This is a genomic window from Achromobacter sp. 1012554356 (genome assembly GCF_059760815.1).
This window is the reverse complement of sequence record NZ_JCBANC010000036.1, coordinates 1-57,671: the sequence shown is the minus strand read 5'-3', so window position 1 is coordinate 57,671 and position 57,671 is coordinate 1. Positions and strand designations below refer to the sequence as shown.

Genomic DNA, 57,671 nt, shown 5'->3' with positions numbered 1-57,671 from the left:
GTCATTTCGCGCCGTTATCCGCGGGCGGAGAATGCCGTCATGACCCTCTATCCCGCGCTGCTCATCCTGCACCTGCTTGCGGCCTTCCTGTTTGTCGGCACGGTGACGTTCGAGGTGCTGTTCCTTGAACCGGTGCACCGGCGCCTGCCGGCCGACGTGCGCAAGGCGCTGGGCAGCCAGCTCGGGCCGCGCGTGCGTTCGGTGGTGCCGTGGTCGGTGGTGGTGCTGTATCTGGCGGGGTTGGGACTGGCCTGGCAGCACCGCGGCGCGCTGTCCGCGCCGCTGGCCTCATCGTTCGGCCTGCTGCTTTCCATCAAGATCGCGCTGGCGGTCAGCGTGCTGGTTCATGTGGCAACCGCGCTGGTGATGGCCCGCCGACGCAAGCTCACCGGCGCGCTGCAAGGCCGGCTGCACCTGAGCGTGTTCTGCCACATGCTCGCCATCGTGGTGCTGGCCAAGGCGATGTTCTACATCACCTGGTGATCGGGCCCAAGGGCGCTAACCGCGCTGATCGCGCTAACGCCCCCCTCGCTTACTTGCGTTTGCCCGATGCGTCCTGCTCCACCACCATGTCCAGCACGTAAACCTTGGACGGCGCATCGGCGGGCGGGTTCTTCCAGTCGTAGCGCTTGACCCGCAGCACGGTGCGCACGCCGTCCTGGTGCTCAAACCCCTCGATCGACTGGTACAACGGTTGCCACTTGTCCGGCGCCGGCAACGCGATGCCGGCGTCGTTGAACTTGCGTTCACGCACCATCAGGCACTGGTAATGCGGAATCATCGGATGGCTGCATTCGGCGCGCTTGGCCGCCACTTCCAGGAACATGATCTGGCCCGCGCTGCCGTACAGCGTTTCCGGCGTGGGTTCGCCCACGAACTTCAGCACGCTGCCGTCCTGCGTCGTGAGGTCCAGCGCCGGCTCGGCCTTGTCGCCCGACAGCGTCACGCGCAGATCGCCCTTCAGACGCTGGCCGATCTCGGCATCGAGCTGCATCAGGCTTTGTTCGCATGCCTTCATGGTCGACGCGAGGTTCGCGATGGTCAGCACGCCGTTCTTGTACGTGTATCCGCCAAACTGCGCATTGCAGCCTCCGCGGATGTTCACGCCGTCGTCCTTGAAGGTAAGCCGCACCTGATGCTCGACGCCCTTTTGCAGCGCGGCGATGGACTTGCCCGCGGCATCGGTGGCGGCGGTCAGGCGCCAGTGGTAGGCGCTCAGGCTGGCCTGAGTGGAGGCGGATGTAGTGGCGGACGTGGTGGCGGAATCAGGCATGGCGGACGATCCTTCGCGGGGAGAGGTCGTGGGCGCGCAGGCAGACAGCAGCGCCGCACAAACGGATGCAAGAAGGATGGTTTTTTTCATGATTGGTTCCTGTCAGCCGCGTGGCCCTGATGAAAAGCGGGATTCTACGTCCGTGGCGTGGACGGAATTCCCGCTGCGCGGAGCAGTCCGTTTCCAAATCTTGCGGTCGATCAGCTCCCGGGAGGCCCGATTGAAACGTCCGCGCGCCGCGTGCTGCACACGGGAAATGTCCGTCCTGCGGGCGCGGCCAAGCCCTCGCGGCCGGCGCGCGCGCAATTACAGTCTGACACCTTCCTCGTCTGACACCTGCGCGGCAGCGCCCGCCAGCAAGCGCTACTTTTCCTCGGGATACACCGGGCTCGCCAGGCAAGCCTGCGCCCATTCGTAGTCGTCGGTGTCGAAGATGTCGCCGTCGATCTTCGGCAGCGGCGTGTCGGCATAACTGAAATCAGGCTTTGCCGGGGATCGGTTCCAAAGGGTCTTGCCATTGCCGTCGTCGCACGCCTCATCGGCGCTGCTGAACGAGCACGACGCGATGACCTTGGGCTTGCCATTCACCACGTTGGCCACGTAGCGCTTCGTGTAGACGCCGCCGGAAGCCCAGTACTCGTCGATCGAGCAGACGCGGTCATTGTGCTGGTAATGGCGGGTCGCAAAGCAGGAGTAGTTGTTGTAGTCGGGCGGCAGCACGTCGCACGAGGACGCGAAACCGGCAAACGGACCGCCCGTGAACTGCGCCCGGAACTTGCGCTGTTCCAGCGCCCGCGCGATCAGGACCGGGGTGTCAGATCCCTTGGCCTTTTCCTTGAACTCGGCGCTGCGCGCAAGCATCAGGCTGCGCGCGGCCTGTGCGGGGGTTTTGCCGTCGGGCAGGAGGTCGGGCGACTCGATCAATCTTTCCAGTGCGTTGTCGCGCGCCGCCAGCCAACGCTTCTGGCCGTCGACCAGCATGGTGCGTATCTCGGCATCGGGCGCGGCTTTCAATAGCGCGCTGTAGCTGCGATTCAATTCCGCATCGGCGGACACCGCGCCGCGATCGGCGCAGATCAGCTTCTCGACGCCGGTGGAGGCCTTCTTGCAATCAATGGCCAACGCGGGCGCGGACAATGCGAACAAGCCAGCCAGGGACAACAACCGTAGTGCGGGAATTCCAGGTTTCATCGGATTCTTCTCGGGTTCGATGGCGGTTGGACAGCCCGCAATTCTGGCATGAAACCGCCCCCGCGCCGAAAACGGCAAGCCGCCGATCGCCCTTCCCGTTCGCGATCGGCGGCGTCGTCAACGCGCGCTACAGCGCCGACGCCATCGCCAGCCGTTCCGCGTAATGCGGTATCGACAGACGCTCGACGACGGCCTGCTGTTGCGCGCCGAACACGTCGCGCTCATCCGGCGAAGCCGAAATGTTCGGGCGGTCGATGGTCAGCTTGATGGCGTTGCAGCTATCCACAAAGAACGTGCCGACCACGCGCTCGGGCGCCACGCCCAGCACCCGAGCCACGTTGGCCGGGCAGAACACGTTCGAGCGCAATGCGGCCTCGTAATCGGCGGCCGAGTTGAACACTATGTCGAACGTCAGCCGGTTGATGCCCGCGTCCTTGCTGCGGACCACCACGGCCATGTCGAGCAGCGGCTGTTCGCGCTGGGGCGTGCCTTCGGGCGGCGCATCGGCGATCAGGGACAGCGTGCGATCGTCCAGGTTGCCCGTGTATTCCGTGATGCCGATGTCGTAATACCGCGGCCGGCCGGATCCGCTTTCCGTCCACGTTGCGCCGTTGGCGCGGAAGTACGTGATCGGGAACATGCGGTTCTTGATGATGTCCTCGTTCAGCAGCAGGTGGTACAGCGTCCATTCGTAGGCATCGCCGGCATCCATGTCCAGCCGCGAGCCGTCGCGCGCGGCGGCCAGCGAAAGCAGACGTTGCAGTTCCGCGTGATGGCGATCGGCAAGCACGCGAGGATCCCGGTCGACGGTGCGCACCAGCGCGACCGGATGGCTCGCGTCTGCCTCATGGATTTTCCACGTTGCGGCGCGCAGCGCGTCCGGAAATTCCGCCTGGACCAGCGTGATGACCGCGTCCTTGATCATCGGGTAATTGGCCTGAAATACCGGATCGCGCGTGCCGCTGGGAACCACTGCGCCGTACTGCCCGTCCTCGCGCCGGAAGCTCACCAGATTGGGCGACAGCGGATAGGCGATGTTGCCGGCCGTGGCCTTGCGGCCCGCGTAACCATAGTGGATCAGATAGTGGGTCAGCAGGCTGGCCAGCGTTTCGGCGGCCTGCGGCGTCGCCGCGCACGTTTCGACGATCAGGCCCAGCTCCTTTTCGCCCTCGCGCAGCGGTACGGCCTGGACGCCATTGCGGCCATAGACCAGCACGTCGCCAGGCACACGCGGCAGGTCCGCGGGATCCAGGTGAACCAGCGACACCTTGCGCTTGCCCAGCCGCCGCGCGCCCTCCAGCTTGATGCTCCACGGCCATGGCTTGCCGGCATGCACGAACTGGCTGTTGCGGATGCCGGCGGTGCGGGCGTCGCGCGCGAAGAATTCCGTGTGTTCCATCGCCAGGATGCCTTCGGGATAGAACTGCAGTTGCGGATGGCTTTCCTCGTAGAGCGAGTGCGCCGCAATCGAATACGGCGTGCAGCGCCGTCCCGAGTCCGGCGCCACGAAAAGCGCCGTGCCGTCGTCGTAGATTTCGGCGACCAGGCAATCGGACGGCGAGCCCGGATCGCAGGCCAGCGCGCCGCATTCCAGCACGTGGCCAACGTGGTACGCCAGACCCGGGTCGATGCCGCGGCGGATCATGTCGGACGCGAACAGCGCGATGTCGCACGCGCGGCCGGCCAGCACATACTTCGCGCCGCTTTCCAGCGCGGTGATGAGAGGATGCACGCCCATCTGACCCACGATGGTGCTCTCTTCGAGCGCCGCTGCATCCAGCTCCGGCCCGGCGCCCGTGGGCCGAAGCGCGCCCGCGCGGAATTCGCGGATCACGCTGGCCGGGTCCAGCTCGGACCGGATGACCGCCACGGTTCGGTCCGTCACCCCCAGCTCGTCAAACACTTCCTTGGCGACGTCGATCATCCAGTCCAGGTTGCGGTTGCCGCCCGCCATGCCGCAGCTTCCCAGGATGACCGGACCCTCGATGCGTTCGCCCGCCTCGACCATGTGGCGAAAGTCCGCCTTCACGGCCTCGCGTTCGAAGTACTCGGTTCCCGTGCCCAGGTAATAGGGGCCGGCGTCCATCGATCCCGCATCCGAGATCACGGCGTCGATCCGCCCTTCCAGCGCCTTTTGCAGCGATTCACGGGGAAATCCATATCCCAGCGCGCCGCACGCGGACACCACGCGATAAACCAGCTTTGCCATCATCACTCTCCAGTTCTGCAGGTCGCAGACATTGCGGTTGCTGCATGGGAGTGAAGATTGCGCCTGCCGGCGAAACAGAAAAAATACTATGTTGATATGCGGGTATCGGCCGCGGATATGGCCTTTTGGCGGCCCGTCAGGAAGGCAGAGGCTCCGCGCCTGCCAGACCTTTTTCCTGCACGTGCTGCATCACGAACTCGCTGAGCAGCGTGCGCACCGCTTCGGCGGGCGGCGCCAGCGGCACGTCATTGGACGCAATGACCGCCGCCGTCAGATAAACCGGCGGTTCGATCAGCACGGCGGACACCATCGCGTTGCCCGGCTGGCCCGAGAAGTCGCCCAGCGGCAGGATGGTGTGGCCGATGCCCGCCTGCACCGCCGACAGCATGCCGGAAAAAACCTCGGTTTCCGCCACCACCTGCGGCGTGATGCCGGCCTCGGAAAACAGCCGGTCCAGCAGATTGCGCGTCATGTTGGGATGCGCGGGCAGGATGAGCGGCATGTCGGCCAGTTGCTCGAAGCGCATGGCGGACGGCCGGCGCCCGGGCTTGCGCGGGCTGATCACGAAAAGCCGTTGCCGGAACAGCGCTTGACGCGCAAAACCCGTGGTCGGTTCGTCCTCGAACACCAGCGCCAGATCCAGCGAACTGTCACGGATGCGGACGCCCAGCTGACCGCTGGCATCGCTGCTGAAGCGCAGGCTGATCTTGGGCAGCGCCGTGCGGCATTTTTCCATCAGTTCGCCGGCCAGAAACGACGCCAGCGTGGACGACATGCCGATGCGCACCACGCCCTGGATGTCGCCGCTGAGCGAGCGCACGATCTGCGGGATGCGCTCCATGCGGCTCAGGATGGAAGCGGCTTCCGTGTAGAGCGCGGCGCCCGCGGCCGTGGGACGCGCGCCCCGCGCGCTGCGATGCAACAGCGTTACGCCCAACTCTTCTTCCAGTGCCGCGATCTGCTGGCTAAGCGCGGGCTGCGCCACCGGGATGAGCGCCGCTGCGCGGGAAAAACTGCCCGCCTCAACGATCTTCACGAAGTACCGGAGATGGCGCAGCTGCACGGAAACGCTCCGGTCAGAATGTCACGGTGACCGATGGCGCGCTGCGCTGGGCTTCGCCATGGAACACGGCTTCGATGTTGTTGCCGTCCGGATCCAGCACGAAGGCGCCGTAGTAGCCGGGGTGATATTCGCGAAATCCCGGCGCGCCGTTGTCCTTGCCGCCGTGGGCCAGCGCCGCCTTGTAAAACGCGTCGACCATCGCCTGATCGCGCGCCTGAAACGCAAGATGGTGGCGTCCCGTCAACTGGCCCAGCGCGGCCTGGCTGTCGGCCGATGAGACGAAGAGCTCGTCCGCCCAGAAATAATCGTCGGCCGTGCCGCCCATTGGCACCTCGAGCGCATCGAACACCGCCTGGTAGAAACGCTGGCTGGCCGGCAGGTCGCGCACAACAAGCTGAATGTGATCGATCAGGCGGCCGCGATGGATCTCGTTGGTCTGCATGACGACTCCTTCCTGGTGGGGTATCGGTCGACTATAGCGCCATCCGGTGCGGCCGATATGGGGGCTCGATCAAATGACAAGGCCCGCATTGCCCTGCCGGGCAATGCGGGCCTGAAGACCGCGGTCATGTGGGGCGTGCGCGGCACCCCCCCGGGCTCGATCAGCCAAACACGCGGAAGCGCTCGGCGTCGTCCATGAAAGCCTTGTCGCCGAAACCGGCTTCGTTCGAGCCAAACGGCATCTGCGCGCGCAGCTTCCAGTAGGCGGGAACGTTCCATTCGCGCGCGACGGCGGCGTCGATCAGCGGGTTGTAGTGCTGCAGGCTGGCGCCGACGCCGGCGTTGGCCAGCGCGGTCCACACGGACAACTGGGCCATGCCGCCCGATTGCTCCGACCAGACCGGGAAGTTGTCGGCGTACAGCGCAAACTTTTCCTGCAGGCCGCGCACCACGTCCTGGTCTTCGAAGAACAGGATCGTGCCCACGCCGGCGGCAAAGCTCTTAAGCTTGGCTTCGGTCTTGTCGAAACCTTCGGCGGGCGCAACCTTGCGCACTTCTTCCGTGGCCAGGTTCCAGAGCTTGTCGCTTTCGGCGCCAAACAGAATCACGGCGCGCGAGCTTTGCGAGTTGAAGGAGGACGGGCTGTGCTTGATCGCGTCCTGGATCAGCGTGGTCAGTTCTTCCTTGGAGGCCGACAGGTTGCGGCCCAGCGAATACTGCGTGCGGCGCTGCTTGAGCGCTTCGAGATATGCGTTGCTCATTATTTGACCTTTCGACCAGTAGATAGAGATGACGATGGAAGGCATTCTACCGGCTCGACCATGACGCGAATACCCGTTCAAACGCACTTTGGCTGGAACATACTGTTCCACAGGTGATGCCAAAGGGGCCGAAACGTGCGATCTGCGCGAGCAATCGGCCGCCTTCGGGTGGCCGCCTCCCGACGGCCCGCCTTTAGTCGTTTGGTCTCGTCAGAGGTCCATGTCCAGGACGCGAGTCACCGTATTGCAGGAAGCGCACTGGCCCGCCACGATCAGGTTGCTGAAGAAGTTCTGTACCGTGTCCGGGTCTTCGTCCCAGAGCTCGTCCGTGCCGTCGTAGTCGAACTGCGCGAAGACGCTGAACCGCGTGCCCTGGCAGGCGGGGCATGCAAAGGCCTGGGCCGCTCCCTCGCCGCGGATCTTGGCCGAGCAATCCAGCTCGCCGTGGTAGCCGTGGATGTCGCTGTCGAACACCACGACGCCATCCGGCGCGCCGTCCCATTTGACCGCCAGCGGAGAGACGAACTCGTAGTCCTGGACGTGTTCGTTGTAATCGCGCAGGTCAAACCCGAAGATCTCCCCCGTCTGCGCCCCGTCCGCGCCCAGCAGGCGGAACGCGACAGCGACCTCGCCCCGATCCTCCACGAGCAGCGGCACGGGCGCGGTGCGCACGCCGTCCAGGCAACGGGGCGGATGGGAAAGGACGTGATCGTATGTGGGATCGGATGTGGGATCGGACATGCAGCGGGTCTCCTGTGAAGCACGAAGATTGAAGAACCCGTGACTATAGACAATTGCCGATCCCCTCGATCCGTCAGTCGGCGCGGAACCCCGTCGCCTTCACCACGTCGGCCCAGCGCTTCGATTCCGCCGTCAGCAAGGCCTGCAGCGCCTGCCGGTCCGAGCCCACCACGACGAATCCCGCTTCGCCCAGCGTCTTCACGGCGGCCGGCTGGCGCAGCGCGGCGGCGCTGTCGGCCTGCAAGCGGGTCAGCACGGCGTCCGGCGTGCCGGCCGGCGCGAACAGCGCGAACCACGCGCCGAAGTTCACCGCCGGCAGGCCGCCCTCCGCGAAGGTCGGCACGTCAGCCAAAGCGGGCGAGCGCTTCGCGCCGGTGGTGGCCAGCGCGCGCAGCTTGCCGCCCTGCACCTGAGGTGCGGCCAGCGCCGTCGTCACGAAGGCCGCCTGCACGCCCCCGGACACCAATCCCGACACGGCATCGCCCGTCGACCGGTAATGGATCGCTTCGATCTTCAAGCCCGCCTCGCGCGCAAAAAGCTCCGCGCCGAAATGGCCCGGCGTGCCCGCGCCGAAGGTGGCAAAGTTCACGCGGTCCGGCGCCTTTTTCGCGGCATCGACGAAGGCCGCCAGGTCCTTGTAGGGCGAGCTGGCCGGCACCACCAGCACGAAGTCGGCACGCACCACCTCGGAAATCGGCGCGAAATCGCGGGGCGGATCGTAGTTCAGGTTGCGGTAGGTGGCGGGCGAAATGCTGATGGAGCCGACTTCGCCCAGCAGCAGTGTCTGGCCGTCGGCCGGACTGCGCGCGACCGTCTGCGCGGCAATCTGTCCGCCCGCGCCGACCTTGTTTTCCACCACCACGCTTTCGCCCAGCAGCGGTCCAAGGTGCTGGGACAGTGTGCGGGCGACGATGTCCGGCCCCGTGCCGGGCGGAAAACCCACGTTCAGGCGCACCGGCCCATTGGGAAACTGCGCGGCTGCCGCAAGCGGCAGGCACAGCATCAAACCGCCCAGCAGGCGGCGCAACATCGTTTGCATGGTTGTCTCCTGGTTTTTTTAATGCCGCGGCGGCTGCCGCGGGTTCAGCAAATGCGATAGAAGCGCAGTTCGACGCGGTCGGGATAGCGCGCACCGGTGCCGATGAACAGGCTTTCGTTCATCCAGCCGAGCGCGGGCGACGACGTCTCAAAGCGGGGATAGCTGCGAAAGTAGATGCGCGCCGGATCGACGGCTTCGCCGCGCGCCAGCCGCGCGATGTCCTCGGCACTGCCCGTGCGGATGCCGGTGTTCTCGACATACACGCGCTCGCCCGCGGGCGTCTCGATCACGTAGCGCGCGTGAATGTCCGTGAACGTGGCCGAGCGGATGATCTGGAAGTCCGCGCCACCGGGCAGCACTTTGCCGGACAGGCGCGGGCCTTCGACCGTGCCGCCGGTGATCGGGATCACGCGGCGCCGGCCCTGCGGCGTATCGCCCACTTCCTGCGGCGCGCCCACGTCGACCACGACGGTGGTCACGTGTTCCAGCCTGGGCGCTTTGGGTTCATTGATGGCATCGGGATCGCTCATGGTTTTTCTCCGCGGGCAAGGCGCAGCGCGGCGGGGTCAAAGCCCGCCAACTGCTTGTAGCGCAGCGACACCGCCGCCAGTTCTTCGCCCGATATCACGTCATTGATGTCCGCGAAGCCTTGCGGCGCTCGTTCTTCGGCCATCTGCATCACCTGCTCGGGGCCGTTCAAACGGTTGCGCAGCACGATGCCGGCGGTGCGCGGCAGGCGTTCGGCCTCGTACTCCAGAAGCGCGATCTCTGCCGAGCGCGCCTTGCCACGCTCGGCCTGATCCAGCCAGTCAGCCAGGCAGCGTGCGTCCAGGATTGCCTGGGCGGATCCGTTGGAGCCGATGGGATACATCGGATGTGCCGCATCGCCCAAGAGCGTGATGCGGCCGCGCGTCCAGCGCGGCAACGGGTCGCGGTCCACCAGCGGAAATTCGTAGATCGCCTCGGCGCCGTCGATGATGGCAGGGATGTCGATCCAGTCCCAGCGCCAATCGGCAAAGCGGTCTGCGAAGACGGACTTGTCGACCTTGCGGTTCCAGTCGGTGGCGGGCAGTTCCGCGCCGGGGATCGACAGCTCGGCGATCCAGTTGATGAGCGAGCGGCCTTGTTTGCGCAGCGGTTCGGAGATCGGGTAGCAGACGAATTTCTGGTCCTGGTGCCCCGCCATGAACATGCTGCGCCCGTCCAGATACGGCGGCGCCTCGGTCACGGCGCGCCACAGCATGCGCCCGGAAAACCGCGGATCGTCCCCCACCGGATGCAGTTGACGGCGCAGCGCCGAGTGGATGCCGTCGGCGCCCACCAGGATGTCGCCGTGCACGGTCTGCAGCACGTTGTCCGCGCGGCGGCGGAACTGCGCGTGCACGCCCCCCGCATCCTGGCTGGCCGATTCCAGCACCATGCCCGGCACGATGGCATCCGGCCCGAGCCGGTCGCGCACGGCCTGCGCCAGCAGCATCTGGAATTCGCCGCGATGCACGGAAAACTGCGGCAGCGGATAACCGGCCTGCAGGCCGCGCGGCTCGCGCCAGATCGGCTGGCCAAGCTTGTTGTAATAGTGAAGCTGCGAGGTCTCGATGGCGCGTTCGGCCAGCTCGGGCATGAGTCCCAGCTGTTCGATCTCGCTGACCGCGTGGGGCAGCAGATTGATGCCGACGCCCAAGGGCCGCAATTCCTGCGCGCTTTCATAGATGCGGCAGCCGATGCCGCGCCGATGCAGCATCAGCGCAAGGGTCAGCCCGCCGATACCGGCGCCGGCAATGACGATTTGCATGTCTACTCCTGGTCTTATTTGTTATGCAACATAACAAAATCGCCGTGCATTTCGCACGAGGGATTTCCCGCAATCCGGTGGCGCGGCGGCGACGCCTGCATTAGTGTTGAGGCCCGTACGCGATCCGCCCCCAATGTCCAGAGCCTCCGCCCCACACCCTCGCCGCCCTGCTGCCCGCGGCGAACACTTCGATCCGCATGTGCCCGGCATACAGTACGGCGCCCTGGACGACCTGGTCGGCTACGCCATCCGCCGCGCGCAGATACTGATCTACGAGGACTTCCTGGCCGCGCTGGCGCCGTGGGACATCACGCCGCAGCGCTACTCGGCGCTGACGCTGATCGCCGCGAACGAAAACCTCAAGCTCACCGACCTGGCCCGCATCCTGGGCATCGCGCGTTCGGGCGCGGTGCAGATCGTCAACCAGCTGCAGGAACTGGGCTACGTGGAACGCCAGGAGGCCGAACGCGACCGGCGCGCCTACGCGTTGGCCATGACGCCGGCCGGCCATGACGCACTGGCCGCCATCACCGAGGCCGTGCAAGCGCACGACGCGCGCATCAGCGGAAAACTAGGCGCGGCGGATCGGCGCAAGCTGATCGGGTTGCTGGGCAAGCTGGGCTAACGCGCCCCCGATATCGCGCCTTTGCCCCCAATCCGGGCATTCCCCTATTACCTCGGCGCCGTCAAAAAACTATCGTATTCGAGAATTATCAAATAAGAGAATTCTCGCTTCCGACAAAATGACTGCTGAAACCCTATACGACTTTGCCGTGGTCGGCGCCGGGATCGCCGGCGCCTCCGTGGCCTACCGCCTGAGCGCCTCGGCGTCCGTGGCAGTGCTGGAGCGCGAATCCCAACCCGGTTATCACTCCACCGGCCGCTCCGCGGCCATGTTCATGGAGACCTACGGCACCTCGCAGATCAAGGCGCTCACGCGCGCCAGCCGCGCGTTCTACGAACATCCGCCGGAAGGCTTCTGCGAGCATCCGCTGCTCAGTCCTCGCGGCGTGCTGTACATCGCAACGCCAGATCAGAAGGACCTGCTGCAGGATGCGTTCGAAGATTTTCACCATCAGTCGCCCAACGTCACCCTGATCGACGCCGCGCAAGCGGTGGCCCGCGTGTCCTGCCTGCGCGAAGACCAGCTCTGCGGCGCTATCGAAGAGCCCGATGCGCGCGACATCGACGTGCATGCCCTGCACCAGGGCTTTCTGCGCGGCATGAGCCGCCAGGGCGCCGTGCTGCACAACAACGCCGAACTGGTCCGCGCCGTGCACGAGAACGATGTCTGGACGCTGAGCCTGGCCGATGGCCGCCAAATTCGGGCGCGCGCAGTCGTCAACGCCGCGGGCGCATGGGCCGACCACATGGCTGCCCTATGCGGGGCGGCTCCCGTCGGCCTGCAACCCTGCCGCCGCACTGCCTTCACCTTCAGCGGTCCGGACGACGTGGATTTCTCGCACTGGCCCGCCGTGGTCGGCGTGGACGAAAGCTATTACTTCAAGCCGGACGCCGGACAGCTTCTGGGCTCGCCCGCGAATGCCGACCCGGTCGACGCGCACGATGTCGTGCCCGAAGAGCTGGATGTGGCCACCGGCATCTACCGCATCGAAACCGCCACGACGCTGACCATTCGGCGTCCGAAGCACACCTGGGCCGGCCTGCGCTCGTTCGTGCGCGACGGCGATTTCGTCGTGGGCTGGGACGCGGCCACGCCCGCCTTCTTCTGGCTGGCTGCGCAAGGCGGCTATGGCATCCAGACCGCGGCGGCCACGTCCGAGCTGGCGGCCGCGCTGCTGACGCGCCAGCCCCTTCCCGATCACCTGCACGCGCACGGCGTCAATGCCGACGCCGTGCGGCCCGAGCGCCTGCGCTAATCCGGCTTTCGACAACCGAGACCCCGATCACCGAGACCCCGACATGACCGCCATCACCCGTTACCCCAGCCCCCTGCCCATGCCCTTTTCGCGCGCCACCCAGGCGGGCGGCTTCCTGTTCCTGTCCGGCCAGATCCCGTTGGACGCCGACGGCCAGGTCGTGCGCGGCGACATCACCGCACAGACCCACGCCGCCATCGAGCGCATCAAGGAAACGCTGGCAATGGCCGGCGCCAGCCTCAAGGACGTGGTACGCGTGACCGTGTGGCTGACCGATCTGGCGCTGTTCGCGCAATTCAACGAGGCCTACCGCAGCCATTTCCCGTCCGATTTCCCCTCGCGCTCCACCGTCGAGGCCAAGCTGGCCTTGGACGTGGACGTCGAGATCGAAGTGCAGGCATGGCTGGGCGACGCCCAGGCCAAAGGCCCCGCGGCCGCCTGACGCCGTATTGGTTCGATTGCATGACACCGCCAGGCCCACGCCTGGCGGGGCGACACCCCCAAGCGCGCGCCCCGATGCCCGCGCCCTCAAGCCCCCACTTTTGCGCGGAGCGTCATTCATGAAAATCTTTTCCGGGTCCCTGGCGACCGAAACGAACACCTTTTCCCCCATCCCGACCGGCCTGGCCTCCTACCGGGCGCGCGGCTACTACCCCGCCGGCCAGCATCCGGACCGCATGCAGATGTTCTCGGGCCCGCTGTGGGCCGCGCGCCAGCGCGCCGCGGGCAAGGACTGGACGCTTATCGAGGGCCTGACGGCGGGCGCAACGCCGGCCGGCGTCACCACCCGCCACGCCTACGAGACGCTGCGCGATGAGCTGCTGGACGATCTGCGCCGCGCGGGCAAGGTCGATATCGCGCTCTTCGGCCTGCATGGCGCCATGGTCGCCGACGGCTACGACGACTGTGAAGGCGACCTGCTGCGCCGTGCGCGGGAGATCGTCGGCCCCGGCACCGTGATCGGCGCCGAGCTCGACCCGCACTGCCACCTGACCGATGCGATGGTGGAGAGCGCCGACTTCCTGGTCTGTTTCAAGGAATACCCCCACACCGACATCCTGGAACGCGCGTTCGACCTGGTCGACCTGTGCGTGGCGCGCGCCGAAGGCCGCATCAACCCCACGCGCGCGATCTACGACTGCGAGATGATTTCCATCATGCACACCAGCCGCGAGCCGATGCGCAGCTTCGTGGACCGCCTGCTCGCGATGGAGGGCAAGGAAGGCGTGCTATCCGTGTCCATCGCGCACGGCTTTCCGTGGGGCGACACGCCGGACATGGGATCGAAGGTGCTGGTCTATACCGACGGCGACGCCACGCAGGCCGAGGCGCTGGCGCGCACGCTGGGCGAAGAGATCATCGGTTTCCGCGACCAGCTTGCGCCGCCCTACCCCGGCGCGGACGAAGCGCTGGATGAGGCGCTGGCGCACAAGGAGTTTCCGGTGGTGCTGGCCGACTCGGCCGACAACGCCGGTGGCGGCGCGCCCAGCGATGCCACCTTCATCCTGGAACGCGTGCTGGCGCGCGGCATCACCGACGTCGCCACCGGCCCGTTCTGGGATCCGGTTGCGGTGCAGCTGTGCTTCGAGGCGGGCGAAGGCGCGCAGATCAAGCTGCGCGTCGGCGGCAAGGTGGCGCCGGTGTCGGGCCAGCCGCTGGACCTGGACTGCGAGATCCTGGCGCTCAAGCGCGACGCCGTCATGACCGGCTTGGCCGGCACGCCCGCGCTGCTGGGCGACGTTGCCGTCGTGCGCACCGGCGGCGTGACCCTCGTGATGACCACCTCTCGCACCCAGGCGATGGGCACCGACCTTTTCACGCAGTTCGGCGTGGACCTGGCCGCGATGAAGCTCATCATCGTGAAGTCGTCGCAGCACTTCTACGCCTCGTACTCGAAGGTGGGCCGCCACGTCATCTACGTCGAGACGCCGGGCGCCATCACGAATGACCTCAACACGCTGCCATTCTTCAAGCGCAAGCTGCCGAAATGGCCGTTCAAGGCCTGAGGCCGGGGCCCATGACCAACCACCATTGCTGCCCATGACCGGCAGACCAGAACCAACAAGGGGAAATCCATGATCAGACGTTTCAGCCTGCTGGGAGCCGCGGCGCTCCTGGCCATGAGCGCCGCGACCGGCGCGCTCGCCCAGACCAAGACGCTGCGGCTGGTGCCGCACGCGGACCTGAAGACGCTGGACCCGCTCTTCAACACCGCCTACATCACGCGCAACCACGGTTACATGGTGTTCGACACCCTGTTCGCCCAGGACAGCAAGGGCCAGGTCAAACCGCAGATGGTGGACACCTGGACCAAGTCCGAAGACGGCAAGACCTGGACCTTCACGCTGCGTCCCGGCCTGAAATTCAACGACGGCACGCCGGTGACGGCCGAGGACTGCATTGCGTCGATCCAGCGCTGGGCAAAGAAGGACACGCTCGGCCAGGCCATGATGGCGGCCGGCGCGGAATTCGCCGCCACCAACGAGAACACGTTCACGCTGACGCTGAAGGAGCCCTTCGGCCTGGTGCTGGATGCGCTGTCCAAGCCCTCGGGCATGCCGCCCTTCATCATGCCCAAGCGGCTGGCCGCCACCGATCCGAACACCCAGGTCACCGAAATGGTCGGCTCGGGCCCGTTCCTCTTCAAGCGCGATGAATGGGTGCCCGGCAACAAGGTCGTCTACGTGAAGAACCCGGCCTACGTGCCGCGATCCGAAGCGCCGGACGGCCTGGCGGGCGGCAAGAACGTCAAGGTGGACCGCGTGGAGTGGGTCTACATCCCGGATGGCAACACCTCGACGGCCGCGCTGATGAACGGCGAGGTCGACATGATCGAACAGGTCACGCCCGACTTCCTGCCGGTGCTGGAAACCAACCCGGACATCACGCTGAGCACGTCGGTCGCTTCGCAAGGCATGGTGATTCTGAATTCGCTGCATCCGCCGTTCAACAACCCGCTTGCGCGTCAGGCCGTGTACTACCTGGTCAGCCAGAAGGAAATGCTGACCGCGATGGGCTACCCGGACAAGTACCGCGTGGACTACTGCGCCACCATGTACATCTGCGGCTCGCCCCTGGCGACCGACGCGGGCGCCGCGCCCTACGCCAAGACCGATCCCGCGCGCGCCAAGCAACTGCTGCAAGAGGCCGGCTACAAGGGCGAGAAGGTGGTGCTGCTGTACCCCACTGATCACCTGAGCGCCCCCGCGGTCATGGTGCTGGCGCAGAACCTGAAGAAGGCTGGCGTGAACGTGGATCTGCAGTCGATGGACTGGGCCTCTCTGGCCGGCCGCCGCCTGAAGAAGGATCCGCCCGCCCAGGGCGGCTGGAACATCTTCCTGACCTGGGGCGGCTACTTCGACGCCAGCACGCCGGTGACCAACCCCTGGCTGTCCGCCGCCTGCGGCAACAGCCTGCCGGGCTGGCCGTGCGACAAGGAACTGGACACCCTGCGCACCAGCTGGATCCGCGAGACGGACGCCGCCAAGCGCAAGGACCTCGCCGCGCAGATCCAGGCGCGCGCCTACCAGACGGTGCCGTACGTGATGTGGGGCGAGTTCAAGCCTGTCTTCGCGGTGCGCGGCTTGAAGCAGACCGGTCTGATCGAGTCCGGCATTCCGGTGATGTGGAACATCGAGAAACCGTAAGGCAGACGCCGGGCGCCGCACGCGCCCGGCCGCAAGCCGGGGGGAATCCAGCGTGAAATTCATCCTGCGCCGCATCGCGGCCGTCATACCCGTCATGGCCGTCGTGGCCGTCGTGGTCTTCCTGCTGATACACCTATCGCCGGGCGATCCCGCGGCAGTGATCGCGGGCGACAACGCCACCGCCGACGACGTCGAAAAAATCCGACAGAACCTGGGACTCGACAAGCCGCTCCTGCAGCAGTTCGTCATCTGGATCAGCCATATTGCCGTGGGCGACCTGGGCACCTCGATGTCCACGCAGATGCCCGTGTCTCAGCTCATCGCGCAGCGCATGGGCCCGACGATCTCGATCGCGCTCTTCACGATGCTGTTTGCCGTGCTGGCGGCGATTCCGCTGGGCGTGCTGGCCGCCTGGAACGCCGGCAAGTGGCTGGACAGGCTGGTGATGGTGGGCGCGGTCTGTGCGTTCTCGGTCCCCGTGTTCCTGATCGGCTACAGCCTCGTGTACGGCTTTTCCATCAAGCTCGGCTGGCTGCCGGTGCAGGGTTACAAGCCGCTGGCCGATGGCCTCGTGCCTTACTTGCGCCACCTCGTGCTGCCCTGTCTGTCGCTGGGCCTGGTCTACATGGCGCTGCTCACCCGCATGACGCGCGCCACCATGCTGGAAGCCCTGTCCGAAGACTACATCCGCACCGCGCGCGCCAAGGGCCTGTCGTCCGGACCCGTCGTCTGGCATGCGCTGAAGAACGCCGCCAATCCGATCATCACCACGATCGGCGTGGGCGTGGCGCTCCTGATCGGCGGCGTCGTCGTGACCGAGACCGTGTTCGCGATCCCCGGCCTGGGCCGCCTGACCATCGACGCCGTGCTGCGCCACGACTATCCGGTCATTCAGGGCGTGCTGCTGGTGGCCTCGGGCATCTACGTGCTGATCAACCTGCTGGTCGACCTGAGCTACCGGCTCTTCGATCCCCGCATCCGCTACTGAGAAGAGGCAACGCATGAACACGACCACCCTGCCGCTTCCCGCCGCGCGCCCACGCCTGCGGCGCGCCTTCCGATCCGTGCGCCGCCACCCCATGCTGTATGCGGGCGGCGCGATCCTGCTGGCGCTGGCCGCCATCGCGCTGGCCGCGCCGTGGCTGGCCACGGTCGACCCGCAGGAGATCAATCCGATGGCGCGCATGAAGCCGCCGTCGGCGGAGCATCTGTTCGGCACAGACGCGCTGGGCCGCGACGTCTATTCGCGCACCGTCTGGGGCGCGCGCATTTCCCTCCTGGTCGGCATCGTGGTGGCGGTCGTCTCCACGGTTGCCGGCGTGGTGCTGGGCATGATGGCCGGTTACTTCCGCCGCATCGACGCCCTCATCATGCGCATCATGGACGGCCTGATGGCCATCCCCGGCGTGCTGCTGGCCATTGCGCTGATGGCTACGCTGAAGGGCGGCCTGGGCACCGTCATCATCGCCATCGTCGTACCCGAAGTGCCGCGCGTCGTGCGCCTGGTGCGGGCGCTGGTGCTGACCATCCGCGAACAGCCGTACATCGAGGCCGCCGTGTCGGTCGGCACGCGTGTGCCGTCGATCCTGATGCGCCACATCCTGCCCAACCTCTTCGCGCCGCTGATGGTGCAGGCCACGTTCATTGCGGCCTCGGCCATCCTGACCGAAGCGGTGCTCAGCTTCCTGGGCGTGGGCATCCCGCCGCACATTCCGAGCTGGGGCAACATCATGGCCGAAGGCCGCAACTTCGTGGCCGTGGCGTTCCACATCATCCTGTATCCGGGCATCTTCCTGGGCGTGGCCGTCCTGGCCGTCAACCTGGTCGGCGACGGGCTGCGCGACATGCTCGATCCCCGCCTGGCCAAGAAGCTGTAGGAGCGCACATGCAAACCCAACCCGTCCTGCGCGTGCAAGACCTCACCACCTGTTTTGACGGCGACGACACCACCGTGCTGGCCGTCGACAAGCTCTCGTTCGACCTCCTGCCCGGCGAAACGCTGGGCCTGGTCGGCGAATCGGGCTGCGGCAAGAGCGTCACCTCTTTGTCCATCATGCGGCTGCTGCGCGCCCCGGGGCGCGTCGCGGGCGGCAGCATCGAATTCGACGGCCGTGACCTGCTGGCGCTGCCCGAGAAATCGATGCGCGCCATCCGCGGCAACCAGATTTCGATGATCTTCCAGGAGCCCATGACGTCGCTGAACCCCGTCATCTCGGTGGGCAAGCAGATCAGCGAATCGCTCATGCTGCACCAGGGCCTGTCGCGCCGCGAGGCGCTGGTGCAGGCCGAGGCGCTGCTGGACCTGGTGCAGATTTCTGATCCGGCGCGCCGCGTGCGCGAGTATCCCTACCAGCTCTCGGGCGGCATGCGCCAGCGCGCCATGATCGCCATGGCGCTGGCCTGTCAGCCCAAGGTGCTGATCGCCGACGAGCCCACCACGGCGCTCGACGTCACCATCCAGGCGCAGATCCTGCACCTTCTGCGCGACATCCAGGCGCGGCTTGGCACGGCCATCGTGCTGATCACGCACGACCTGGGCGTGGTCGCGCAGATGTGCCAGCGCGTGATCGTCATGTATGCCGGCCGCAAGGTCGAGGAAGGCAGCGTGGACGACGTGCTGGACCGTCCGCAGCATCCGTACACGCAGGCGCTGATCCGTTCGCTGCCCGACTTCGTCGACGGCCAGGACCACACAGCCCGGCTGGCCGAGCTGCCCGGCATCGTGCCCGTCAGGACGCCCGCGTCGCGCGGCTGCGCCTTTGCGGCGCGCTGCCCGCAGGCCCTGCAGCGCTGCACCGAGGAAGCGCCGTCCGCCACCGACATCGGCGCCCGCCACCGCGTCTGGTGCTGGGCGCGCCAGGACGCCCCCGCGCCCGCCGCCCTGACCGCGTGAGACCTGCCATGAACCTGCACGACATTCCGCTCACGTCTTCCGCGCCCGCGGCCACCGCCGCCGTGCCCATGCTGGAAGTCATCGGCCTGAAGAAACACTTTCCCGTGGACAGCGGGCGCGGCGCCAAGGTGCTGCGCGCGGTCGACGGCATCTCGCTGTCGGTGCCGCGCGGCCAGACCCTCAGCCTGGTCGGCGAATCCGGCTGCGGCAAATCCACCACCGGCAAGTGCCTGATCCGCCTGACCGATCCCACTGAAGGCCGCATCCTGCTGGAAGGCGAGGACCTCGCCAAGATGAACAGCAGCCAGTTGCGCGCCATGCGCCGCCGCATGCAGTTCATCTTCCAGGACCCGTTTTCGTCGATGAACCCGCGCATGCGTGTGCGCGACATCATCGGCGAGCCGCTGCGCAACTTCGGCCATGGCCGCGAGGCCATCCGCGAACGCGTGGCGCAACTGCTGGCCCGCGTCAGCCTGCGGCCCGACGCCGCCGACAAGTATCCGCACGAATTTTCGGGCGGCCAGCGCCAGCGCATCGTGATTGCGCGCGCCCTGGCGCTGGATCCGGGCCTCATCGTCTGCGATGAACCTGTGTCGGCGCTGGACGTGTCGGTGCAGGCGCAGGTCATCAACCTGCTGATGGACCTGCAGCGTGATCTAGGGCTGACCTATGTGTTCATCTCGCACGACCTGAGCGTCGTGCGCCACATCAGCCACCGCGTGGCCGTGATGTACCTGGGCAAGATCGTCGAGATCGGCACCCGGGATGCCATCTTCGACCGCCCAGCCCACCCTTACACCCGCGCGCTGCTTGCCGCCGTGCCGTCCGCCCGTCAGGGAGAACGCAATCCCGTCGAGGTCCTGAAGGGCGAAATTCCCAGCCCGCTGTCGCCCCCGTCCGGATGCGCGTTCCGCACGCGCTGCCCCATGGCACAGCCACGCTGCGCCGAAGAAACGCCCCAGCCCCGCCAGATCGCCACCGAACAGCAGGTCGCCTGCCACTTTGCCTGATCCCCGCATTGCCTGATTCCATCTAGCCGGAGAACTGCATGTCCCAGCCCGACACCACCCCGTTCGACTACATCCTCGCCGGCGGCACCGTCATCGACGGCACCAACGCCCCCGGGCAGCGCGCCGACGTGGGCGTGCGCGGCGACCGCATCGCCGCCGTGGGCGACCTGTCCGGCAGCGCCGCGCAACGCCGCATCGACGTGACGGGCAAAGTGGTGGCGCCCGGCTTCATCGACTCGCACACGCACGACGACAACTACCTGCTCAAGCGCCGCGACATGACGCCCAAGATCTCGCAGGGCGTCACCACTGTCGTCACGGGAAACTGCGGCATCAGCCTGGCGCCGCTGGCCCACGCCCACGCCAGCCCGCCCGCGCCGCTGGACCTGCTGGATGAAGGCGGCTCGTACCGCTTCGAACGATTCTCCGATTACCTGGACGCCCTGCGCGCCACGCCCGCCGCCGTCAACGCCGCCTGCATGGTCGGCCACTCCACGCTGCGCGCCGCCGTCATGTCCGACCTGCAGCGCGCCGCCACGGCGGGCGAAGTGCAGGCCATGCAGACGCTGGCCGACGATGCGCTGGCCAGCGGCGCCATCGGCATCTCCACCGGCACGTTCTACCCGCCGGCAGCCCAGGCCACCACCGAGGAAATCATCGAGGTCTGCCGCCCGCTCAACACGCACGGCGGCATCTACGCCACCCACATGCGCGACGAGGGCGAACACATCGTGGCGGCACTGGAAGAGACCTTCCGCATTGGCCGCGAACTGGACGTGCCGGTCGTGATCTCGCATCACAAGGTCATGGGCCAGCCCAACTTCGGCCGCTCCGCCGAGACCCTGCCGCTGATCGAGGCCGCGATGGCCAAGCAGGACGTCTCGCTGGACGCCTACCCCTACGTGGCCGGCTCCACCATGCTCAAGCAGGACCGCGTGCTGCTGGCCGGCCGAACCATCATCACCTGGTGCAAGCCCTTTCCCGAACTCAGCGGCCGCGACCTGGACGAGGTGGCCGCCGAACGCGGCAAGTCCAAATTCGACGTGGTGCCCGAGCTGCAACCGGCAGGCGCCATCTACTTCATGATGGACGAGCCCGACGTGCAGCGCATCCTGAAGTTCGGCCCCACCATGATCGGCTCGGACGGCCTGCCCCACGACGAGCGCCCGCACCCCCGCCTGTGGGGCACCTTCCCGCGCGTGCTGGGCCATTATTCGCGAGACCTGGGCCTCTTCCCGCTGGAGACCGCCGTGTGGAAGATGACCGGCCTGACCGCCGCCAAGTTCGGCCTGGCCGAGCGCGGGCAGGTGCAGCCCGGTTACTTCGCCGACCTCGTGGTCTTCGACCCGGCTACAGTGGCCGACGCCGCCACCTTCGAACGCCCCACCGAACGCGCGGCGGGCATCCACTCGGTCTACGTCAACGGCGCGCCCGTCTGGCAAGACCAGGCCTTCACCGGCCAGCACGCTGGCCGCGTGCTCGCGCGGAGCGCCGCATGAGCGCTCGCAAACTTCATCTGGCCGTCGCGCAGCTCGGTCCCGTCCAGCGCAGCGACACCCGGGTTCAGGTCGTGCGCCGGCTCATCGACCTGCTGGAAGACGCCCACAGCCGCGGCGCGGCCTGGGTGACGTTCCCGGAACTGGCGCTGACCACGTTCTTTCCGCGCTGGTCGATCGACGATCCCGCCGAGGTGCAGGCGTTTTTTGAAACCGAGATGCCGGGGCCATTGACCCGCCCGCTGTTCGACGCGGCGCGCGACAAGGGCATCGGCTTCTACCTCGGCTACGCCGAGCTGGCGGACGGCGTGCAATACAACACCAGCATCCTCGTCGGGCGCGACGGGCAGATCGTGGGCAAGTACCGCAAGATCCACATCCCCGGCGACGCGCAAGCCGTCGACGGCGCGCCCCTGCAGCACCTGGAAAAAAAGTACTTCGCCGTCGGCGACCTGGGATTTCCGGTATGGCAGACCCCGGACGCCGCCATCGGCATGTGCATCTGCAACGACCGGCGCTGGCCCGAAACGTTTCGCGTCATGGGCCTGCAGGGCGTGGAGGTCATCATGGCGGGCTACAACACCCCGTCCGGCTACGTGCAATGGAACGAGCCGATCCACCTGCGCATGCACCACCACCTGCTGTCGCTGCAGGCCGGCGCGTACCAGAACGCCTGCTGGGTGGCCGCCGCGGCCAAAGCCGGCGTCGAGGAAGGCAACCCCATGATCGGCGGATCCTGCATCGTCGCGCCCACCGGAGAAATCATGGTGCGCACCTTTTCCGAGGACGACGAGGTCATCAATTTCGTCTGCGACCTGTCGGTGTCGGATCACTACCGCGCCAACATCTTCAACTTCGCCGCCCACCGCCGGCCCGAGCACTACCGGATGATCGTCGAACGCACCGGCGCCCAGCCCCCCGCCTGACCCGGCCAACCCCTTACAATCCGGCTACACGCGGCGGGGCTTGCGGGCCCTGCCCCAGCCCTCAACCCTATAAGCCAGACCGCTACATGGCCCCAACCGGCAACACATCCCCGCCCGAAATCGTGGGCAAGGAAGAAATGGGCGCCCGCCTGCGCGCCGAGCGCAAGGCCAGGAAGATGACCTTGCAGGCGCTGTCCAAGGCCAGCGGCATCGCGGTATCGACGCTATCGAAGGCCGAACTCGGCCAGATCGCCCTCAGCTACGAAAAATTCGCCGCGCTGGCCCGCGCGCTCGACATCGACATGACGCGCATGTTCATGCTGCGCGACGCCGCCCAGGCCGCGGTCGCCCCCACCTTCGTCAAGAACCGGCTCAGCGATGCCCGCGACTACATCACCGAGAACTATCACTATCGCCTGCTGATGGGCGAATACCCCGGCAAGAAGATGCTGCCGATGGTCGCCATGATCGATTCGCGCAAGGTCGTGGAGTTTGAGGACTACATCCGCCACCCCGGGCAGGAATTCGTCGTGGTTTTGTCGGGAAAAGTGCGAATCCAGTTCGAAAACGGCGACAGCGTCGTGCTGAACCGGCTGGAATCGGCGTACTTCGACAGCAGCATCGGCCACGTGTATCTGTCGCTGAGCAGAAAGCCGGCAGAAGTGCTGGCGGTGTGCAGCGACATGGAGGACGTGCCGGATCGCTTGAAGGGCGCATGATGGCGCGCAGCCGCGCGCCATCTCACTTCGGCGGGGAGGCGCCCTGGGACGTCGTGCCGGAGTCCGCAGCAGGCGCGAGCATCTTGCTTGCTTCGCGTGACAGGTCTACGTACTTTTCGCCTGGCCTCATCGGGACCCAGGTGTAGCGGGCCACACGCGGCTGGTCGGCCAGACACGCGTATACCGACTTATTTCCGCTCAAGTCCACGATGGTGATCCGCAGCCGAGGCTTTTCCTGGACCAGCTGTGCGGCAACCGCGCAAATATCCTGGCCGCACTCGTCCGGCCCACCCAGGAACATGAACACCAGGGCATCGCGCTTGACGCCATCCACGGAAGCTGCCGCGGTTCTCAACCCTTCGGCCAACGCCGCCTTGCCCGCGCCTTGCGTGGACTTTACCGCCTCCAGCAGCTTTGCTCGATTCTCCGCTTGAAAAACGCCCTGGCGCAGGGGGGTTCCGCACTGCAATGCAGGAAACGTCACCAGTTGCGTGTTCGTCACGGCGGGCAGACGGTCGACGATCCGCCGCATCTGATCACGACCGATGACAAGCCGGGCAGTGCCGGTAGTCTTCGAAGGCGAGGCCTGCATGCGCGACGCCGTTTCCAGCACAAGCACCAGCTCCGCGGGCCATTCAGGATCGGGAACGGGTTCCTCTTCCGGTGGGGGCTTCGGTGCAGGCACAGCGGCGGCGACCGGAGCTGGCGCCTGCCCCATCCGCCACCAAGCGGCAGCCAGGAGCATCGCAAGGACGAGCAGCGCCCCCGCCGCCAACCACCGCCAGGGCGCGACGGACTTGACCGGCGGCTCGGCGGCAGCGGGTGGCGCGGGTGGCGCTTCATGCAAACGCATCAGCAACCGCCCGTCCACGCTATACAGCTTGTCCGGATCCGGAGGGGTCCGCAGCGCCTCGATCCGCAACGCCTGGTCCGCCATCCCACGCGCACGCATGGCCTCTGCCAGGCCACCCAGGGTGGCGACATGCGCATCGTAGGCGCGAAGCAGCGCCTGCTGGGCGTCAGCAGACAGCGCGGCATACTGCGTGACCGCCCCCTGCTGAGAGGTCCACCACTCGAGGACGCCGTCCGCGCCAAGCCGGGGCATGGCATAGGCCGCCGCCACGCCCGGCGCGAAATGCTTGCGGATCAGCTCGATCGGCTCGCCGTAGGTGCCGGCCAGCGACGCCTCCGACATATTCCCTCGCGGGTCCCGCAAGAAGCGTTGCATGGCGTAGTCTCGAAGGTTGCGCTTACGGTGGTTGTCAGGGAACGAGGTCCAGGCTCTTTTGCAGCCTGAGCACTTCGGCCTGCTTGGCCTTGATCTGCGCTTCCAGGGCGGCATCCGAAACATTGACGTTGATGGGCGTCTTCAGTGCACGTTCCGACTGCGCCAGCTGCCGCTTGAGCTCCTCGCTGTCTTTCGACTTTGCCCTTGCCTGGTCAAGCAGCTTCTTGACCGATGCAGACAGCGCATTACGCGCCTTGGTCTTTTCGGCCAATGACTTTCCGATTGACGCCCGTTGCGCCTCCAGATCGGCTAACACCTGTTTGGCTTGCGCATTCTCGGCTTGAGCCGCCCGCACGTCGTCTTCACGCTGGGCCACGTGTTTGCCATAGCCTCCGCCCACGTCGCAATTCATCTTTGTGATGAAGCCGGCATTCGTGTTCGAAGGATCGCAATCAGCTGCCGTCGTGGCGCAACCGGCCAGAACGACCAGCGCCAGGATCGGAGCAGCCCGCGCAATCCGCGTCGTCAAGCGCTTCATGCCTTTGCCTCCCCAAGATCGATGGCGCCGCGCAATGCGAAGTAGCTGTCCGCCTCTTTGTTGAGCTTCGCAATCTTGCTCTCGAGCACGGCCAATTCCTTTTGCATTTCCTTGGTGTCCTTCGCGCTGCCGCCAGTTTGCACGCCCGCCTGGCGATACTGTTCCGCGACACCCTTCATTCGATCGATGTCGCTCTTGATGACCCCAATGTTGGCGTCGATCTGCGCGAGTTCCTTACGAGCGGCGCCTTGGTCGGCGGACTTCGTTGCGATCTCGGATTGCAGTTGGGCGAGCTTTTTCTTGTCGTCGGCCATCACGGCCACGATGGAGTTGCTTCGATCCTGGACCTTCTGCGTATCGGTCTTGATGTCGTCGCCCATCGCCTTGAGCTGATCCGAGGTGTTCTTGTACTGACTGCGGCGAACATCCAGGTAGTAGTTGGCACCCAATGCCACGCCACAAGCCGCCACGGCACCCACGACCGCACCCGCTGCTTTATTTTTGCCGCCCGCCAGCAGTCCGACGGCCGCCCCGGCCGCCGCGCCCAACATGCAGGCCTCCAGGCCCGACTGGCTGAAGAACTTGGCATCACTGCCCTGCGTCAGACGCGGATCGGGCTTTACGCCATTGTTGAGCAGGGAGCTGCCCGTGCTGGCGCACCCGCTGATCCCCAAAGAACAGACCATCATCAGAACGACCGGAATGCGATTCCACTTCTTTGCAAATAAAGCCATGAGAACTCCTTGATTGTTATTTGTTGACTGCCATGCACGAATCCAGCCACGCCGAGCGGTCGATCTTCTTGTTGCTCAGGTATGCCTTCTGTTGCGACCAATAGGTCGTCAGGTAGGGGCGCAGCCCGTTGAGCTGCTTGTTCTGCTCGAACATCTTGTCCAGGACCGGCACCTGCTTGGTCAGGTTGTCCCCGCCGTACAGGGTGGCCGCGTCGACAAGGCTGCTGGCGTAGTACTGCGTGACGCCCTCCACCCGGCGCTCGTGGCTGGTAAGCAGCTGCTTGCGGCGCTCGCAAGTGGCGTCGGAGTTGCCGTCCTCGCAGTTGGACTTGTAGACACTGCGCAGCAGATTGCGATGCTCGCCGTCATCCTTGAGCTTGGTGCACAGGAATGCGCCGAGGTTCAGACTGGCGCGTATGGCCTGGTCGCGCGCCTCTTCCTGCTGCTGGTTGCTCGCGCGCAGCTTGCCCTCCAGGCCGGCCAGTTGGTCCTTCAGTTTCTTATCCGTGACCGTGCCTGCCAGCGTGTTCAATTCCTTGACCGCTGACGCTCCCTTCTTGGACGCGTCCGATGAAACTTGGCCGTCTCCAAGCTTGCTGTAGCTTTCTTCCAGCGCCTTGACGTGGTTGGCGCTCGTCATCTCGCGCGATGCGATCACCCATCGCAGACCTACCGTCTTGTCCTTGATCTCGCCGTCCTCGTCGTAGAGATTCCCTTCGCGCCGCAGCGCGGCACGAAGCTCCGATTCCGGCTGCATGAAGTCGGAACCGCGAATAACGAAGCTGCCGGCCGAGCCGTTCTGGCGATCGAACTTGTTGAGCCGGAACGCATCAAGCGTCATCTCTGAGACGTTGCCCAGCATGTCGTGCAGTCCCAGCGGGTTCGGACGAAGCACACCGATACGGTTGATCTTGCTGTTCGATGATTGCGTGCCCCCGAACCATTCATAATCATTGATCTTTCCGTCGGGCATCGGATAGCGCGCCTCTGCGAACTCCGCGGCATTGACGTTGATGCCGCCCCGCGCCGCAAACTCCCATTCGACCTCGGTGGGCAGGCGGACGAATCCTGAGATCTTGTCTTCCTGGGGCAGCAATCCCTTGGCATGCTGCCGCAGCCAGATGTTGTACAGATGGGCAGTCCGCATCGCATCGAACCAGTTCGCCCCCGTAATGGGGAACCGGCCATCGCCGGCCTGTGGATCCGGGCACTTGGCCGAATCGCCGTTGGCGAGCGTAGCCAGAGCAAGATACTGACTGGTGGTCAGCTCATACTTTGCCATCAGGTAATAGCTGGATCGGGACTTCTTGTCGGCCGAGGTTTCGGTAAATCCGCCTGCGATGTACGCCGGCCTGCTCTTTTCAATAAAAGAGTAGGCGCCCCCTTCCTGCCCGACCTGAATGGGAAGATCGGCCAGCGGTCCACCCACCGGCACGACGATCTTCCGGAAGACGATGGCGCCATTGCACGGCAGCGGCAACTCGATGTCGGCGCCATCAGGCTTGGGGTTATAGAAGCGCGCGTCCCACTTCGCGGTTGGCGCTGTCGCTTCCGCGGCGACCGCCGCCTGGCTTGAGGGCAACGCTAACAGGACAAGGACGGCGCATCGGCCCAGCAGTTCAGATTTCACGCAAACTCTCCGCGGGTTGAATTCGTTTGGCGTTCGCCGCGCCGATCATCGACGCCAGCAGCGCTACACCAAGGGCAAGCATGAACGCCATGCCGCCATGCAGCGGCGTGATCCGGCAGGCGAACTGACCCGCCTCTCGGACGCCGCCCAACATGTTGTTGAATACCGCGCTGCCCGCGAAGTAAATGGCGAGACCTGCGCCCATCGCCACGACGGTCAGAGCGATTGCCTGCATCGCAAGCAGAACGGCGACGTCCCGGCTACGCAGTCCCAACAGGCGCAGCGTCGAAATGTCGCGCCGCTTGCGCCGGACACTGGCAAGGAAAGCCCCCACCAAGGCCGCCACGCACCCTGCCACCGCGGTGATGGAAATCACACCGAACACGGTCGTCAGAAGGTGGTTGATGGCTTTGACGTTGCGTATGTCGGCCAGGCGGCTGCTGGTTTCGATGCGGCGGTCATTCAAGCGCTTCTCCAGGCCTTCCACGGCGTCCAGATCCTTCGCATACACGCGAGCACGTGCGAAGCGCACCTTCGCGGCATCCACGTCATTGCCGTCCGCCGCCCCCAAGGCGGCGACGGCGTAACCGTCCCGGTACCACTCCATGTCTCGCAACAGGGCGGGTTGCACGAATGCGGCGGCGCGTTCGTAGGCGGGACCCGGCAGCACGGCCAGGACGGTGAGCTCGACCACGGCGCGCTGATCCACCCCATTCAGGCGGCGCGCGATCTGCATGCGCAGTACATCTCCTGAAGCGGCTTTCAAGCGCTGCGCGGCCTGTGCGCTGAAGATCACGCCAAACGGTGGCAAGGCGCGAACGTCCACACCGCTCATCAGCGGATCGCCGGGGGCCGTGGGCAGGACTTCCACGTTCTCCAGGAAGCTCGTCGCGCTACGGATGAAGTCCGCCTGTGTATTCAGGGAACGCGTCATGCCCACCGTGAAGCCGACACCAGGCTGGCCTGCCAGTTCGTCAATCCAAGCCTGGTCATAGCTGCCGCTGGTGAGCATCCGGATTTCCAGGTTGCGCGGGTCACGCATCAACTCGTCCTGCATGGTGCTCACAACCCCATGCTTCAGCCCGAAGAGGAGCAGCAGTGGCGCGATCACCGCCACGAGCGTCGCGATCATGCAGAGCGACACCAACCGGTCGTGCCACAGGTCCCTGATTGCCAGCCGAGATATCTGCCAGGTGCGCATCAAGATGCCTCGCGCAGACCGAACACGCTCATGCCTGGCTCCAACTCCGCCGTCAGGCAAGGCAGCCCAAACTGGCGGACCAGATCCCAATCGTGCGAGACAACCAGCGTAGCCATGCTTTCGTCGCGCGCCAGGTCGAGGAAAAGCTGAAAGAGCTTGCGGGCGTTATCGGGATCCAACGCAGACGTCGGCTCATCGGCCAACAGCACATCCGGGTCGTGCGAAAGTGCCCGCACCACCGCAACGCGCTGCCGCTCGCCAATGGACAATTGGGAAGGCCGCTTATCAAGCAGGCCATCAAGTGCGAGCACTTCGATTGCATGACGGACGCGCGCGCTGTGTGCGGGCAGGCCAAGAAGCTGGCGTGGCAGAACGATGTTTTCCAGCACCGTCAGGTAAGGCAGCAGCCCGCCGGTCTGCAGCACGAAGCCGATCCTGGACGCCCGCACGGCCGCCAGCGCGGACTCGTCATCGCGCATCATCAACGCGGCCACGCCGCGCTGGTCGCCAAGCGTGTAGGTCTGAATCTGCACGGGTGACAACAGCAGGCCGATACCTTCCAGCAGCGTGCTCTTTCCGCATCCGCTGCCTCCCACGACCGCCATCACCTCGCCGCGCGCGAGGCGTAACCGCGGAAGCCGAACCTCGTAGGTGGAATCGCCCTGCCCTCGCCGCAACCGCAAGTCATCAATAGCCAGCATCATCCAACCACTCAGGGCATCATTTCCAGAGGCACGGGGTAGACGAAATCTCGGGGATCGCTGTTTGGCGCAAGCGATACCCAGCGATCGACATCGGCGTTGTAGACCTGGTAATGCCGCAGCTTTGTGGACAGATTGCGGATGAACTTTTCCTGCGCCAAGCCGTCCCAGCTCTTCCAGGTCGCCTCGTCCAGGTTCAGGACCTCGCTCTGATAGGGCAGTCCCTCCAGGTATTCGGCCATGAATCCCATTTCCGCCAGCTTCTTGTCGGACTTCTGCAATTGATTGGGATCTGCGCCCATCGTGGCCGCGACCTTGCGCAATTGGTTGAACATGTCGGTCGGCGAAATCAAGCCTTGATTAGCCGCGTCGACGATCTTCTTCATGATGTCGTTCAGATCGCTTAGCTGCCCCTTCGTCAGCAGCACACGCACATCGGTCGTGGGTACGGTCTGCTTGATCAGGTCGCGATCGCTGATCCATGCCTCGAACACCGGCGGGGCCTTGGCGCCGATGCGTTCGCCCAGGTAGGCAAGTTTCATCGCATTGCCAATGAGCTCGGCATCCTGGAGCATCTTGTCGTCGGCATTGGCGGGCTTCTTGCCCGGGTCCGTGGCGTTGGCGGCGCTGCCCACCGCATCCTCGCCCTGATAGGCCGACTTCACCTGCTGGGTAATCGCTTCCGACAAGGCATCGACCTTCTTGCCGAACTCGTTCACGTCGCCGGCATTCACCGGGTAGTACAGGGACAAGTTGCTGCCGCCGTATGTCGAGAGGTTGCGATACTGCGCCTCGGCAGCGGCATGGTTCTTGGAACCGGAGGGCGTCTTCAGGTGCAACGTGTAGATCGCAACGCCAGGCTTGGCAGCCTCCAACCGGACTTGGCTCGCGCTCATGCCCGTTGAGGACAATTTGTCGCCACCATCGATAGCGCCGGCATCGGTGATCAGCACAACATATCGCGCGCCGTACGGACGCCAGTCGATGCTGTTGATGGCGTCCATGACACCTGCGTACGAATCCTCATCGAACAGGCTGCTGGACACCTTGGCCTGCTTCAGTTCGGCCACCTTGGCCATGAAGTCCGCCCCGTCCTTGATCTTGTTCGGGTCCGCGTAGATCTTGCTTACGTATTCCAGACCCGGCACGGCCTTGGTGCTGGAGCGGAATGCCACGAGGCCGAACTTGACCTTGTCGCCCAGCTTCTCCGCCTCGACCTTTGCGTAGACCTTGCGAACGGCCTCGCGCGTGCGCTCGATGTAAGGATCCATCGAAATGGTGGAATCGATGACGAAGACGACCGCCGAACTGAATTCCTTGATCTGCTTGGTGCGTTCCTGCTCGGTCGATTGGTCTTGGCTGCCCGATGCCGCATTCACGGGATCCGCCGCACTGACAGACGCCACGTTGAGCACGCGCACGCGCATGCTTTGTTCCGTCATCACCTCTTCGCCGCTGAGGATGGGCAGCAGGTAGAAGTTCTTGGCCATATCGACGAACAGCTCGGGCTCCTGCGCCACGACGCCCGCGGCCTTACCCGACGTCTTGAGCTGCTGGCGCGCGGGCGCGATCTTCTCCACAGGATCGATCGCGTTCAGCACCGAATCGAGCGCCGCCCGGTCATTGAAGAACAAGGTGCGGTCCCGGCCGGCTGGGTTGGTGAAAGCCAGCGACATCTGCATTTTCCAGTCCACCGTGCAGGCCCGGTCGAGCCAGCCCAGCGTCTTGCCGAATGAATCCGGCCCGACCTGCACCCAGTGCTTGCCGCCAGCCTCCTGATTCGCGTAGACATAGAAGCGGCTGAAGGTGGCCTGGATCGCGCCCGGCTTTCCTTGCGGCGTCTCATGCAACTGGCAGCCCGGCGTGGTCAGCACGCGCTGGTAAAGCGTCTTCTTGCCTTCCTGCAACAGGGGCGCCGCGGCGTGGACCGCGAAGGACATGCCAACCAGACCGATTGCCGCAACGATCTTCCTCATTTCGGCAGCTCCTTCAGGCGCGCCTGCGCTACCGCATTACCCTTGTCCTTCTCCAGCACCGCTTGGTACCAGTACGTAGCGGTCGCGGCATCTGCCTTGAAGCAGGCGTTGTCCTTGTAGGTCGCGGGGTCGTATTCCTGTGCATAGGCCAGGGCGATCTGCGCATCACCTGCTTGCGCGCGGTTGGCGTAAAGCCGCTGTGCGATCGAGCACTTGCCTGCGTCTCGCGCGGCCTGGATGATCGACAACATCGCTGCGGAATCCTTGACGTCCCGCACGCAGTCCTGCACGAAGACCATTTCGGCAGCGGTGCCCATACTGTCCTTCGAACAAGCGGCTGCAGAAGCCGCCGGCGCGGCCGCCGGAACGTCCGCCTTCGGCGCTGGCTCGGGCGCGTCGCCCTTCTTGAGGAAGAACCAGGCGGCCAGACCGGCCGCAATCAAAAGCACCAGCACGGCAGCGACGATGGCAAGCACCGGCTTGGACTTACGCGCTTCGGGCGGCGCAGATTCAGGCTGGCCCGCCGGTTCGGCGGGTTCGACCGCTGGCGGCAGGACGGCCGGCTCGGACGGCGTAGGCTGCGGGGCGGCCGCGACATTGACGACTTCGGCCTGCGCAGGCGCTTCGCCCGCCGCGGTCGACGGCGTTACATCATTTGGAACGGGACGAACCGGATAGCGCGCCACGCTACCGCCCGGCTTGCGCGTTTCTATCAGGAACTGGGAATTGCGCTTGGCCTCAAGCATCGCGTCCACGATCGAAGGACCAATCTCGATGACCAGCCGGCCGTCTCGCGCCTGGCCATGGCCAAAGCGCAGCCACTGTTGTTCGCCGCCCCACGTCCCTTGCGCATCCAGGTGCGCCGGCGAGGAGTTGCGCCGGATGCTCAGCTCGACTTCGACGGCGTCGCCGCTCCACCCTTCGATCTGGAGTTCGGCGTAACCCGCGCGCCGGCTCGGCAGCGGACTCAAAGATATAAATACAGCCATAAATCAACCTTTCCTGATGTCCGCAATGATGGCGCCCAGCGCCTCGTTCTGCTCATCGCTGATTTCCTGCCCGGCCGTGTAGCCTGCGTTCTTGACGATCATGTCCGTCAGGCAAGCAACCCAGTCCTTCAAAAACTCGCGCCCCTTGCCCATTTCGTTCTTCTCGGGCAGGTCGGGCAGGCCGGTGGCGGCGTCAAGCGATGTGGTCTTTGCAAAGACCTTGCCGTTGGCCACCGATGCGCTGGCAGGCTTGTCGTCGTCGTTCATGCCGGGGTAACCCAGCCACGCAATGAAGTCGCGCAGCACCATTTGCACGCGCAGCACCTGGCTCATGACCATCTGATCGCGCTTGGAGGCGCTGTCCGAGCGCGCGAGCAGGCTAAGCAGCATCTGCTTGGGCAGGTTGTGGCCATTGGCATTGTCCCGATAGGCGGCGTTGCGCAGCTCTTCCACGACAATTTCCAGAACATCCTGCGGAATGTTCTTGAGCATCGCGTGCTGGCGCGTACGGGCGGGAATCTCGCTCAAGTGATTGAGCCACAGCTTGAACGCCGAATCGGCGAACCAGTGTTCGTAGGTATCAACGGGCACATCCGCAGCGGCGATGGCAGGCGCGTCGTCTCCGCCGCCACTGCCGCTGTCCAGCAGGCTGGCAAACAGATCGTCTCCAGCGCTCGCGGGCGCCGCTTTCACCTCGGCCTCTATCCGCCGCACCTGCGGCACGTCGGCGCCGTTCAGATACAGATTGCGGAGTGCTTCGCTCGGAATCTCCAGGGCGTGCATCAACTCCGACAGGATGAAATAGGCCTTGGAGTTCTCGGCGATGCCACGCAACACGGGCGCGACCTTGTCAGCCAGTTCCCGCTTCTTCTTTCGTGCCGCTTCGACATCGCTGCCTTCACGGTAAAACAGGCCCACGCCAACATCGGCGATCGTGTGGTGTGCGTCCTCGACCTGGGAACGCAGCCGATCGAGCTTGAACCCGATGTCGCTGATCTGCGCGATGGCGCCGGCCAGGCGTCCCATACCGCCGTCGTCAAGCTGCATCATGGCGTCCCACGCCTCGCCAGCCTGCGGGAACCGGCTGCGCAGCACATCGGCGCTGACGAAGCTCTCTCGCATCCGGCTCAGTGCATCCCGCTTCTCAGGAGACACGCCGACTTCCCTGTGGCCGTCCTTGGTCGTGAAGTCCGAGTAGGAAGGCGTGCGCACGAGGAACGTGTTGCTGAACGGCTTTCCGCCTTTCCAGTCACGCATGAAGTCGAGGCTTTCATAGATCTTGAACGCAATGTCGTTCAAGCCCTTCCACTCCTGGTGCCACTTGTCTTCCTTCTGCAGCATGTCCGTGACGCGCGCGTTGAACATGGTCACGGCCCAAAACAAGCCAGACGTTTCGGCGCGATCACGGCCCGAATCGCCTTGCGTTCGCCTGACCCACCGATCGAGCACGGGCACTACCGCGCTCGTTTCGGGCTGCTTGTGCGCCGGCGTGCACAGCACCAGGCCGTTCATTTCCTGATTTTCGGTGTACAGCTCGAACAGGTAGGCCACCTTGCCACGACGCAGCAGCTCGCCTACCGGGTTGTTCGGAATTTCGCTCAAACGGGCCTTGTCGTATCGGCCCCGGTAACCGGGGAAATCCAGCAGGTCGACCGTTTCCAGGCTGCGTTCCCGCGGCGGGTTCACCAGCGGAAAAACCAGCTCCGTCGTCAGGGCAGCAAGATTCGAGCGCCGGATGCTGACCGGCTCGCCCAATGCTCCCCCCTTCACCGCGCGCACTTTGATTGTTGCGCCGTCACCGCCGCCGATCTGGTCCAGCATCGTGACGTTCATGATGCTGGGTGGGCCGTCGCTGTGATCCTGCACGGCGTCGAGCGGGATATGCGCGACGTCGGCATTGCCGATGGCGCGTAGGCTTTCGGCCATTTGCGCGTAAACCTTCGTCAGCTCCCTTTCCTCGCCCCACAACAGCGAGAAGAACTCCGCGCGGTCGGCGGGAGACAGCCGAGGCGCCAGGGCGACCGCCTGCGGCCAGTATCCGCTTTTAAGGTCGCCTTCCAGCGCTTGGACGTGGTTGCCGAACGATTCGGACACATAGTCCCACAGGGACACGACGTCGTCAGCGCTTACGCCGGGCTGAGGCTCATGCGACACCCGCTCGGCAAACCGCTCAAGGATCGACTTGATGCCATTGCCGTTGATCTTGTATTCGACCTTTCCTTGGTCGAAGTCCTTGAACCATGCGTTCGCCAGTATTTTGGCGAGATCGATTTCCCGGAACAGGCGCACTTCGATGGGATAGGCAGCATCTTGGATGGCAGGTTTGGTCCGCGTGAACCTGGTCACCAGTCCAGTCGCCTCGCTACCGCCGCCGGAAGGATTCACCGACGTCAAGAAGTCGACGCGTTGACCGCCGTACTCCGTTTCCAGGCGGCCGTCTTCGCTCGCCGCCAGGGTGGAAATCAGATACGACTTTCCCGCCTGGGACAAGCCGAAGAACCCGATGGCCATGGGGTGACCCGCCGCACGCTCGAGGCTGCGCGCCTTGTTGCTGGTCCGGCGCAACCCGTGGATCAAGGCATCGGCCTTGTCGTCGAGCCGCTTGGAGTTGCCGCGCACGGCGTCTATCCATGCAATTGCACGGCCCGCGCCGCGATGAATCGCACGCCATTGGTTCGCAATTTTTTCCTGAGATTCGCTCATGTCGCAATCAATCCTGAATCAACCTTTCACGCTACCGCTATCCAGCCAGTAGAAATTCGCCTTCCCGATCCGGAGCTGCGTGTTCAGTTGCAGCCTCACCTCCGGCTTGCCTCGCGCGTCGTCCGTCAGGGGTGCGGTCTTGGCGACCAGCAGCCGATCGCTGATCAAGCCCGCCTTGCGCTCCTGCTCGGTGGGCTTGGCGACCTTGAAATACACGCGGCCCGAGGCATGGGTCCTGTTCGGATTGGCTTCCTGCATGCGCTTGTATTCCTGCTCCCACTCCCGGTCGAAGCCCAGGACATACATCGGCGTCGCCGGCCAACGTTCCGCCTTGAGCTGCCGGTAGCCCAGCCGCGCAGTGTTTTCCATCTTGAACGGAATGACGTCGCCGTCCGGCCCCAGGGGCAACTCGATGCTCTGGTCCATGGACGTCTTGCCGTCATCGGACTGCCGCGTATGGATGTCGGCAAACAGCACGTTGCCGTGCTTGAGCATGTTGTCGTTGCCGATCTCGCCGAAATGGCGGATCAGGGGTTTCGGTCGTAGCGTGCCGGTATTGATCTTGAAGGTCGGAATGCGATTGTTCTCGCACAGCCAGATCACCATGGCGCCTACCGATGCCGTGGTCTTGGGATCGTCGATGCGTCCGGCCTTGCGGAATGGGAACCAGTCGCCAGTGCGGTAGTTGTGCATGGAAACCAGCCGCCCCGGCGGCAACGGCACGGCCTTGCGGATCACGGCCTGCACGCCCGGCAGGACAGACGGCCTGCCGGTCAGCAACAACACGTCGCACTCGAAGTAATTGACGATCTCGCAAAGGTTCCGCAAGGTATTGCAGATATCGAGGTTGTCGGTCAGGAAGTCAAAGTGCATCTTGAGCGGGTCGCACGTCAGGACCACGCCCTCCAGGTCAAACTCGACCGGCTGCCCGGCGGCTTCATTGAGTGCCTTGCCCACGAATCCCCGCACCGCGCTACTAAGCGGCTGCTTATCGTGCAGCCACTCGCCGATGGTCTGTTCCTTGCGCTCTGCTGGCTTCTCCGGGTCATAGCCTTCGTACTCCTTGAGCAGTACGAGCGCCAAGGGATAGAGGCACTGCAACGTGAGCTGCTGGCGCAGAAGGCGCTGACGTTCGTCATCGCCCGTGCTTCCGCACAGGATTTCCATAAGGCTCGCCGTTTCCCGGGCGCCTGCCTCCTTGAGCGCGGCTTCCAGCTGGGGAAGCACGTACTTGCGGATGACCTCCAGGACGATGTCGTCTCCCGCCACCTTGAAGCCATCGCGAAAGCGCTGCGTGGGGGTGATCGGGACGAAGCTGTTGGCCGATTGCCGCGCGCCGCGGTCCAGCTTGTAGTCGGTGATGACAAGGTCGGTCGTGCCGCCGCCGATATCCAGGGAGGCCACGGTGATGCATTCACGATCCGGCTTCTCGCGCCGCGCGATCGCATCGAAGAACTCCTCGGCATAGCCGTTGAAGTTGGTGACGACCTCCGTGTACAGGTAAACCAATTGACCGCAGGTCGCTTCGTCCCATTTGATGACGATCTTGGGCAAGGGAATGACGAACAGGTCGTGCTTCTCATCCTCGCTGTCCTCGACGGGGTCGCCATCGCCGGTGTGCCAGCCCATGCTCTTCCAGAGCAGGCTGAGTGCGCGTTGCGCGTGCTGCTTGAAGATGCCACGCTCCACCTGCGGCATGCTGGGGGGAACGGTCAGGATGATGGCACGCAGGAAGCGAGGCAGGGTCCGATCTTTCTTGCGCGAACGATACAACCAGCTATTGATCTGCGACACCGCCTGCGCGAACACTTCGTTCAACATGAAGCCCATCAACGCACTGCGCGTGTAATGCGCCTCAAACGCGGGAAAGCCTGAAGTTTCCTCGCCTTCGTAAAGCGGGCACGGTCCATACAAAGGAATGCCCTTCTCGTCGATCAGGTTCTTCAAAGGCCCGAGCGTCGCCCATTCAGGCGCTTCGCCCTTGATCGTTGAAGCATTGGGCCGCCAGCCAGTCTCGTAGGCATCCTCGGCATCCCAGAGGTAACGCTTGGGGCTGGACAGTCCGGTGGACCCTTCCGTGCCTTCCTTGCGCGCGGCCAGGTTCGTCGCTTCGGTGCCGACCCGCGCCATCGAGACCCAGACAAACGCGTCGTCGCGTCCGCCTTGCAGAGAAAGGTCATCCTTGCCGAAGCTGACCGGCGCGAATTCAACGCGCGACTCGAACGGATGATGGTAAACATGCTCCGGCCTTGTCATGTCGCGCAAGGTCAGGAAGCTGTAGTCGTTCAAACCGTTGTCGTTTTGCTTGTGCTCCTCGATCAGGATGCCGCAAGTGCGCGAGTTGCCCACGTCCAGCACCAGGTCTACCGGCACGCTTCCACCCCGGATCACCTTGCGGCCATTGCTGCCGGGCGCAAGCATGTTCAGCACCTTGATGCGCGGCAGCTTGATCCTGACTTTATCCTTCAGCTCCTTGTTGGAGCGCGTGGTGGGCGCTGCCTCGCGCATCAGGCTGAGCAGGTTCAAGTAGTGGGCAATGTGCTCCTTCTTGGCGAGCGCCTTTTCAATTTCCCGGTTTTCGAGGTCGTCCCGGCGCTCGCGAAAGATACTTTCAAGCCACTTGACGACCCATTCCTGTTCGTCAAGGAACCACTGCATTTCGTGGAGATTGAAGGCAAGGCGAAACAACGCGCCCGTCTCCATGTCTTCGTCGTAGGGCTCGATGTAATCGCGAGCGTCGTCGCGCCCGCGCGTGCGCGTGTCGAAGGCCAGGGTCAAACGGTGCGTATTGCCATTAGCGTCAGCTTCAGCGAGCTTGACGATGCGCAGGCGCGCCCAGTTTTTCGGACCCCGGTCGAACTGGCTGTCGGATTTGTAGCGAAAGAAGGGGGCAGGCAGCCAGTAGCCGTCGAACAGCTCCAGGCTTTCCTGCAGCGGCAGGGAAAAGACGGCCCTCGTCTCGAAGAAGTTGCCCGGCCTGTCTTCATAGCCGGGCTTGCCGTCGTCCGGCACGTAAAGCCGGATGGGCATCCTGCCAGAGGGATGCATGCAGAACTCACCCTCCGGCTCTCGCTTGAGTTCAGGCAGCGCGCAAGCCAGGTCCAGGAACTGGACGCCCGTGTTTCCGAAAAGCTCAACGTTGTCTTTGTCGGCGTCGTAGGTATCAACTGGGGGCAACATGGCAGATTCTCTTAACGATTAGGGTTGGGCGCGACGCATGGAGATGGGGAATCGGGTATCCCCATAATTGCCGGCGCACGACGCGATACTCGACGCGCCGGGCTGGCACTGGATCTGGGGCATTTCGTAGGTGCCTCCATCGCTGCACTGCGCCGCGACGCTGTTGCTGATCATCAACGAGCCCTTGCTCAAGGCGGCGCTGACCGGCGCAGAACACTGCACTCCGTTGTGACGATTGAGAGTGACGTTCCCTTCCCCGTTCTTGAACTGGTAGTGCAGACGCAGCGGCTGGCCGGTGTCGCGGTCCTGAATACCCGCGCCGGCGCGCCAATTTCCGTTCAGGAAATCGGCATTCCCTTCTCCCGCGTCAGCCGGAATCTGCAGGGCGTCCTTGTTCTCCGGCGGCGCGGCGTCGCTCGGGCTGGCGGAGGCATCCGGGACTGGCGGCGTAGAAGGCACACTGACGGCGTCCGCGACGGAAGGCGGCGTGGCTGGCGCGGCTGAAGGCGGCGTCGCTGGCGCGCCGCGGTCTGCACCGGCAACGGCAGGCGCAGCCCCGCCAGGGGTACCCATGGCGGGTGCCGGCGGTGTCCCTCCCGGCAGCGAACTGCCCGCAGTAGCGGGCAAGCCACTGCTGGCGCCACCGCCGTTCGCCACCGGCGCGCTCCAATGTGAGACCCCAGACGGCGGCGTCAGCTCCGGAAGGGCGTGCGGCCGCGCCACGTCCCGCGGCGCCGGAGCTCGCGCGGTATCGACCGGCAAGGACACGCTGGGCGCGAGGCCTGGCATGCACGCCCGCAAACCGAACAACAAGGCCAGCAAGGCAAGGAGCAAGAGCAGCCACATCCACCACCGTTTCCACCAAGGCGCGGTCGCGACTACCTGAGGCAGCGCGGGCGAGGACAAGGGTGTTTGGGTCGCTGTGCTTGCGAGAGGCGCCTGCGGGACCGATTCCGCGAATGCGCTCGGCCGCAGGGCGTGCAGAGGGTCCAGGGATCGATCCGCGCCACTGTGCACAAAACCCCAGAACGTGATGACCGGCTGGCCGTCCACGAGGTACACAAAGCTGTTGTCAGGATGGTGCAGGATCCATTTCAGCAACTGGCCCAACAAGGCGGCATCGTTGCCGGTGCCCTTCGCTTGGACGGATTCCCGCAACTGCGCCACGCCAGCCCGTACCGATTCAAGTCTGGTCAATGCGCGCGACTGCTCTGTTTCAGTCGCCGCGTTCCACGCAACCACGGTTCCTGGACCCGGCGCGTACCAATCGATGCGAGTGCCGTTTTCACTGGGCTGCGGCACGGCGAAATTGGCAAGCAGATCGGGCCGCTTGCCTTTCAATACAGTCAGGATTTGGCTGGCGACAAGGTGTATGGCCTGCCCTCGTTCGCCCAAGACATCAAACTGGTCGACGTTTTCGCTACGTAATTTTACGCCTAGCATGTTTTGTTACGTTTCTGCTTCTTATCGCCCAGAATCTGAACGAACATCCCTCAATCTCCGTCACGCGGGCATGGACGGCCCCGTGGTTTAATTCGGGACAATTTGAAATTATAGGGATAAGTCTAACAATGCGTCACAAAAATTTGCGCCAATGTATTTTTATGTTTCTGACGCTTGTGATGTTAACTAGCTGCTCGCGGCAATCTGACTTTGATCGCAATTTCGAAAAGAACTGTGTTGCGGCGAGCAGCGGAAACAGCAGTTATTGCTCCTGTGCGCTGAAAGTCATCAAAAGCAATATCAAGGAGGAGGCGCTGCCGGCGCTATCAGGAAGTGATATTCAGAAACTCGCGCCCGAGATTCTCGCTTCCTGTCCGGTCGAATAGACAGCGCAGAAATCGAGAACATTGGAGGTAAATGCGAGTGACGCTTATCCGCCATGAATAGGCGGGGACGCCCCATCGGCGAAATGCACGCCTAGTGCCGGCGTTCGCTCGCTGCCAAGAGCTTTTTGGCCATCGTGTCGTACCGGCGCAGGATGCGCCGGCCGTTCAGCGCCTTGCTCCAGGAATACACCGGAATGAGCTGCTTGGAGCCGTATCCGTCCACCAGATAAAGACCTTCGCGCCCTTCGGCATTGAAGCCCACGACGATGTTGCTGGCGCTGACGTCGTTGAACACCACATGCGCGTCGACCAGCGCCATGATGAATTCGTGCAGGCGATAGCGCAGTTCGGGCGAAAACCCCTGACGTGCAACCACTTCCTTGAGCGTCGGCGCCAGGTTGCCATGCGCATCGACGATACGTTCCACCACCTGGCCCAAACCCTTCGAGGTCAACACCAGGCCGAAGATGCGCGCCATCAGCACATTGCCGCCATGCGCACCCTGCTGGGCCGTGGTGGCGATGTATTCGACGGCTTCCATGATGAACACGCGATGCGAGGCGTCACGCCGGAAACGCTTGTACCAGGGGCGTTTACGGTTGGCCTGGCTGCGGCGCACGCCATTGACGATCTTGATCAGCAGGGAGCTGTCTGCCGGATGCAGATACACGTCGCGCTCGCTGCCCGCCGCGGCAATGGACAGCGGCTTCAAATCCAGAACCTCGAACGGGCTGGCCGATTCCGCAGGAGCGAGTGCCAGCCGGGGAATGACTTGCAGGCCATTCCACGGGGTCGTCCTCTTGTTGGCTATCTTTGGCCGGACCGAAGCGTTCAGCACGGACGCGGCCTCGCCCAATGCCGGAAAGCTCCGGCATGAGGATGCGGTCGGTCATGCCGATGTCGGCTCGGAGATTCGAAGGTGCGGGAAAACATTGAAAAAGTTGGCGCGATCCTGGGGCGCGAGCGACGGATTGCGATGTTGGCTTGATAGTTAGCTGGCGACATGTTATTCGCCGGGCAGCCGCGGCACAAGCGAGCGCCGGCGCGCGGCCGGATGGGGTTTCCCCTGAATTGTCGCGGTTTTCAGGGGGGCTGGGCCTTGCGGGGCGCTTTGTTCCAGTATCTGGAAATCTGTTTTCCAGCCTGATCCGGGCGCTAACTACCCGATTTCCACCGATCTTCTTTGGACCAGCCAACAAAAAACCCGCACCCTCTGTAGAGAGATGCGGGTTCATTGCGAGGAATTTCTTGGTGCCGACGGCGAGACTCGAACTCGCACAGCTTTCGCCACTACCCCCTCAAGATAGCGTGTCTACCAATTTCACCACGTCGGCTTGACCACTTCAACAAGGCGAACCTTGCTGGAAAGTCGAGCATTCTATCACGTATTTTTGAATGCGGGAAAGCTGTCCCGCTTTATCCGTGTAAGGGCGGCAATCCAGTCCGATCAGGCCGCCACCGCCGCCCCCGCCTCCACGCCGAGCGCCTGCAAACACGCCGCGAGCGAACGCGCCTGCGTGGCGTCGTACAGCGCCAGCTCGTCCATCACCGCCGCGCCCAGCGCGGCTTCAAACGCCGTCTGGCTGGCGTTCTGCGCGTATTCGGCCTGCGCCTTGTCGCCCAGGTTCGACTGGAAGATGCCGGCCGCGCTGACGGGCAGGAAGTCTTCGTACACCAGCGGTTCGAACTTGATGTAACCCTGCTCGATCAAGGCCGGCAGCTCGGACGCCTCCGGCGTGCCCGGCTTGCCGGTCAGGAAATAGCGGAAGTACGCCAGGCCCTGGTCATGCAGCGCCGCGTAGTCGTCCGGAAAAGCCGCAAAGCAGTCCTGCAGGTTCTGCATGTAGGCCGCCGCATTGCCCTCGTTGGGCGCGCCGCTGATGCGGCTGCGGGCCAGGTCCAGCAACTGGTCGTACAGCGCACGGCCCTTGCGGGTCAACGCCACGCCGCGCTGCTCGATCTCGCCAAAGCGGGCGGTATGGCTGCCGACCGCGCTGGCGCCGTCAGCGCCCGCAAAGCGCACGGGCTCCTCCAGCGCCTTGAAGCTGGTCTGGCGCAGCAGGATCGGGCACTTGCGCGGCGGCGGGCCTTCGATCACGGCCTTGGCCGACACGCCGCGGCGCGGCATCTCGGCCTGCGCTTCGTCGATGTCCAGCGTGCGCGGGGTCAGGTGGTTGATGTGCGGGCCCTTGAAGGCCACCACGTCGGCGATCAGGCGATGCTGGCCATGCAGTTCGCGGTAGTCGTCCAGGCTGACCGTGGACTCGCTGTGCCAGCGGAACGTGTGCAGCGCCTCGGCCACGAATTCCCGGGCGTCGGCCTCGTTCAGGCCGCCTTGCGCCTCGAAGCGGGCGGTCAGCGCCAGGGCCCGGTCCGTGAAGATCTGGCGCGCGGCCAGGATGCGGGCGGCCTTCTCGCGCAGGGCCACGTCGCCGATCAGCTCCAGGCGCAGCAGCGAGGTGAAGACGCGGAACGGGCTGGCCTGCAGCGCCGCTTCGTGCGTGGCGCGAAAGGCCGTCGAATGCACCGGCACGCCGGCGGGCGACAGGTCGTAGTAGCCCACAGGCAGCATGCCCATCACGGCGAACACGCGGCGCATGTTCGCCAGTTCTTCCGGCGTACCGACGCGGATGGCGCCATGGCGTTCGATATCCAGGCGCTCGATCTCGCCGGTGCGCGCCAGTTGCGCGGCCAGTTCCGGCTGCTCGGCCATCGTTCGGGCGTTCACCTGCGCCACCAGGTCCAGCAGCGTGTCGTACAGCGGGACTTCCTGCTTGTACATGTCGGACATGGCGCGCGAAAACCAGGCGCGGATCTGATCGGGATTGACGAAGTTCTGACTCATGACGGGCTCGGTACATCGATGAAAATGGATGGCCCGCATCACATCACGCCGCCCGGCTCCGATCAAATGAAAAAATTCGGCTTAATCAGTCCGTTTTTTCATGGACAGCGGGCGCGGCGCGCCCCGCCCCTCCGGCTGGCTGGCTTCGTCCTGCACCCACGCCACGAATTGCTTGATCTTCGGCACCTCGGCCGAATGCTCGGAATACGCCACGAAATACGCGCCGTCGCTAGGCTGCACGTAATCCCAGGGGATGACCAGCTTGCCGGCCTGCAGCTCTTCCTCGGCCAAGAGGCGCGGCGTGAGCGCGATGCCGCAACCGCCCTCGGCCGCCCGGACGCACATGTAGAAGGTGTCAAAGCGCGGACCGAGATAGCTGCGGTCGGACTGAAATTGCTGCCGGGAGAAATAGTCGTGCCACGCCTCGGGGCGGGAAGCGCACTGGATCAACGTCTGACGGCTCAGCGCATCCAGGCTGTCAGGCCGGCCGCCGTGCAGGATGGCGGGCGAGCACACCGGTACGACATCAGCCTCGAACAGTTCGACGCACTGCGCACCGGGCAGCGCGCCATGGCCGAAGAAGAACGAAATGTCGATCTTGGCCTGCATCAGGTCGAACGGGTGGGTTTCGCTGCGCACCTTCAACTGGATGTCCGGATGCGCGGCCATGAAGCGCTGCAGGCGGGGAATCAGCCAGCGCGACCCGAAGGTCGGCTGGGTGCCGATGGTCAGCACCTGCGTCTCGCTGCCGTAGGTCTGGATGTCGCGCGACGCCATGTCGACCTGATTCAGGATTGCCTTGACCTCGGACTGGTACAGCGCGCCCGCGGGCGTCAGCTGCAACCGGCGGCGCACGCGCAGGAACAGCGGGTTGCGCAGCAGGGCCTCCAATTGCGCGATCTGCTTGCTGATCGCGCTCTGCGTCATGTGCAGTTCCTCGGCCGCGCGCGTGAAGCTCATGTGCCGCGCCACCGCCTCGAAACACTGCAGCGCCATCATCGACGGCATCAATCGCTTTTCCATGGCTATTCCAGGCAGATCGCTTCAATGCGGCAAGCATAAAAAAAGCCGGCTTACGCCGGCCTTTTTGCTGCTGCGCCTTACTTTGCCGGAGCGGCAGGTGCTTGCGCCGGCGTTTCGCCAGCCGGAGCAGCCGGGGCCGCCGGCACGGAGGCGTCGGGGGTGGCGGGAGCCGGAGCGGCAGGTACCGAGGACGCGCCCGGCACCGACGATGCACCCGGCGTGGCGGGCACGGAGGAACCCGGAGCCTGCGGGACCGAACGGTCGGCCGGGAAGCTTTGCATCACGCCGGAATCCACGGCGGGGCCGCTGGTGCCCTTATGGCTGACATAGGCCAGGCCGGCGGTGGAGGCAAAGAACACGACCGCGGCCCACTTGGTGGCGCGCGACAGGAAGTTGGCCGCGCCGGTGGCGCCGAACAGGCTACCCGACGAGCCGCTACCGAAAGCGGAGCCCATGTCGGCGCCTTTGCCCTGCTGAAGCAGGACCAGGACGATGATAGCCAGCGCCGAGATCACTTGGACGGCCAGCAGAATTTTGAGCATCAGGGGCATTACAGACTCCGGAACGGAAACTTAGATGGCGGCAATTCGCAAAAACTCTTCGGCCACGAGCGACGCGCCGCCGACCAGGGCTCCGTCGATATCAGTCATGGCGAACAAACTGGAGGCGTTGGCGGCTTTGACGCTGCCGCCGTACAACACCTGGACTTGCGCGGCGCCGAGCGCACGCAGGGCGGCGCGGATGGCGCCGTGGACTTCCTGGGCCTGCTCGGGCGAGGCCGTGCGGCCGGTGCCAATGGCCCAGACGGGTTCATAGGCAAGCACCATGCGGGAAACGGCATCGGCGCCCAACGCCAGCACGGGCTTGAGCTGCCGTTCGATCACCGCCAGCGTGTTGCCGGCTTCGCGGTCGGCAAGGGATTCACCCACGCAAACCACGGGGGTCAGGCCGGCGGCCAGCGCGGCCTGGGCCTTGGCAGCCACGATCTCGTCGGTTTCGCCGTGCAGCACGCGGCGTTCGGAGTGACCGGCCAGCGCCCAGCGGCAGCCGAATTCCTTCAGCATCGAACCGGAGACTTCACCCGTGTACGCGCCCTTGTCGTGCGCGCTGACATCTTGCGCGCCCCAGGACACGCTGCTGCCGGTCAGCGCCGAAGCGGCCTGCGCCAGGTAGGGAAACGGAACACAGATGCCGATTTCGCAGTGGCCCGCCGCATCCGCGGCACGAAGCTCGGTCAGCAACGCGGCGTTCTCGGCAAGGTTGCCGTGCATCTTCCAGTTGCCCAGCACGAGGCGGGCGCGGTTTTCGACTGAAGTCATGGCGAATTTGTCTGACGATTGGATGTGAGGTGGTGAACCTGCGGGCCCTGAAAGAGAGTCCTTGTGCAGCAACCGCCCACGGGCCTGCCTGGAAAAAATTCCAGGCGAAACCCGAGATTGTATCCTGTTGCGCGGCGATACGCCGAACGCCGCGCGTTTCTTACATTGTCAGGATGATTTTGCCGATATTTTCCCCGCCTTCCATCATGGCGTGCGCCTTGGAAGCTTCGGCCAGCGGGAACGTGGCGTGGACGATGGGCTTGATGGCCCCTTTTTCCAGCAGGGGCCAGGCCTGTTCGCGCAGGGCGCGGGCGATGGCGCCCTTGAAGGCGACCGGACGCGGACGCAGGGTGGAGCCGGTGATGGTCAGGCGGCGGCGCATGACCTGCGCGGTATCCACATTGGCGTGCGAACCGCCAAGCTGGGCAATGATGACGATACGGCCGTCGTCCGCCAAACACTGCATGTCGCGGGCGATGTAGTCGCCGGCCACCATGTCCAGGATCACGTCGACGCCGCGTCCGCCCGTGGCGTCCAGCACTTCCTTCACGAAATCCTGCGTCTTGTAGTTGATGCCCTTGTCGGCGCCCAGCGCCTCGACAGCGCGGGCGCGATCGTCGCTGCCGACCGTCGCATACACCTTGTGCCCCATCGCGCGGGCGAGCTGGATGGCCGTGGTGCCGATGCCGCTGGCGCCGCCATGGACCAGCAGCGCCTCGCCTTCGGACAGGCGGCCGCGGTCGAATACGTTGCTCCACACGGTGAAATAGGTTTCCGGCAAGCCGGCGGCCTCGATGTCGGACAAGCCTTTGGGAATGGGCAGGCATTGCGCCACGGGCGCGACGCAGTACTCGGCATAGCCGCCGCCCGCCACCAGGGCGCAAACCTTGTCGCCCACGGCAAAGCCGCTGCCGGCCACGTCGCCGCCGACGATTTCACCGGCCACTTCCAGGCCCGGCAGGTCGGACGCCCCGCGCGGCGGCGCGTAGTTGCCCTTGCGCTGGAACACATCGGGGCGGTTGATGCCCGCAGCGCTCACTTTGATCAGAACTTCGCCGGCGCCGGCCTCGGGCGTGGGGCGTTCCACGGGGACGAGGACTTCGGGGCCACCGGGGCGGGTAATTTCAACAGCGTGCATCGCGTGCCTCCTTTGCAGCAAATGGATTATTATTGCGCCCTTTGCGGCATATCGCGTTTCCGTTCTGGGCAGAATGTTTGCCTGGCGGCCGCAAAACCGCAAAACGTCAGCAAAAGCAGGACAGGCCAGCCGATAATGTCGGAGCCTTGCCTGAATGGCGACGACGGGAGGTGTGGCAGAGTGGTCGATTGCACCGGTCTTGAAAACCGGCAACGGGCAACCGTTCGTGAGTTCGAATCTCACCGCCTCCGCCAAAGCGTTTGTTGTAACGGATGTTCCGCGGGCTGCGGCCGCCGCAAGCCCCCTCGAGCGAATCGCTGCGCTCCTTGACGCATCAACCGGCGTGGGGCGGCCACTGACAGCATTGCCCGAACATCTGTCTTTCTCAAAAGTCGACTATTCCCATGCCTACAGTGCCTGCGTGCCCTCTGTGCCAAACCAGCTCCGCGTTCGAATTGGCCTATCACAAGGCAGGAATACCCATCTATCGCTGCCGGGGATGCGGCGCAGGCAAGGCTGAACCCGGCCAATTCGATGCCGCCACTTATTACGATTCCTCGTATTTCAATGGCGGCCGCGAGGACGGGTATTCAAATTACGTCCAGGCTAGCGAAGTGTTGCACGCACAGTTCAGGCAAGACATCGCGCTGCTGAAAAAGCTGGGTGCGGGCAGCGGCCGCCTCATTGAACTGGGCTGCGCCTACGGCTATTTTCTCGACGAGGCGAAGGCGTCGTCCTATGAGGTCGGCGGCGTCGAACTTTGTGAAGAGGCTGTCGAAAGCTGCAACGCCCGGGGACACGACAAGGTTTACCACGGCGAAGTATCCAAAGAGGCCTTGTCCCGCTTCACGGATGCCGACGTCGTGGTCCTGCTGGACGTTATCGAACATTTGCCCGATCCGGTCGCGTCGCTTGAAGCGGCTTCCGGCGCCCTCAAGCCGGGCGGACTGCTGCTCATGACGACGGGCGACTTCTCCTCCGCCGTCGCAAAAGCCACCGGCAGCAACTGGCGCCTCATGACGCCTCCTCAACACCTGTGGTTCTTCACGCCGAAGTCCCTGAAGGCGCTGTGCGACCGTCTGGGGCTCGACCTGGTTCATATGGACCATCCCTGGAAAAAGGTGCCGATTGGCCTGATCGTGTACCAGGTGCTCCGGTATGTTTCGCTGCGGCCGACGCTGCCTGCGTGGATGCACCGCATGGGAGTGCCGGTCAATCTGTTTGACGCGATGCGGCTCGTCTTCCGCAAGCGGGAGGCCGTGTGAAGGCGGTTCACATCCTGCTGGTCACGCTTTTCTCGGTGGGCATGGGCACCGGTCAGCTGCTGCTCAAGTTTTCCGCGCAGCGCCAATTGCCCAACGAACACCAAGGGCTGTTTGCACGCCTGCTCTCGCTGGCTTCGGATTGGCCATTCCTGCTCGGCGCGGCAAGCTACGGCGTCCTGCTGATTTTCTGGGTGTGGCTGCTGACGTTCATCCCGCTTTCGCGCGCTTATCCCTTCACCATCATCAGCCTGGCCGTTGCCTCGTTGGGCGGCTGGTATTTTTTTGGCGAAACGCTCACTCCCCGTTTTATCGCCGGCCTGGCAGTTATCGGAATCGGGCTGATCATCCTGGGGACGGAGTGAACCATGACATCAAATTGCGAAGACAACGTATGGGTCGTGATCGCGGCCTATAACGAAGGCAGCGTCATTGCCAACACGATTGCGGGGGTGCTGCCGTACGTCAGGAACGTCGTCGTGTGTGACGACTGTTCGTCGGATGCGACAGCGCAGGCGGCCCTGGACGCGGGCGCGCATGTCCTCTCGCATCCCATCAATCTCGGCCAGGGCGCCGCGCTGCAGACCGGAATCGCGTATGCCCTGCGGCAGCAGGCCCAATACATCATCACGTTTGATGCCGACGGCCAGCATGACGCCCGCGAAATCCTGCCCATGCTCGCCGCGCTGAAGGCGAGCGGAGTCGACGCCGTGCTGGGCAGCCGCTTTCTGGGCACCAAGACCAATATTCCGTTTTCACGCAGGCTCGTGCTGACCAGCGCCTTGCTGTACACACGCCTTACCGCGCGGATTCGCCTGACCGACGTGCACAACGGCTTTCGCGCACTGACCCGCAAATTCTGCGAAGAGTTCGAGTTCAAGCAAAACCGGATGGCACACGCGTCAGAGATTCTCGACCATATCGCGGCGCACAAGGTGCGCTTCATCGAGCACCCGGTAACCATCGTGTATACGGAATATTCCATCAGAAAGGGGCAACGAAGCTCCAATGCGATCCGCATCCTGATGGAATTGCTGATGGGGAGAGTCTCCAAATGATTTTCAGCATTTTGCTGACCGTCGTATTTCTTTTCATGGCGGTCTACAGCTTTGCCTTCATCCGGCCGACCTGGGTCTGCATCCTGCTTTGCCTCGGGTATCTGGTGGGAATCTACTTCGTCTGGAATCCGGAGATCACGTCGCGGATCGCGCATTTCTTCGGTATCGGCCGAGGCCTGGACTTCTTCATCATTCTGCTTCTGGTGGCGGTCATCAACGCGTTGATCCTGCTCGCGCGCCACATCAATACGCAACATCGGGCCATCACCAATCTCGCGCGTTACGTCGCGCTGCAGAATGCGCGCGCCGGCAGCAAACCGTTGGACTGAACAAACGCCATGGCAACCAAGCCCTCTGCGTGGCAACGTTTCACCGCGGGGCATTGGCTCGCACTGATTCTGACTGCAACGCTCATCTACCTGTCGTTGAACCTTGGGGCGTTGCAGCCGGAATATCGCGTCAGGATTTCGCCTGCCACATCGCAGGAAGGCAGCGTCACCGTGGCGCTGTACGGCAACGACTTCGATTCCTACCTATCCCGCGGAATCCTGACCGTCCCCGCAAGCGGCTGGCAAATCATCCGAGGCGCGGACTCGACGGTTCTGAGCGCGCAGGCGCCGGCCGCCCCCCTGGAAATCGTGGCGCGGAACACCCCGGTCAATCTGACGTTCGTGCATCACGCAAAAGGCGGTTCGGCCACGGTGGACAACGGCGCGGGCGATCAGCGCCTGATCTCCTTGCGCGCAGACCAGGAGACCTTGTCCACGTTGGTCATTGGCGGCGCGGGCTCGTCCTTCGCGGCCAGCGCAGAGGCGCCCCGCTTCGGCGTGACGACCCGGATCTTTGCCGCCATGGCGATTCTGATCCTGCTCACCGCCATTACCTGGCAGATGACGCGGCCTGCCCGTGCCGATGAAACGCCCCGGCCCCACCCGCGCCGGATCGAGATTGTGTTCAGCGCCCTGCCCTTTCTCATCACGTCGGGCGCCACGCTGATTGCCTTCCTGCCTGGCAACGTCAGCTATGACGGCTCTCTCCAGTGGGCCCAGGCGGCCGGACGGGGCGAGCTGTTTGAGCCGCTGGGCTATCCGACGACGTATCTGATGCGTGCATTCGCGTCGATGAGCAGCTCTCCGTTGCCGTTGATCGCGATCCAGGCAGTGCTGGCGGCGTTTGGCATGGCGCTGGTTCTGCGCGAATTGCGCCACCGGGGATTATCGTTTCCCGCCAATCTGGGCGTGGCAACGGTTCTTGCCATCACCCCGCAGTACTTCACGTTTTTCACCAACCTGGGCAAGGATCCGCTTTGCGTGACCGGCGTCCTGTTCTTTGTTTGGGCGGTGCTGAATCTGTTTCGCCAGCCAAGGAACGCATTGCCCTCGTGGGGCATGTTGACCGCGCTCGTCGTCTCAGGCCTGTTTGCGGGCCTGATGCGCAACAACGTCATGCCCATCATCCTGGTGGCACTGGCTGCCGCCCTGGCGTTGCTGTTCTGGCGTCGCCGCGCCTACCGGCTGATCGGCGCTGGCGTGGTCTTTCTCGTCGTCGCGCTGGTGATTCCGAAAAGCCTCGCGGCGCTGGCGGCACAGGAAGTGGAGCAATATCAGCGGCCGGCGGAACGGGTACGCATCCTGCCCAATGCCGACTTGCCGCTCGGCGTCTTCACCAATCTTTACCTATACCATTTGTTCAGCGCCGCCATGGCCAACGATATCGCCGTCACGGACGACGAGGCCAGGCCCTTTTTTGCGATCATTCCGCAAGAGAAGTGGAAGAACTACTCCTGCTACATGACGGATACGACCATGGCCAGTCTTGGCCAGAACATCCGCTTCACGCAGGACGAATACAACGCGCACCTGCAGGCGCATCAGCCGGCCATGGCGCAAACCGTGCTGCGCATCATTCGAGACAATCCAGCACTTCTCCTTGAACGGCAAGCCTGCATAACCCGTGTGCTGTGGCAGATCGGAGTGGGTGACCGCCCGTTCCAAGCCACCGCGATGCTCGGTTACGACGTCGTCGATAAGCGCTTCCCCCCCCTTGCCGGAGAAAGCCGGACGCCCTGGCCTTCGCTGCGCCAGCACATCCAGGATTACGCGCTGTGGGCAGAAAGCCCCGGCCGTTTCTGGTTCTTCTGGAAGCCGGCGCTGCCGTTGGCGTTCGGCCTGTTCATCGTCGGCTTGTATCTCGTGCGCACCCGAGACGTTGGCGTGATGGTTGTGGCCCTGCTGCCAGTACTGACCATCGTGCAATTGCTGCTCGTGATCCCGTTTCCCGCCTACCGATACGCCTACCCGGCGGTGTTGGTGATGATGCTACTAAGCGGCCTGGTGTTTTGCCGTTCAAACCCACCGGGCACGCGCACTAACGTACTGAAATAAGGAAGCACCGCGGCGTTATGCAGTTCATGAGCGCATTTTCGCGGCGGTATGCGCCGCCTTGGGTATGGCTGGCCAGTTTGTTGACCGCGACCCTACTGTTCCTGTCCCTCGACCTGGCTCAAGAACGGCCGGTCTATCAACTCAAAGTGGCGCCTGCCGCCGGCTACAGCGGATCACTCAAGGTCGTGTTCTACGGCTTGCGGATTGATGCGCTCCGCAAGGAAGACGCCATTTCAGTTCCCGCATCGGGATGGACGGAAATCCGCGCCCTCGACTCGGTCACGTTTAGCGCGGACGCAGATGCGCCGCCCCTGGTGATCAGAACGGCGGACGAGCCCATTCTCTTTGCCTTGCTTCGCTATCCCCAGCCCAGCGCGGCCGTCTTGAGCGATGGCGCGGGATACAAGGATCAGATCGAACTGCAAAGCGCCACGGAGTCGATCCTGCCCATCGAGGTCGGCGGCGCCAATTCGGTAGTGCCTTCCAACGCCACGCAAGCCCTTTACAGCTTGCCTGCCCGCGTCGGTATCTTCGCGCTGATCTTCCTGGCCACTTCCGCCATCGCCTTGCGTTTGATGACGGTCTCGGGCGCAGGACCAGCGAGCACGCCGAAACGCCGCGAGACGCTGTGGCTGGCATTTCCGCTTGCTCTGTCGACAGCGGCGACGCAGTTAAGCTACTACCCCGCAAATGTGGGGTACGACGCCGCCCTCCAATGGGTACAAGCGGCGATCGGCGGCGAGCTTTCCGAGCCGCTCGGCTATGCCGCGACTTACCTGATGCGCTTGTTCGCGCGAATCGACACCTCGCCCGCCTTGCTGGTCGCGGTGCAAGGAATACTCGCCGCGCTTGCGGTGGGGCTGATTTTGCGGGAACTGCGCTTTCGCGGCGTCCCGGCCTGTAGCGCGGCGGCAGCCGCACTTGTTCTGGCTTTCACGCCGCAATACCCTCTGTTTTTCACCAACCTTGGCAAAGATGCCATCAGCGCAGTCGCTGCCCTCTTTTTCAGCTGGGCACTCATGGCCGCCTTCCGTACGCCGCGCGGCGCGCGCGTTCCAGCGTTCTTGCTGACCTCGATCGTGTGCTCGGCCTTGGCCGCGGGCCTCATGCGCGGCAACGTCATGCCCGCCATCATGGTGGCGATGCTGTGCGTCCTGATCCTGCTGTACCGGCGCCACGCCAAGCGCGACGCAATCGTGACCGGCGTGGTCTTCATGGCGCTGGCCATCGCCATTCCCAACGCCCTGTCCATCCTGGCAAAGGCAGAACGCCGGGAGTTCCTTGCCGAGCGCGCCGTTGAAGACGTTTCGGAAAGGCCGCCGCGCCTCTTCGCCAATCTGTACATCTACCATCTCTTCGCCGCGTCGGTCGCCAGTGGCGTTCCCATCGACCCAGAGGATTCCGCCCTTTTCTATCAGCTGGCGCCCCGCGAAGCCTGGGCGGATTTCAATTGCCTGATGACGGATACGACGCAAACCTCGGTTTCGCGGAACATCCTGCTGGACCGGAATGCATATCTGACATTCCTGTGGAATCACCAACTCGATCTGGCCAAAGCGGTCGGCAGGATCCTCTGGGCGCACCCCAAGATTCTGCTGGACAGGCAACTATGCGTCACCAGAATGATCTGGCACATCGGCGTGGGCCAACTGCCATTCCAGACCACGGCCGCCCTGGGTATCGATGATCAGGAGCGCGGATTTCTGCCCCTCGCCGGCCCGCATCGAAGCCTGATTCCCGCGCTGACCGAAACCATCGAGCAGTACAAGTACCAGACCGAGACGGCGAGCTGGTTCTGGCTATTCTGGAAACCCGCCCTTCCCCTATGCGCCGGACTTTTCATCGTCTTGATGTTTGCGGCCCGGACGCGGGACGCCGGCGTCTTGATGGCGGCCGTTGCGCCCGTTGCGTCGGTTCTTCTGCTGCTCGTGGTGATACCGTTTCCCGCTTACCGCTACGCCTATCCCGCCGTGCTGATGATGATGCTGCTCAGCACGCTGGCATTCGCCCGGCCACGGGATGCGGCCGCTGGCGCATGACGCCTTACTCTCCGGGATGTCATGACGACGGAGCCCGGAGTAGGATGTAACCTGCCCGTGCCCGCTTCTTGACTCGTGGTTCCTTTAAAGAGGCGCCGCGGCTCATCTCCTGGAGGTTGCCATGTACAAGCACATTCTCATCCCCATCGACGGATCCAGCCTGGCTAATTCCGGCCTTGAACAGGGCCTTGCGCTCGCTCGCGAGCTAGGCGCCAGCGTCACGGTCCTGACGGTGTACAGCCCGTTCCAGATGCCCTCCATGGAATCCGTGCAGCTCGAAGGCGTGCGGGGCGTGTACGAGAACCAGGCGCGGGAGTTGGCCAGTTCCTATTTGTCTGAAGCCGCCGGCAAGGCCAGCACCGCGGGCGTGGCCTGCGTCACGGAGATGCGCGAGAGCGACTCGCCCTATCAGGTGATCGTCGACGTGGCCATGACGCGCAATTGCGATCTGATCGCCATGTCCTCGCACGGGCGCGGCGGCATGGCTGCCCTGCTGCTGGGCAGCCAGACGCAGAAGGTGCTGGCGCACACCACCCTGCCCGTCCTGGTGTATCGCTGACCTAAACGGCCGCCGCGTAAGTTCCGGGAATGCCGGCGGCGGCCACGCCGCTGCGCAGTGTTTCCTGCGGCAATGACTCGGCCAGCAGCGGCCGCGCCGCAAGCAGGCGGGTCAGGTCAACGCCCGTGCGATAACCCATGCTTTCCAGCATGAACACCAGATCCTCGGTGACGATGTTGCCCGACGCCCCCGGCGCAAACGGACAGCCGCCCAGCCCGCCCAGGCAGGAATCGAAGGCGCGGATGCCTTCGTCCAGCCCCGCCAGCGCATTGGCCAGGCCCAATCCCATTGTGTCGTGCAGATGCAGCTTGGTCAGCCGTGCGCCCACGACGTCCTGCGTGGCCCGCACCGCCTCGCGCACGCGCGCCGGATGCGCGTAGCCCACGGTGTCGGCCAGCGCGATTTCATCGGCGCCCACCCGCGCCACCGCTGCCGCAACCTCTGCCACACGCCGCACCGGAACCTCGCCTTCCATCGAACACCCGAACGCCGTGGCGACGGCGGCGTCGATGCGCATCGGCCGCGCCTGCGCGCGCACCCAGTCGATGATGGCGGCCAGCATCTCGACCTGCGCGTCAGTGCCCTTGCCCACGTTGGCGCGGCTGTGCGTGTCGCTGACCGACACGGGAAACGCCAGCACGTGCGCCCCGGCCTCGTAGGCGGCAATGGCGCCCTTCAGGTTGCAGGCCAGCGCGCACACCGTCAGCCCGTCGATCTTCAGGACCTCGGGCAGGATGTCGCCCGTGTCCGCCATCTGCGGCACGAGCCGCGGCGAGACGAAGCTGCCGACTTCGATCTCGCGCAGGCCGGCATCGGCCAACTGGCGAATCCAGCGCAGCTTGTCGGCGCCCGCCATCATGCCCTTGGCCATCTGCAGCCCGTCGCGCGGCCCGACTTCGCAAAGCCTGACTTCCTGGTTCATGTGTGTTCCCGTGTCTTATTGCTGGATGACGATGCCGGCGCTCTTGATGGTCTGTTGCGCCTTGCCAATGTCCGACTGGATCAGCGCGGCAAACTGAGCGCTGGATATCGGATCGGTCTCAAGGCCCTGCGACGCCAGTGCGTCCTTGACGTCCTGGCGCGCCAGCAGCTTGTTGAAGTCGCTGTTCAGGCGCGTGACGATGGCGTCGGGCGTCTTGGCCGGGGCCAGCACGCCGTAGTAGGTCACCACGCTGAAATCCTTGTATCCCAGCTCCGCCACGGTCGGCACGTCGGGCAAGGCCGGATTGCGCTTGGGCGAGGTCACCGCCAGCGCGCGCACCTTGCCCGACTTGATCAGCGTGGCGGCCGACGAGATCGACGAGCCCGCGAACTGCAGATGGCCGCCCATCAGGTCGGCCAGCGCCGGCGCCGAGCCTTTGTATGGCACATGCTGCATCTTGAAGCCGGCTTCGTGCTGCAGCATCTCCATCGCCATGTGCACGCCCCCGCCGGTGCCCGATGTGCCGTACGAAATCGTGTTGGGCTCCTTCTTGGCCGCCTCGATCACCTGAGGCAGCGTCTTGTAGGGCGAGGCCTCGGCCACGAGCAGCACCATCGGCGTCGTGGCCACCAGCGCCACCGGCGTCAGGTCCTTGACCGGGTCGTAGGCCACTTTCATCAGCAGCGGGATCAGCGTGACATTGTCGGATTGGCCGATGACCAGGTCATAGCCCTGCGCGGGCGAGCGCGCCGCTTCGGCCAGGCCCAGCGCGGTGCCGGCGCCGGGCTTGTTCTCGGGCACCACCGCCCAGCCGTTCAGTTCATGCAGCTTGGTGCTCATCAGCCGGCCGATGTAGTCGGTGCCGCCGCCCGGCGTGGACGGGATGATGATGCGGATGGGCTTGTTCGGATAGTCCTGCGCAGTGGCGGTACATGCGACGGCCAGTGCGGCCAGCGCAACGAGTTTGCGGATCATGGGTGTCTCCTCTTTGATGGATGTCTTGGCGGTCTGACGCCGCCTCGACAGAAATCGGGCGCTAACGCCCTGGCGTCATGCAATTACTCCCGCGGTGCGCAGGGCGTCGATGCGTGCGGCATCCAGGCCCAGGCCTTGAAGAATGGCGTGCGTCTGCGCGCCTTGGGTGGGCGGATCGAACCGCTTGCCCGCCTTGCGCCCATCGAACTCGATGGGCAATGCGGCCGCCGAGATCTCGCCGCCGTCCGGCAGCCGGGTCGGCAGCAGCGCGCCCCCCGCGTTCAGGTGCGCGTCGTCGAGCAGGTCGTGCGGCTGGCGGATCGGGCCATACGACAGGTTGGCTTCCTCAAGCGCGGCGCACAGCGCATCGGTCTTCCACTTCTTCAGAATTTGACCGACGCCCGGCACCAGCCACGAACGCGCGGCCTCGCGGTCGACGGCAGTGGCCAGACGCGGATCCGCGGCCCATTCGGGCGGCAGGAATTTCTGCGCGAAGTTGCGCCATTGCGCGTCGCCCACCACCGCGACGAACACGCGGCCGTCGGCCGTCTCGAAGACGTCGTACACACCCCATGGCGGCTTGCGCTCCGCGCCCATCGGTTTGGGCGCCGTACCCGTCAACTGGAATTGCGCGATGAACTGGGCGACCAGCAGCAGATTGTTTTCAAAGAGCCCGGACCGCACATGGCGTCCGCGGCCGGTGGCATGACGGTCGTGCAGCGCGGCCAGCGCGCCCACCACGCCGAACGTGCCGCCCAGGATGTCGTTGACCGACGCCGCCACCCGCTGCGGCGTGTCCGCGCCCCCGTTGATGTACGCCAGCCCGCCCATCATCTGCACCACTTCGTCCAGCGCCGTGCGGTGCTTGTAGGGACCGGACAGAAAGCCCTTGAGCGACACATAGATCAGCCCTGGATTCTCGGCCGACAGCGATTCGTAATCGAGCCCGTATTGGGCCAGGCTGCCGTCGCGGAAATTCTCGACGATCATGTCGGTCTGCAGCGCCAACTGGCGCACGACCGCCTGCCCCTCGGGCGACTTGAGGTCGATCGCGAGACTCTGCTTGTTGCGGTTGAAGACGGGAAAGTAGCCGCTGCCGGACCCCTTCAAGCGGCGCGTGCGATCGCCGTCAATCGGTTCGACCTTGATGACGTCGGCGCCCAAGTCCGCCAAAGACAGGCCGGCGGCCGGCCCCATGATCATGTGAGACAGTTCCAGGACCTTGATGCCGCGAAGAGGCAGTTCGGTGCTGTCCATGAAGGGTGAAGCCGGTGCTGCTGTCATCTGGGATTCCTCTTGCCTGCCTGTTCAATGGAAGCGCGGCGTCGGCCGGAAAATCTTGCCCGCCGCCAGCATGCCTGCATGATCGCGGGCAGGCGCCAATGGCGGGTAGCGGTCTTTCAGCATGGGGGCATTCTCGTTTCGGAACGTCCGGGTTAGCCCTGACGCGCGCTTCATTCCCCCAGCACGCCCAGATGCGCGAGCAGCGCACGCGCGGCCGGCGACAGCGCCTCCGGATCCCGCACCGCAACACACAGCGGCGTGCTGGACCACGGCCCTTCCAGCGGTATGAAGCGGATATCCAGGTGCGCCAGGCGCGGCTTCAAATAATGCGGCACCACCGCCACGCCCATGCCGCGCGACACCAGCAGGCAGATCGTTTCGTGCGAGCTGACGCGCGCGCTGATGCGGCGCGTCATGCCCGCCTCGCGCGCCGCCTGGTCGAACACGCTGCTGATGCCGTTGTCGCGGTTCAGCTCGATCTGCTCGAACGGCAGCAATTGCGCATAACCCAGCGTCTCGCGGTCGGCCAGCACGTGCCGGCCCGGCACCACTGCCGCCAGTTCGCAATGGCCAAAGGGAAACACCTGCAGCCCTTCATGCCCGAAATCGGAGCCGGCCGCCACGTCCGCCCGCCCTTCCAGCACGGCGCGAAACGCCGTCTGCGTCGTGTCCTCTTCCAGCGAGACATCGATTTGCGGATTCGCGCGCCGAAACGACTGGATCTGCGCCGGCAGGTCGCCCGACAAGGCGGCAAAACTGACCGCCAGCCGGATATGGCCGCGCACCCCGGTCGCAAATCCCGCCATGTCGCGGTGCATGCGATCCATGTCCTCCAGCACGCGGCGCACGTGTGCGGCCAGCGCATCGCCCGCCGGCGTGGGCTGCACGCCCTTCACGCCGCGCTCGAGCAGCGGCACGCCGAACGCGTCCTCCATTTCCGACATGCGCTTGCTGACGGCCGACGGCACGATGTTCTCGCGGGCGGCGGCGCGCGCAAGGCTGCCCTCCTCGAGCGCGGCCAGGAACAGGCGCAGGGAAACGGGGTCGATGTCGCGGGACGGCGGGCGATGCGC

51 protein-coding genes and 2 tRNA genes are annotated in these 57,671 nt (G+C 64.6%); 21 read left to right on the top strand and 32 right to left on the bottom strand.

All coding sequences use genetic code 11. From position 1 onward, the window contains the following. Positions 1-39 precede the first annotated feature (39 nt). Positions 40-483 (top strand): CopD family copper resistance protein, encoded by a 444-nt coding sequence (locus tag AC6LJW_RS18640; RefSeq protein ID WP_056569476.1) that lies wholly within the window; start codon positions 40-42, stop codon positions 481-483. Positions 484-532: 49 nt separating this feature from the next. On the opposite strand, the gene AC6LJW_RS18635 is transcribed toward AC6LJW_RS18640, so the two are convergent. From AC6LJW_RS18635 to AC6LJW_RS18590, 10 genes are all read right to left on the bottom strand, one after another. Then, the gene (locus AC6LJW_RS18635) at positions 533-1,363 is read right to left on the bottom strand and encodes a DUF4377 domain-containing protein (protein WP_498087954.1); all 831 of its coding nucleotides are present in this window, start codon (positions 1,361-1,363) and stop codon (positions 533-535) included. A gap of 273 nt (positions 1,364-1,636) precedes the next feature. After that, positions 1,637-2,464: a lysozyme inhibitor LprI family protein gene (locus AC6LJW_RS18630; protein ID WP_498087953.1), complete on the bottom strand. Its 828-nt coding sequence runs from the start codon at positions 2,462-2,464 to the stop codon at positions 1,637-1,639. A 127-nt stretch (positions 2,465-2,591) separates the two neighbouring features. Then, positions 2,592-4,676 (bottom strand): DUF4387 family protein, encoded by a 2,085-nt coding sequence (locus tag AC6LJW_RS18625; protein WP_498087952.1) that lies wholly within the window; start codon positions 4,674-4,676, stop codon positions 2,592-2,594. Positions 4,677-4,809: 133 nt separating this feature from the next. Then, on the bottom strand, positions 4,810-5,736 hold the full coding sequence (locus AC6LJW_RS18620) for a LysR substrate-binding domain-containing protein (RefSeq protein ID WP_056568414.1): 927 nt from the start codon (positions 5,734-5,736) through the stop codon (positions 4,810-4,812). A 13-nt stretch (positions 5,737-5,749) separates the two neighbouring features. Then, entirely contained in the window at positions 5,750-6,178 is a 429-nt protein-coding gene (locus tag AC6LJW_RS18615; protein WP_056568420.1) for a VOC family protein, read from the bottom strand. A gap of 160 nt (positions 6,179-6,338) precedes the next feature. After that, entirely contained in the window at positions 6,339-6,938 is a 600-nt protein-coding gene (locus AC6LJW_RS18610) for a nitroreductase family protein (protein WP_056568423.1), read from the bottom strand. A gap of 210 nt (positions 6,939-7,148) precedes the next feature. Further along, on the bottom strand, positions 7,149-7,679 hold the full coding sequence (locus AC6LJW_RS18605; protein WP_056568426.1) for a hypothetical protein: 531 nt from the start codon (positions 7,677-7,679) through the stop codon (positions 7,149-7,151). A 73-nt stretch (positions 7,680-7,752) separates the two neighbouring features. Continuing rightward, complete coding sequence (locus AC6LJW_RS18600) at positions 7,753-8,718, bottom strand: Bug family tripartite tricarboxylate transporter substrate binding protein (RefSeq protein WP_056568430.1); 966 nt, start codon at positions 8,716-8,718, stop codon at positions 7,753-7,755. A 44-nt stretch (positions 8,719-8,762) separates the two neighbouring features. Further along, positions 8,763-9,248, bottom strand: coding sequence for a DUF3237 domain-containing protein (locus AC6LJW_RS18595; protein ID WP_498087951.1), 486 nt, complete (start codon positions 9,246-9,248; stop codon positions 8,763-8,765). After that, positions 9,245-10,510, bottom strand: coding sequence for a flavin-dependent oxidoreductase (locus AC6LJW_RS18590; protein WP_056568434.1), 1,266 nt, complete (start codon positions 10,508-10,510; stop codon positions 9,245-9,247). The genes AC6LJW_RS18595 and AC6LJW_RS18590 overlap by 4 nt, the downstream gene beginning before the upstream one ends. A gap of 133 nt (positions 10,511-10,643) precedes the next feature. Between AC6LJW_RS18590 and AC6LJW_RS18585 the strand changes: the two genes are divergently transcribed. The 12 genes from AC6LJW_RS18585 to AC6LJW_RS18530 all read left to right on the top strand — a co-directional run bounded on the left by AC6LJW_RS18585 (position 10,644) and on the right by AC6LJW_RS18530 (position 23,081). Further along, a complete protein-coding gene (locus tag AC6LJW_RS18585; RefSeq protein WP_056568437.1) occupies positions 10,644-11,135 on the top strand; it encodes a MarR family winged helix-turn-helix transcriptional regulator in 492 nt (163 codons plus the stop codon). Positions 11,136-11,253: 118 nt separating this feature from the next. Then, positions 11,254-12,390 carry an NAD(P)/FAD-dependent oxidoreductase gene (locus AC6LJW_RS18580; RefSeq protein ID WP_498087950.1) on the top strand — a complete coding sequence of 379 codons (1,137 nt, stop codon included), beginning with the start codon at positions 11,254-11,256 and terminating at the stop codon, positions 12,388-12,390. Positions 12,391-12,433: 43 nt separating this feature from the next. Beyond that, positions 12,434-12,832, top strand: coding sequence for a RidA family protein (locus AC6LJW_RS18575; protein WP_056568441.1), 399 nt, complete (start codon positions 12,434-12,436; stop codon positions 12,830-12,832). Positions 12,833-12,950: 118 nt separating this feature from the next. Next, positions 12,951-14,396: a M81 family metallopeptidase gene (locus AC6LJW_RS18570; RefSeq protein ID WP_498087949.1), complete on the top strand. Its 1,446-nt coding sequence runs from the start codon at positions 12,951-12,953 to the stop codon at positions 14,394-14,396. A gap of 69 nt (positions 14,397-14,465) precedes the next feature. Next, positions 14,466-16,037, top strand: coding sequence for an ABC transporter substrate-binding protein (locus AC6LJW_RS18565; RefSeq protein ID WP_427986311.1), 1,572 nt, complete (start codon positions 14,466-14,468; stop codon positions 16,035-16,037). Positions 16,038-16,089: 52 nt separating this feature from the next. Further along, a complete protein-coding gene (locus AC6LJW_RS18560; RefSeq protein ID WP_056568448.1) occupies positions 16,090-17,025 on the top strand; it encodes an ABC transporter permease in 936 nt (311 codons plus the stop codon). Positions 17,026-17,038: 13 nt separating this feature from the next. After that, positions 17,039-17,914, top strand: coding sequence for an ABC transporter permease (locus tag AC6LJW_RS18555; RefSeq protein WP_498087948.1), 876 nt, complete (start codon positions 17,039-17,041; stop codon positions 17,912-17,914). 8 nt (positions 17,915-17,922) lie between these two features. Continuing rightward, a complete protein-coding gene (locus AC6LJW_RS18550; protein ID WP_498087947.1) occupies positions 17,923-18,930 on the top strand; it encodes an ABC transporter ATP-binding protein in 1,008 nt (335 codons plus the stop codon). An 8-nt stretch (positions 18,931-18,938) separates the two neighbouring features. Continuing rightward, positions 18,939-19,940, top strand: coding sequence for an ABC transporter ATP-binding protein (locus AC6LJW_RS18545; RefSeq protein WP_498087946.1), 1,002 nt, complete (start codon positions 18,939-18,941; stop codon positions 19,938-19,940). Between the two features lie 38 nt (positions 19,941-19,978). Then, positions 19,979-21,439 (top strand): N-acyl-D-amino-acid deacylase family protein, encoded by a 1,461-nt coding sequence (locus AC6LJW_RS18540; RefSeq protein ID WP_498087945.1) that lies wholly within the window; start codon positions 19,979-19,981, stop codon positions 21,437-21,439. Next, the gene (locus AC6LJW_RS18535) at positions 21,436-22,362 is read left to right on the top strand and encodes an N-carbamoyl-D-amino-acid hydrolase (RefSeq protein ID WP_498087944.1); all 927 of its coding nucleotides are present in this window, start codon (positions 21,436-21,438) and stop codon (positions 22,360-22,362) included. Before AC6LJW_RS18540 ends, AC6LJW_RS18535 begins: the two co-directional genes overlap by 4 nt. A gap of 86 nt (positions 22,363-22,448) precedes the next feature. Continuing rightward, the gene (locus AC6LJW_RS18530; protein ID WP_175137258.1) at positions 22,449-23,081 is read left to right on the top strand and encodes a helix-turn-helix domain-containing protein; all 633 of its coding nucleotides are present in this window, start codon (positions 22,449-22,451) and stop codon (positions 23,079-23,081) included. A gap of 22 nt (positions 23,082-23,103) precedes the next feature. Here the strand turns inward: AC6LJW_RS18530 and AC6LJW_RS18525 are convergent, their stop codons facing one another. The 18 genes from AC6LJW_RS18525 to AC6LJW_RS18440 form a co-directional block, all read right to left on the bottom strand. Next, the gene (locus tag AC6LJW_RS18525; RefSeq protein WP_498087943.1) at positions 23,104-24,309 is read right to left on the bottom strand and encodes a vWA domain-containing protein; all 1,206 of its coding nucleotides are present in this window, start codon (positions 24,307-24,309) and stop codon (positions 23,104-23,106) included. Between the two features lie 34 nt (positions 24,310-24,343). Next, a complete protein-coding gene (locus AC6LJW_RS18520) occupies positions 24,344-24,847 on the bottom strand; it encodes a hypothetical protein (protein WP_056568470.1) in 504 nt (167 codons plus the stop codon). Next, positions 24,844-25,581, bottom strand: a complete 738-nt coding sequence (locus AC6LJW_RS18515) for a hypothetical protein (RefSeq protein ID WP_056568473.1) — start codon at positions 25,579-25,581, stop codon at positions 24,844-24,846. Before AC6LJW_RS18515 ends, AC6LJW_RS18520 begins: the two co-directional genes overlap by 4 nt. A gap of 16 nt (positions 25,582-25,597) precedes the next feature. Next, on the bottom strand, positions 25,598-27,211 hold the full coding sequence (locus AC6LJW_RS18510; RefSeq protein ID WP_200949448.1) for a formylglycine-generating enzyme family protein: 1,614 nt from the start codon (positions 27,209-27,211) through the stop codon (positions 25,598-25,600). Further along, positions 27,201-28,412 carry an ABC transporter permease gene (locus AC6LJW_RS18505; protein ID WP_498087942.1) on the bottom strand — a complete coding sequence of 404 codons (1,212 nt, stop codon included), beginning with the start codon at positions 28,410-28,412 and terminating at the stop codon, positions 27,201-27,203. Before AC6LJW_RS18505 ends, AC6LJW_RS18510 begins: the two co-directional genes overlap by 11 nt. Next, positions 28,412-29,116 (bottom strand): ABC transporter ATP-binding protein, encoded by a 705-nt coding sequence (locus tag AC6LJW_RS18500; RefSeq protein WP_498087941.1) that lies wholly within the window; start codon positions 29,114-29,116, stop codon positions 28,412-28,414. The genes AC6LJW_RS18505 and AC6LJW_RS18500 overlap by 1 nt, the downstream gene beginning before the upstream one ends. 8 nt (positions 29,117-29,124) lie before the next feature. Then, entirely contained in the window at positions 29,125-31,089 is a 1,965-nt protein-coding gene (locus AC6LJW_RS18495) for a vWA domain-containing protein (protein WP_498087940.1), read from the bottom strand. Beyond that, a complete protein-coding gene (locus tag AC6LJW_RS18490) occupies positions 31,086-32,078 on the bottom strand; it encodes a hypothetical protein (RefSeq protein WP_498087939.1) in 993 nt (330 codons plus the stop codon). Before AC6LJW_RS18490 ends, AC6LJW_RS18495 begins: the two co-directional genes overlap by 4 nt. A 3-nt stretch (positions 32,079-32,081) precedes the next feature. After that, positions 32,082-34,781, bottom strand: coding sequence for a virulence factor SrfC family protein (locus AC6LJW_RS18485; protein WP_498087938.1), 2,700 nt, complete (start codon positions 34,779-34,781; stop codon positions 32,082-32,084). A gap of 18 nt (positions 34,782-34,799) precedes the next feature. Continuing rightward, positions 34,800-37,961, bottom strand: coding sequence for a virulence factor SrfB (locus tag AC6LJW_RS18480; protein WP_056568485.1), 3,162 nt, complete (start codon positions 37,959-37,961; stop codon positions 34,800-34,802). 18 nt (positions 37,962-37,979) lie between these two features. Beyond that, positions 37,980-39,404, bottom strand: a complete 1,425-nt coding sequence (locus tag AC6LJW_RS18475) for an SrfA family protein (RefSeq protein WP_498087937.1) — start codon at positions 39,402-39,404, stop codon at positions 37,980-37,982. 477 nt (positions 39,405-39,881) lie between these two features. After that, positions 39,882-40,502, bottom strand: a complete 621-nt coding sequence (locus AC6LJW_RS18470; protein WP_235512259.1) for a YrbL family protein — start codon at positions 40,500-40,502, stop codon at positions 39,882-39,884. Between the two features lie 537 nt (positions 40,503-41,039). Further along, a tRNA-Leu gene (locus AC6LJW_RS18465) sits at positions 41,040-41,124 on the bottom strand. 113 nt (positions 41,125-41,237) lie between these two features. Next, positions 41,238-42,635, bottom strand: coding sequence for a 2-oxoadipate dioxygenase/decarboxylase HglS (gene hglS, locus AC6LJW_RS18460; RefSeq protein ID WP_427986303.1), 1,398 nt, complete (start codon positions 42,633-42,635; stop codon positions 41,238-41,240). Between the two features lie 81 nt (positions 42,636-42,716). Continuing rightward, a complete protein-coding gene (locus AC6LJW_RS18455; RefSeq protein WP_056568497.1) occupies positions 42,717-43,658 on the bottom strand; it encodes a LysR substrate-binding domain-containing protein in 942 nt (313 codons plus the stop codon). A gap of 77 nt (positions 43,659-43,735) precedes the next feature. After that, complete coding sequence (gene secG / locus AC6LJW_RS18450; RefSeq protein WP_498087936.1) at positions 43,736-44,209, bottom strand: preprotein translocase subunit SecG; 474 nt, start codon at positions 44,207-44,209, stop codon at positions 43,736-43,738. 21 nt (positions 44,210-44,230) lie between these two features. Beyond that, positions 44,231-44,977: a triose-phosphate isomerase gene (gene tpiA / locus AC6LJW_RS18445; protein ID WP_056321524.1), complete on the bottom strand. Its 747-nt coding sequence runs from the start codon at positions 44,975-44,977 to the stop codon at positions 44,231-44,233. A gap of 160 nt (positions 44,978-45,137) precedes the next feature. Further along, the gene (locus AC6LJW_RS18440) at positions 45,138-46,115 is read right to left on the bottom strand and encodes an NAD(P)H-quinone oxidoreductase (protein ID WP_056568506.1); all 978 of its coding nucleotides are present in this window, start codon (positions 46,113-46,115) and stop codon (positions 45,138-45,140) included. Positions 46,116-46,281: 166 nt separating this feature from the next. Here AC6LJW_RS18440 and AC6LJW_RS18435 point away from each other — a divergent pair. From AC6LJW_RS18435 to AC6LJW_RS18400, 8 genes are all read left to right on the top strand, one after another. Next, a tRNA-Ser gene (locus tag AC6LJW_RS18435) sits at positions 46,282-46,369 on the top strand. Positions 46,370-46,570: 201 nt separating this feature from the next. Then, positions 46,571-47,380, top strand: a complete 810-nt coding sequence (locus tag AC6LJW_RS18430; protein WP_056568508.1) for a class I SAM-dependent methyltransferase — start codon at positions 46,571-46,573, stop codon at positions 47,378-47,380. Continuing rightward, positions 47,377-47,742: a DMT family transporter gene (locus AC6LJW_RS18425; protein WP_056568511.1), complete on the top strand. Its 366-nt coding sequence runs from the start codon at positions 47,377-47,379 to the stop codon at positions 47,740-47,742. The genes AC6LJW_RS18430 and AC6LJW_RS18425 overlap by 4 nt, the downstream gene beginning before the upstream one ends. 36 nt (positions 47,743-47,778) lie before the next feature. Beyond that, entirely contained in the window at positions 47,779-48,435 is a 657-nt protein-coding gene (locus tag AC6LJW_RS18420; protein ID WP_200949452.1) for a glycosyltransferase family 2 protein, read from the top strand. Continuing rightward, complete coding sequence (locus AC6LJW_RS18415; RefSeq protein WP_056568516.1) at positions 48,432-48,764, top strand: DUF2304 domain-containing protein; 333 nt, start codon at positions 48,432-48,434, stop codon at positions 48,762-48,764. The genes AC6LJW_RS18420 and AC6LJW_RS18415 overlap by 4 nt, the downstream gene beginning before the upstream one ends. 9 nt (positions 48,765-48,773) lie before the next feature. Beyond that, positions 48,774-50,819: a hypothetical protein gene (locus AC6LJW_RS18410; protein WP_498087935.1), complete on the top strand. Its 2,046-nt coding sequence runs from the start codon at positions 48,774-48,776 to the stop codon at positions 50,817-50,819. Between the two features lie 26 nt (positions 50,820-50,845). After that, on the top strand, positions 50,846-52,858 hold the full coding sequence (locus AC6LJW_RS18405; RefSeq protein WP_498087934.1) for a hypothetical protein: 2,013 nt from the start codon (positions 50,846-50,848) through the stop codon (positions 52,856-52,858). Between the two features lie 121 nt (positions 52,859-52,979). Then, positions 52,980-53,417: a universal stress protein gene (locus AC6LJW_RS18400; protein ID WP_427985698.1), complete on the top strand. Its 438-nt coding sequence runs from the start codon at positions 52,980-52,982 to the stop codon at positions 53,415-53,417. Position 53,418: 1 nt separating this feature from the next. On the opposite strand, the gene AC6LJW_RS18395 is transcribed toward AC6LJW_RS18400, so the two are convergent. From AC6LJW_RS18395 to AC6LJW_RS18380, 4 genes are all read right to left on the bottom strand, one after another. Then, the gene (locus AC6LJW_RS18395; protein ID WP_498087933.1) at positions 53,419-54,339 is read right to left on the bottom strand and encodes a hydroxymethylglutaryl-CoA lyase; all 921 of its coding nucleotides are present in this window, start codon (positions 54,337-54,339) and stop codon (positions 53,419-53,421) included. A gap of 15 nt (positions 54,340-54,354) precedes the next feature. Then, positions 54,355-55,314: a Bug family tripartite tricarboxylate transporter substrate binding protein gene (locus AC6LJW_RS18390; protein ID WP_056568530.1), complete on the bottom strand. Its 960-nt coding sequence runs from the start codon at positions 55,312-55,314 to the stop codon at positions 54,355-54,357. 75 nt (positions 55,315-55,389) lie between these two features. Continuing rightward, entirely contained in the window at positions 55,390-56,598 is a 1,209-nt protein-coding gene (locus AC6LJW_RS18385) for a CaiB/BaiF CoA transferase family protein (RefSeq protein WP_427985694.1), read from the bottom strand. Between the two features lie 170 nt (positions 56,599-56,768). After that, positions 56,769-57,671, bottom strand: a 903-nt coding sequence (locus AC6LJW_RS18380) for a LysR family transcriptional regulator (protein WP_498087932.1), incomplete at its 5' end; no start/stop codon positions are given.

Excerpts from the sequence above, each read along its gene's own strand:
- AC6LJW_RS18640 (WP_056569476.1), top strand. The coding sequence starts at position 40 with ATGACCCTCTATCCCGCGCTGCTCATCCTGCACCTGCTTGCGGCCTTC.
- AC6LJW_RS18635 (WP_498087954.1), bottom strand. The coding sequence starts at position 1,363 with ATGAAAAAAACCATCCTTCTTGCATCCGTTTGTGCGGCGCTGCTGTCT.
- AC6LJW_RS18630 (WP_498087953.1), bottom strand. The coding sequence starts at position 2,464 with ATGAAACCTGGAATTCCCGCACTACGGTTGTTGTCCCTGGCTGGCTTG.
- AC6LJW_RS18625 (WP_498087952.1), bottom strand. The coding sequence starts at position 4,676 with ATGATGGCAAAGCTGGTTTATCGCGTGGTGTCCGCGTGCGGCGCGCTG.
- AC6LJW_RS18615 (WP_056568420.1), bottom strand. The coding sequence starts at position 6,178 with ATGCAGACCAACGAGATCCATCGCGGCCGCCTGATCGATCACATTCAG.
- AC6LJW_RS18610 (WP_056568423.1), bottom strand. The coding sequence starts at position 6,938 with ATGAGCAACGCATATCTCGAAGCGCTCAAGCAGCGCCGCACGCAGTAT.
- AC6LJW_RS18605 (WP_056568426.1), bottom strand. The coding sequence starts at position 7,679 with ATGTCCGATCCCACATCCGATCCCACATACGATCACGTCCTTTCCCAT.
- AC6LJW_RS18600 (WP_056568430.1), bottom strand. The coding sequence starts at position 8,718 with ATGCAAACGATGTTGCGCCGCCTGCTGGGCGGTTTGATGCTGTGCCTG.
- AC6LJW_RS18595 (WP_498087951.1), bottom strand. The coding sequence starts at position 9,248 with ATGAGCGATCCCGATGCCATCAATGAACCCAAAGCGCCCAGGCTGGAA.
- AC6LJW_RS18590 (WP_056568434.1), bottom strand. The coding sequence starts at position 10,510 with ATGCAAATCGTCATTGCCGGCGCCGGTATCGGCGGGCTGACCCTTGCG.
- AC6LJW_RS18585 (WP_056568437.1), top strand. The coding sequence starts at position 10,644 with ATGTCCAGAGCCTCCGCCCCACACCCTCGCCGCCCTGCTGCCCGCGGC.
- AC6LJW_RS18580 (WP_498087950.1), top strand. The coding sequence starts at position 11,254 with ATGACTGCTGAAACCCTATACGACTTTGCCGTGGTCGGCGCCGGGATC.
- AC6LJW_RS18575 (WP_056568441.1), top strand. The coding sequence starts at position 12,434 with ATGACCGCCATCACCCGTTACCCCAGCCCCCTGCCCATGCCCTTTTCG.
- AC6LJW_RS18570 (WP_498087949.1), top strand. The coding sequence starts at position 12,951 with ATGAAAATCTTTTCCGGGTCCCTGGCGACCGAAACGAACACCTTTTCC.
- AC6LJW_RS18565 (WP_427986311.1), top strand. The coding sequence starts at position 14,466 with ATGATCAGACGTTTCAGCCTGCTGGGAGCCGCGGCGCTCCTGGCCATG.
- AC6LJW_RS18555 (WP_498087948.1), top strand. The coding sequence starts at position 17,039 with ATGAACACGACCACCCTGCCGCTTCCCGCCGCGCGCCCACGCCTGCGG.
- AC6LJW_RS18550 (WP_498087947.1), top strand. The coding sequence starts at position 17,923 with ATGCAAACCCAACCCGTCCTGCGCGTGCAAGACCTCACCACCTGTTTT.
- AC6LJW_RS18545 (WP_498087946.1), top strand. The coding sequence starts at position 18,939 with ATGAACCTGCACGACATTCCGCTCACGTCTTCCGCGCCCGCGGCCACC.
- AC6LJW_RS18540 (WP_498087945.1), top strand. The coding sequence starts at position 19,979 with ATGTCCCAGCCCGACACCACCCCGTTCGACTACATCCTCGCCGGCGGC.
- AC6LJW_RS18535 (WP_498087944.1), top strand. The coding sequence starts at position 21,436 with ATGAGCGCTCGCAAACTTCATCTGGCCGTCGCGCAGCTCGGTCCCGTC.
- AC6LJW_RS18530 (WP_175137258.1), top strand. The coding sequence starts at position 22,449 with ATGGCCCCAACCGGCAACACATCCCCGCCCGAAATCGTGGGCAAGGAA.
- AC6LJW_RS18525 (WP_498087943.1), bottom strand. The coding sequence starts at position 24,309 with ATGCAACGCTTCTTGCGGGACCCGCGAGGGAATATGTCGGAGGCGTCG.
- AC6LJW_RS18520 (WP_056568470.1), bottom strand. The coding sequence starts at position 24,847 with ATGAAGCGCTTGACGACGCGGATTGCGCGGGCTGCTCCGATCCTGGCG.
- AC6LJW_RS18515 (WP_056568473.1), bottom strand. The coding sequence starts at position 25,581 with ATGGCTTTATTTGCAAAGAAGTGGAATCGCATTCCGGTCGTTCTGATG.
- AC6LJW_RS18505 (WP_498087942.1), bottom strand. The coding sequence starts at position 28,412 with ATGCGCACCTGGCAGATATCTCGGCTGGCAATCAGGGACCTGTGGCAC.
- AC6LJW_RS18500 (WP_498087941.1), bottom strand. The coding sequence starts at position 29,116 with ATGATGCTGGCTATTGATGACTTGCGGTTGCGGCGAGGGCAGGGCGAT.
- AC6LJW_RS18495 (WP_498087940.1), bottom strand. The coding sequence starts at position 31,089 with ATGAGGAAGATCGTTGCGGCAATCGGTCTGGTTGGCATGTCCTTCGCG.
- AC6LJW_RS18490 (WP_498087939.1), bottom strand. The coding sequence starts at position 32,078 with ATGGCTGTATTTATATCTTTGAGTCCGCTGCCGAGCCGGCGCGCGGGT.
- AC6LJW_RS18485 (WP_498087938.1), bottom strand. The coding sequence starts at position 34,781 with ATGAGCGAATCTCAGGAAAAAATTGCGAACCAATGGCGTGCGATTCAT.
- AC6LJW_RS18480 (WP_056568485.1), bottom strand. The coding sequence starts at position 37,961 with ATGTTGCCCCCAGTTGATACCTACGACGCCGACAAAGACAACGTTGAG.
- AC6LJW_RS18475 (WP_498087937.1), bottom strand. The coding sequence starts at position 39,404 with ATGCTAGGCGTAAAATTACGTAGCGAAAACGTCGACCAGTTTGATGTC.
- hglS (WP_427986303.1), bottom strand. The coding sequence starts at position 42,635 with ATGAGTCAGAACTTCGTCAATCCCGATCAGATCCGCGCCTGGTTTTCG.
- AC6LJW_RS18455 (WP_056568497.1), bottom strand. The coding sequence starts at position 43,658 with ATGGAAAAGCGATTGATGCCGTCGATGATGGCGCTGCAGTGTTTCGAG.
- secG (WP_498087936.1), bottom strand. The coding sequence starts at position 44,209 with ATGCCCCTGATGCTCAAAATTCTGCTGGCCGTCCAAGTGATCTCGGCG.
- tpiA (WP_056321524.1), bottom strand. The coding sequence starts at position 44,977 with ATGACTTCAGTCGAAAACCGCGCCCGCCTCGTGCTGGGCAACTGGAAG.
- AC6LJW_RS18440 (WP_056568506.1), bottom strand. The coding sequence starts at position 46,115 with ATGCACGCTGTTGAAATTACCCGCCCCGGTGGCCCCGAAGTCCTCGTC.
- AC6LJW_RS18415 (WP_056568516.1), top strand. The coding sequence starts at position 48,432 with ATGATTTTCAGCATTTTGCTGACCGTCGTATTTCTTTTCATGGCGGTC.
- AC6LJW_RS18410 (WP_498087935.1), top strand. The coding sequence starts at position 48,774 with ATGGCAACCAAGCCCTCTGCGTGGCAACGTTTCACCGCGGGGCATTGG.
- AC6LJW_RS18405 (WP_498087934.1), top strand. The coding sequence starts at position 50,846 with ATGAGCGCATTTTCGCGGCGGTATGCGCCGCCTTGGGTATGGCTGGCC.
- AC6LJW_RS18400 (WP_427985698.1), top strand. The coding sequence starts at position 52,980 with ATGTACAAGCACATTCTCATCCCCATCGACGGATCCAGCCTGGCTAAT.
- AC6LJW_RS18395 (WP_498087933.1), bottom strand. The coding sequence starts at position 54,339 with ATGAACCAGGAAGTCAGGCTTTGCGAAGTCGGGCCGCGCGACGGGCTG.
- AC6LJW_RS18390 (WP_056568530.1), bottom strand. The coding sequence starts at position 55,314 with ATGATCCGCAAACTCGTTGCGCTGGCCGCACTGGCCGTCGCATGTACC.
- AC6LJW_RS18385 (WP_427985694.1), bottom strand. The coding sequence starts at position 56,598 with ATGACAGCAGCACCGGCTTCACCCTTCATGGACAGCACCGAACTGCCT.